This is a genomic window from Kitasatospora sp. NEAU-69, assembly GCF_057158765.1.
The window spans coordinates 17,082-62,073 of the sequence record NZ_JBWXUE010000006.1 but is presented as its reverse complement, the minus strand read 5'-3'; the positions used below and the strand labels follow the sequence as shown (position 1 = coordinate 62,073).

The 44,992-nt window shown below is 73.0% G+C and carries 42 protein-coding genes; 11 read left to right on the top strand and 31 right to left on the bottom strand.

Annotated elements, in window-relative coordinates; all coding sequences use genetic code 11:
• Positions 1–402: 402 nt before the first annotated feature.
• Together AC060L_RS09085 and AC060L_RS09080 are read right to left on the bottom strand one after the other, a co-directional pair.
• Complete coding sequence (locus AC060L_RS09085) at positions 403–1,755, bottom strand: sensor histidine kinase (RefSeq protein WP_483798255.1); 1,353 nt, start codon at positions 1,753–1,755, stop codon at positions 403–405.
• 79 nt (positions 1,756–1,834) lie between these two features.
• Complete coding sequence (locus AC060L_RS09080; RefSeq protein ID WP_483798078.1) at positions 1,835–2,512, bottom strand: response regulator transcription factor; 678 nt, start codon at positions 2,510–2,512, stop codon at positions 1,835–1,837.
• Between the two features lie 691 nt (positions 2,513–3,203).
• On the opposite strand from AC060L_RS09080, the gene AC060L_RS09075 reads away from it, so the two are divergent.
• Entirely contained in the window at positions 3,204–4,322 is a 1,119-nt protein-coding gene (locus tag AC060L_RS09075) for an MGDG synthase family glycosyltransferase (RefSeq protein ID WP_483798077.1), read from the top strand.
• Entirely contained in the window at positions 4,319–5,041 is a 723-nt protein-coding gene (locus tag AC060L_RS09070; RefSeq protein WP_483798076.1) for a polysaccharide deacetylase family protein, read from the top strand. Before AC060L_RS09075 ends, AC060L_RS09070 begins: the two co-directional genes overlap by 4 nt.
• Before the next feature lie 68 nt (positions 5,042–5,109).
• Here AC060L_RS09070 and AC060L_RS09065 read toward each other — a convergent pair whose 3' ends face one another.
• The 6 genes from AC060L_RS09065 to AC060L_RS09040 are packed head-to-tail and all read right to left on the bottom strand — an operon-like array spanning position 5,110 to position 10,781.
• The gene (locus AC060L_RS09065) at positions 5,110–6,354 is read right to left on the bottom strand and encodes a cytochrome P450 family protein (protein ID WP_483798254.1); all 1,245 of its coding nucleotides are present in this window, start codon (positions 6,352–6,354) and stop codon (positions 5,110–5,112) included.
• Complete coding sequence (locus AC060L_RS09060; protein WP_483798075.1) at positions 6,249–7,664, bottom strand: cytochrome P450; 1,416 nt, start codon at positions 7,662–7,664, stop codon at positions 6,249–6,251. The genes AC060L_RS09065 and AC060L_RS09060 overlap by 106 nt, the downstream gene beginning before the upstream one ends.
• Complete coding sequence (locus AC060L_RS09055) at positions 7,664–8,323, bottom strand: GTP-binding protein (protein WP_483798074.1); 660 nt, start codon at positions 8,321–8,323, stop codon at positions 7,664–7,666. The genes AC060L_RS09060 and AC060L_RS09055 overlap by 1 nt, the downstream gene beginning before the upstream one ends.
• Entirely contained in the window at positions 8,301–8,657 is a 357-nt protein-coding gene (locus AC060L_RS09050; RefSeq protein ID WP_483798073.1) for a DUF742 domain-containing protein, read from the bottom strand. The genes AC060L_RS09055 and AC060L_RS09050 overlap by 23 nt, the downstream gene beginning before the upstream one ends.
• A complete protein-coding gene (locus tag AC060L_RS09045) occupies positions 8,654–9,079 on the bottom strand; it encodes a roadblock/LC7 domain-containing protein (RefSeq protein ID WP_483798072.1) in 426 nt (141 codons plus the stop codon). Before AC060L_RS09045 ends, AC060L_RS09050 begins: the two co-directional genes overlap by 4 nt.
• A gap of 58 nt (positions 9,080–9,137) precedes the next feature.
• Entirely contained in the window at positions 9,138–10,781 is a 1,644-nt protein-coding gene (locus AC060L_RS09040) for an ATP-binding protein (RefSeq protein ID WP_483798071.1), read from the bottom strand.
• 212 nt (positions 10,782–10,993) lie between these two features.
• Between AC060L_RS09040 and AC060L_RS09035 the strand changes: the two genes are divergently transcribed.
• Positions 10,994–12,853 (top strand): potassium channel family protein, encoded by a 1,860-nt coding sequence (locus AC060L_RS09035; RefSeq protein WP_483798070.1) that lies wholly within the window; start codon positions 10,994–10,996, stop codon positions 12,851–12,853.
• A gap of 43 nt (positions 12,854–12,896) precedes the next feature.
• On the opposite strand, the gene AC060L_RS09030 is transcribed toward AC060L_RS09035, so the two are convergent.
• The 6 genes from AC060L_RS09030 to egtA form a co-directional block, all read right to left on the bottom strand.
• On the bottom strand, positions 12,897–13,832 hold the full coding sequence (locus AC060L_RS09030; protein ID WP_483798069.1) for an AurF N-oxygenase family protein: 936 nt from the start codon (positions 13,830–13,832) through the stop codon (positions 12,897–12,899).
• A 46-nt stretch (positions 13,833–13,878) separates the two neighbouring features.
• On the bottom strand, positions 13,879–14,484 hold the full coding sequence (locus AC060L_RS09025; protein WP_483798068.1) for a TetR/AcrR family transcriptional regulator: 606 nt from the start codon (positions 14,482–14,484) through the stop codon (positions 13,879–13,881).
• Between the two features lie 120 nt (positions 14,485–14,604).
• On the bottom strand, positions 14,605–15,582 hold the full coding sequence (egtD, locus tag AC060L_RS09020) for an L-histidine N(alpha)-methyltransferase (RefSeq protein ID WP_483798067.1): 978 nt from the start codon (positions 15,580–15,582) through the stop codon (positions 14,605–14,607).
• The gene (gene egtC, locus AC060L_RS09015; protein ID WP_483798066.1) at positions 15,579–16,481 is read right to left on the bottom strand and encodes an ergothioneine biosynthesis protein EgtC; all 903 of its coding nucleotides are present in this window, start codon (positions 16,479–16,481) and stop codon (positions 15,579–15,581) included. Before egtC ends, egtD begins: the two co-directional genes overlap by 4 nt.
• On the bottom strand, positions 16,481–17,791 hold the full coding sequence (gene egtB / locus AC060L_RS09010) for an ergothioneine biosynthesis protein EgtB (protein ID WP_483798253.1): 1,311 nt from the start codon (positions 17,789–17,791) through the stop codon (positions 16,481–16,483). The genes egtC and egtB overlap by 1 nt, the downstream gene beginning before the upstream one ends.
• A gap of 125 nt (positions 17,792–17,916) precedes the next feature.
• Positions 17,917–19,278: an ergothioneine biosynthesis glutamate--cysteine ligase EgtA gene (gene egtA / locus AC060L_RS09005; RefSeq protein WP_483798065.1), complete on the bottom strand. Its 1,362-nt coding sequence runs from the start codon at positions 19,276–19,278 to the stop codon at positions 17,917–17,919.
• 273 nt (positions 19,279–19,551) lie between these two features.
• Between egtA and AC060L_RS09000 the strand changes: the two genes are divergently transcribed.
• From AC060L_RS09000 to AC060L_RS08990, 3 genes are all read left to right on the top strand, one after another.
• Entirely contained in the window at positions 19,552–20,223 is a 672-nt protein-coding gene (locus AC060L_RS09000) for a TetR/AcrR family transcriptional regulator (RefSeq protein WP_483798064.1), read from the top strand.
• Between the two features lie 130 nt (positions 20,224–20,353).
• Positions 20,354–21,862, top strand: a complete 1,509-nt coding sequence (locus AC060L_RS08995) for an MFS transporter (protein ID WP_483798063.1) — start codon at positions 20,354–20,356, stop codon at positions 21,860–21,862.
• 157 nt (positions 21,863–22,019) lie between these two features.
• Entirely contained in the window at positions 22,020–23,090 is a 1,071-nt protein-coding gene (locus AC060L_RS08990) for a S66 family peptidase (RefSeq protein ID WP_483798062.1), read from the top strand.
• Between the two features lie 41 nt (positions 23,091–23,131).
• Here the strand turns inward: AC060L_RS08990 and AC060L_RS08985 are convergent, their stop codons facing one another.
• Together AC060L_RS08985 and AC060L_RS08980 are read right to left on the bottom strand one after the other, a co-directional pair.
• Entirely contained in the window at positions 23,132–23,740 is a 609-nt protein-coding gene (locus AC060L_RS08985) for an O-methyltransferase (RefSeq protein ID WP_483798061.1), read from the bottom strand.
• Positions 23,741–23,767: 27 nt separating this feature from the next.
• Positions 23,768–24,025 (bottom strand): RBBP9/YdeN family alpha/beta hydrolase, encoded by a 258-nt coding sequence (locus tag AC060L_RS08980; RefSeq protein ID WP_483798060.1) that lies wholly within the window; start codon positions 24,023–24,025, stop codon positions 23,768–23,770.
• A 136-nt stretch (positions 24,026–24,161) separates the two neighbouring features.
• Between AC060L_RS08980 and AC060L_RS08975 the strand changes: the two genes are divergently transcribed.
• A complete protein-coding gene (locus AC060L_RS08975) occupies positions 24,162–26,117 on the top strand; it encodes a phosphocholine-specific phospholipase C (protein ID WP_483798059.1) in 1,956 nt (651 codons plus the stop codon).
• A 59-nt stretch (positions 26,118–26,176) separates the two neighbouring features.
• Here the strand turns inward: AC060L_RS08975 and AC060L_RS08970 are convergent, their stop codons facing one another.
• Positions 26,177–26,842 (bottom strand): MSMEG_1061 family FMN-dependent PPOX-type flavoprotein, encoded by a 666-nt coding sequence (locus tag AC060L_RS08970; protein WP_483798058.1) that lies wholly within the window; start codon positions 26,840–26,842, stop codon positions 26,177–26,179.
• Positions 26,843–26,891: 49 nt separating this feature from the next.
• On the opposite strand from AC060L_RS08970, the gene AC060L_RS08965 reads away from it, so the two are divergent.
• Positions 26,892–28,331, top strand: a complete 1,440-nt coding sequence (locus AC060L_RS08965) for an FAD-binding oxidoreductase (RefSeq protein WP_483798057.1) — start codon at positions 26,892–26,894, stop codon at positions 28,329–28,331.
• Positions 28,332–28,492: 161 nt separating this feature from the next.
• Here the strand turns inward: AC060L_RS08965 and AC060L_RS08960 are convergent, their stop codons facing one another.
• The 3 genes from AC060L_RS08960 to AC060L_RS08950 all read right to left on the bottom strand — a co-directional run bounded on the left by AC060L_RS08960 (position 28,493) and on the right by AC060L_RS08950 (position 32,857).
• Positions 28,493–29,470: an NAD-dependent epimerase/dehydratase family protein gene (locus AC060L_RS08960; RefSeq protein ID WP_483798056.1), complete on the bottom strand. Its 978-nt coding sequence runs from the start codon at positions 29,468–29,470 to the stop codon at positions 28,493–28,495.
• A 409-nt stretch (positions 29,471–29,879) separates the two neighbouring features.
• Positions 29,880–31,625 carry a glycosyl hydrolase family 18 protein gene (locus AC060L_RS08955; protein WP_483798055.1) on the bottom strand — a complete coding sequence of 582 codons (1,746 nt, stop codon included), beginning with the start codon at positions 31,623–31,625 and terminating at the stop codon, positions 29,880–29,882.
• 353 nt (positions 31,626–31,978) lie between these two features.
• Positions 31,979–32,857: a class I SAM-dependent methyltransferase gene (locus AC060L_RS08950; protein WP_483798054.1), complete on the bottom strand. Its 879-nt coding sequence runs from the start codon at positions 32,855–32,857 to the stop codon at positions 31,979–31,981.
• Between the two features lie 430 nt (positions 32,858–33,287).
• Between AC060L_RS08950 and AC060L_RS08945 the strand changes: the two genes are divergently transcribed.
• Positions 33,288–34,133 (top strand): aggregation-promoting factor C-terminal-like domain-containing protein, encoded by an 846-nt coding sequence (locus tag AC060L_RS08945; protein ID WP_483798053.1) that lies wholly within the window; start codon positions 33,288–33,290, stop codon positions 34,131–34,133.
• A gap of 143 nt (positions 34,134–34,276) precedes the next feature.
• On the opposite strand, the gene AC060L_RS08940 is transcribed toward AC060L_RS08945, so the two are convergent.
• From AC060L_RS08940 to AC060L_RS08915, 6 genes are all read right to left on the bottom strand, one after another.
• Positions 34,277–35,191: an ABC transporter substrate-binding protein gene (locus AC060L_RS08940; protein WP_483798052.1), complete on the bottom strand. Its 915-nt coding sequence runs from the start codon at positions 35,189–35,191 to the stop codon at positions 34,277–34,279.
• Between the two features lie 51 nt (positions 35,192–35,242).
• Positions 35,243–35,911, bottom strand: a complete 669-nt coding sequence (locus tag AC060L_RS08935; RefSeq protein WP_483798051.1) for an ABC transporter permease — start codon at positions 35,909–35,911, stop codon at positions 35,243–35,245.
• Positions 35,908–36,579, bottom strand: coding sequence for an ABC transporter permease (locus AC060L_RS08930; RefSeq protein WP_483798050.1), 672 nt, complete (start codon positions 36,577–36,579; stop codon positions 35,908–35,910). The genes AC060L_RS08935 and AC060L_RS08930 overlap by 4 nt, the downstream gene beginning before the upstream one ends.
• Positions 36,569–37,717 carry an ABC transporter ATP-binding protein gene (locus tag AC060L_RS08925; protein ID WP_483798049.1) on the bottom strand — a complete coding sequence of 383 codons (1,149 nt, stop codon included), beginning with the start codon at positions 37,715–37,717 and terminating at the stop codon, positions 36,569–36,571. The genes AC060L_RS08930 and AC060L_RS08925 overlap by 11 nt, the downstream gene beginning before the upstream one ends.
• 246 nt (positions 37,718–37,963) lie before the next feature.
• A complete protein-coding gene (locus AC060L_RS08920) occupies positions 37,964–38,386 on the bottom strand; it encodes a rhodanese-like domain-containing protein (protein ID WP_483798048.1) in 423 nt (140 codons plus the stop codon).
• Positions 38,380–38,925: a cysteine dioxygenase gene (locus AC060L_RS08915; protein WP_483798047.1), complete on the bottom strand. Its 546-nt coding sequence runs from the start codon at positions 38,923–38,925 to the stop codon at positions 38,380–38,382. The genes AC060L_RS08920 and AC060L_RS08915 overlap by 7 nt, the downstream gene beginning before the upstream one ends.
• Positions 38,926–39,396: 471 nt before the next feature.
• Between AC060L_RS08915 and AC060L_RS08910 the strand changes: the two genes are divergently transcribed.
• The gene (locus AC060L_RS08910) at positions 39,397–39,804 is read left to right on the top strand and encodes a hypothetical protein (RefSeq protein ID WP_483798046.1); all 408 of its coding nucleotides are present in this window, start codon (positions 39,397–39,399) and stop codon (positions 39,802–39,804) included.
• Positions 39,805–39,868: 64 nt separating this feature from the next.
• On the opposite strand, the gene AC060L_RS08905 is transcribed toward AC060L_RS08910, so the two are convergent.
• The 5 genes from AC060L_RS08905 to AC060L_RS08885 all read right to left on the bottom strand — a co-directional run bounded on the left by AC060L_RS08905 (position 39,869) and on the right by AC060L_RS08885 (position 44,282).
• Positions 39,869–41,062 carry a hypothetical protein gene (locus tag AC060L_RS08905; protein WP_483798045.1) on the bottom strand — a complete coding sequence of 398 codons (1,194 nt, stop codon included), beginning with the start codon at positions 41,060–41,062 and terminating at the stop codon, positions 39,869–39,871.
• Between the two features lie 105 nt (positions 41,063–41,167).
• Positions 41,168–41,440 carry a hypothetical protein gene (locus tag AC060L_RS08900; protein WP_483798044.1) on the bottom strand — a complete coding sequence of 91 codons (273 nt, stop codon included), beginning with the start codon at positions 41,438–41,440 and terminating at the stop codon, positions 41,168–41,170.
• The gene (locus AC060L_RS08895) at positions 41,437–41,874 is read right to left on the bottom strand and encodes a hypothetical protein (RefSeq protein ID WP_483798043.1); all 438 of its coding nucleotides are present in this window, start codon (positions 41,872–41,874) and stop codon (positions 41,437–41,439) included. Before AC060L_RS08895 ends, AC060L_RS08900 begins: the two co-directional genes overlap by 4 nt.
• A gap of 135 nt (positions 41,875–42,009) precedes the next feature.
• Positions 42,010–43,530: a sensor histidine kinase gene (locus AC060L_RS08890; protein WP_483798042.1), complete on the bottom strand. Its 1,521-nt coding sequence runs from the start codon at positions 43,528–43,530 to the stop codon at positions 42,010–42,012.
• Entirely contained in the window at positions 43,527–44,282 is a 756-nt protein-coding gene (locus AC060L_RS08885; RefSeq protein WP_483798041.1) for a response regulator transcription factor, read from the bottom strand. Before AC060L_RS08885 ends, AC060L_RS08890 begins: the two co-directional genes overlap by 4 nt.
• 233 nt (positions 44,283–44,515) lie before the next feature.
• Between AC060L_RS08885 and AC060L_RS08880 the strand changes: the two genes are divergently transcribed.
• Positions 44,516–44,788, top strand: coding sequence for a GlsB/YeaQ/YmgE family stress response membrane protein (locus AC060L_RS08880; RefSeq protein WP_483798040.1), 273 nt, complete (start codon positions 44,516–44,518; stop codon positions 44,786–44,788).
• Positions 44,789–44,992 lie beyond the last annotated feature (204 nt).

Here is a 44,992-nt window from a genome sequence, read left to right as displayed (position 1 = left end):
GGCGCCCTCCTCGCACCCCCCTGCCCCCCTTTGCGTTCCTGTCTGCCCCCGCCGGCCGGCCGCCGCGAGCCGCCCGCCGCGCGGTGCCCGGCGGAGCGCCGGCCGGAGCCGGCGGCCGCCCGCCCGTCGCCGATCCCCGGCTGGATCCGGGTGTCCTCGACACCCGGGTTCAGCTCGTGTCCACCGTGCTTCCTGTCCGCGTCCACCCGTGCCCACTTTCGTCCGTCAGCCGATCCGTCCGACTGGGAGACCGGCCCCGGTCGCTCGGATAACGGAAATCCGGCCGATGACTGAAAACTCTTCCGGAACCTCTCGGACACCCCTTCCGGAACCGCTCGGCTGGAACCCCTCGGGCGGCGGGACATCCGACACCCCCGCCCGACGGCCGAGACTATCCGCTCGTCACACCGCGGTCACCAGCGGAAGACGGGCCACCAGCCGTGCGCCGAGCGCGCTGTCCTCGGCGCTGAGCGTGCCGCCATGGTGGGTGACCAGGTCACGAGCGATCGCCAGGCCCAGGCCGGCGCCGCCGTGGTCGCGGCTGCGCGAGTCGTCGAGACGAGTGAACCGTTCGAATGCCCGTTCGCGGTCCGCGGTCGGGATCCCCGGCCCGTCGTCGGTGACCTCCAGCACCGCCCAGCGCTGCCCCGGCTCGGTCCGCAGCACCACCGAGATCCGCTGCTCGGCGAACCGCTGCGCGTTGTCCAGCAGGTTGGTCACCACCCGGGTCAGCCGCAGGCCGCTGCCGTTGACGGTGATGTCCGGGGCCAGCTCGGTGTGCACCGGCAGCCGGTCGGCGCGCCGCGCGCGGACGGCCTCGCCGACCAGCTCGGTGAGGTCGACCCGGCCCTCCCGGACCGGTTCGGCGGTGTCGAGCCTGGCCAGCAGCAGCAGGTCGCTGGCCAGCTGCTGGAGCCGGTCGGTGTCCTCCAGCGCGCCGCTGATCAGCTCGGGCTGCAGGGACGGGTCGGGGATCGCCAGCGCCACCTCCAGCTGGGTGCGCAGCACGGTGATCGGGCTGCGCAGCTCGTGCGAGGCGTCCGCGATGAACTGGCGCTGGCGCACGCCCGAGGACTCCAGCCGGTCCAGCGTCGCGTTCATCGTGACGGCCAGCCGGGCGACCTCGTCGTGCGTCTGCGGCACCGGGACCCGGCGGTGCAGGTCGCGGTCGGTGATCGCGGCGACCTCGGCCCGGATCGCCTCCACCGGGCGCAGTGCCCGCCCGGTCACCCACCAGGTGACCCAGGCGACCGTGAGCAGCAGCAGCGGCACCCCGACCGCGAGCGCTGCGGAGGTGGTGGAGTCGGCGGCGTCCGCGTCCCGCAGCGAGGTGCCGGCGTACACGGTGACCAGGCCGTTCTCGGTCTCGGTGGTGACCTGGACGACGCGCTGGCGGTGCTCCTCGCCGAGCGGGGCGATGTTCCAGGTGTTGTAGACGGTGCCGGGGGCGGTGGGGCGGTGTGCGGAGATCGGCGGCCGCCCGGTCAGGTTCTGGCTGGAGGTCAGCACCCTGCCCCCGGCGTCCACCACCTGGAGGAAGTCCGCGCCGTGGGTGGGTGGCAGCAGCGAGGCCAGTTGGCCGTCGTCGACCAGCTGGGCGACGGCGGCGGCCTGCTGCTCGGCGTCGCTCTCGGCGTTGTGGAGCAGGTTGGCGTCGAGCAGGCCGAGCAGCGCGAGCGAGGCGACCGCGAGCGCGATCGCCACCACGGCGCTGGCCCCGAGCGTCGCCCGGGCCCGCACCGTCTTCGGCCGCAGCCGGCTCAGCCCCCGGCGGCGCGGCGCCGCGGGCGCGGCCTCGCCGTCCGACCGGGCGTCCGCCGTCCTGCGGTCGGGATCAGCCACCGTCGGCCGCCAGCCGGTAGCCCGCACCGCGCACGGTCTCCAGCGCGGCGCGGCCGAACGGTGCGTCGATCTTGCGCCGCACCGCACTGATGTGGACCTCGACCACGTTCGGGTCGCCCTCGAACGCGGAGTCCCAGATCTGCTCCAGGATCTCCCGCTTCGGCACCACCTCGCCGGCCCGCCGGGCCAGGTACTCCAGCACCGCGAACTCGCGCGCGGTCAGCCGGATCGGGGTGCCGCCCCGGGTGCAGTTGTGCCGGGCCGGGTCGATCAGCAGGTCGCCGAACTCCAGCGTCTGCGGCCGGCGCCGCCCGGTGCGCCGGGCCAGCGCGCGCAGCCGGGCCACCAGCACCACGTAGGAGAACGGCTTGGAGAGGAAGTCGTCGGCGCCGGTGTCCAGCGCCTCGGCCTCGTCGTACTCGCCGTCCTTGGCGGTCAGCATCAGGATCCCGGCCTCGTTGCCGGCCGCGCGCAGCCGGGCGCAGACCCGGTAACCGTTCACCCCGGGCAGCATGATGTCGAGCACGATCACGTCGTAGTCGTGCTCGCCGGCCAGCCAGAGGCCCTGCGGCCCGTCGTGGGCCACGTCCACCGTCATGCCCTCGGCCTGCAGGCCCCGCTGCAGGGCCGCGGCCAGGCGCCGTTCGTCTTCCACCACCAGTACGCGCATGCCGAACAGGATCCCAGGCCGCGCCGGGGGTTTGCTGAAGAGCCCTTCAGTTCTCTTCAGCTCCGCTTCAGGGAGCTCACCCCATGCTGTACCAGCAGTTCGCGCAGTGGGTGTTCCGGGCAGCTGTTGCCCGGCGTGCTCCGGCGGTTCGTCGGACGCTTGTCGTCAGGTCTGATGGTGCGTCAGGTCGGGCCGATCCGGCCGGCCCGTCAGGACCGCCGGGTCAGGTCGGTCCGTCAGGCCAGTTGGCCGGGCCGTCGGCGAGCGGACACCTGGTGTCCGGCCGCCCGCCATGCGGACTCCCGCTCGATGGCCTACGGTCACGTGCCTGACCGGCTGCACGCCGGATCCGGCCACGAAGCCGGGCCGGCTCCGACAGGGATCTCGGAGCCGGCCCGACCGGCTCCCACGGCCCGGTGCGGCTGTGACGGACGTCACCCGGTGTGACGCACGTCGCCGGCCGCGCGCCCGGCGCCGCGGCCCGCCCGCCGGCGGGGTCGAGCGGGCGGCCGGCACGGCTGTCACGGCAGCCATGGTCGTCCTGGCAGCCACGGCCGTCATGGCCGTCATGGCCACCGCGCCCAGCGGTCCGAGCAGTCCCAGCGGTCCCAGCACTACCCGCCCGACGCAGTTCGTCGTGGGCGCCGCGCCGCCGCCGGCGGAGGACCGGGCCCACCGTGGAAGGAGCCTGATGCGGTCGAGAACGCCGCGCCGGATCACCGTCGTCTCCGCGAGCGTGGGGGCCGGTCACGACGGTGCCGCCCGCGAGCTCGTACGCCGCCTGCGGGCCGCCGGGTACGACGCCGAGTGTCACGACTTCCTCGACCTGCTGCCGCGCGGCGTCGGTCGGCTGCTGCGCGGCAGCTACGCGCTGGAGCTCAAGGTCGCGCCGTGGGCCTGGGGCTGGCTGCTCCGTTCGCTGGAGAAGAACGACTTCTCCGCCCGGCTGGTCGGCGGGCTCTGCGCGGTGGCCGGCGCTCGGCGGACCAAGGCGGTGATCGGGCCCGAGGACTGCGCCGTGGTCTCCACCTACCCGCTGGCCAGCCAGGCGCTCGGCCGGCTGCGCAAGCGCGGCGCGCTGGACGTGCCGGTGGCAACCTTCCTGACCGACATGTCGGTGCACCCGCTCTGGGTCGCCGAGGGCGTCGACCTGCACCTCGCGCTGCACCCGGTGGCCGCCAACCAGGCGGTCCGGCACGGCGCTGCGGACGTCGAGATCTGCGGCCCGCTGGTCGGCCCGGCCTGCCGCCCGGTCCGCTCGGCGGACGAGCGGCGCCGCCTGCGGGCCCGGTTCGGCCTGCCGCTGGAGGGGACGATCGCGCTGGTCACGGCCGGTTCCTGGGGTGTCGGCGAGGTCGAGCAGACGCACCGCGAGCTCGCCGAATCGGGCGTCGCGACGCCGGTCACGGTCTGCGGCCACAACGAGCCCCTGCGCGAGCGGCTCGCCGCCTCGGGCGAGGGCGTCGCGCTCGGCTGGGTGGACGACATGCCGGCGCTGCTGCGCGCCTGCGACGTGGTGGTGCAGAACGCCGGCGGGCTCACCTCGCTGGAGGCGATGGCCAGTGGCGTCCCGGTGGTCAGCTACCGCTGCCTGCCCGGCCACGGCGTGACCAACGCGGCCGCGCTGGACGAGGCGGGCCTGGCGCGCTGGATCCGCGACCGCAAGGAGCTGGCCCCGGCGCTCGTCGAGGCGCTCGCCGGTGCGTCGGCGGCCGGCGTGCCGCGCCCGCGCGCTCCGCTCGGTGCCGAGCAGGTGATAGCTACGATGGCGGGCGGCATCCCCGCACCGATCCTGGAGGTGGCCTCGTGAAGACGGGTCGCACCCTCGCGCTGGCCGCCGGCGGCCTCGCCGTCGCGCACAGCCTGCCCGCGCTGACCTCGATCGGCCCGGTCCGCCCGCTGATCGCCCCGAAGCTGAGCGGCCCCGGCGACCCCGGCCACGTCGCGCTGACCTTCGACGACGGCCCGGACCCGGCCTCGACCCCGAAGTTCCTCGACGAGCTGGCGAAGACCGGGACCAAGGCGACGTTCTTCCTGCTCGGCCGGATGCTCGCGCAGGCCCCCTGGCTGGGCCGCGAGCTGGTCGACGCCGGCCACGAGATCGCCGTGCACGGCTGGGCCCACCGCCCGCTGCTGCTCCGCTCGCCGTGGGCCACCCGGACCGACCTGCGCCGGGCGAAGGAGCTGATCGAGGACGTGACGGGCCGGCAGCTGCGCTGGTACCGGCCGCCGTACGGCGTGCTGAGCAGCTCGGCGCTGTACGCGGCGAAGGAGCAGGGTCTGCACCCCGTGCTCTGGACGCACTGGGGCCAGGACTGGACGGCCCGGGCCACCCCCGACTCGGTGCTGCGCACGCTGACCCGGGCGCCGCTGGCCGGTGGCACCGTGCTGCTGCACGACTCGGACTGCACCTCGGCGCCGCTGGCCTGGCGCTCGACGCTCGGCGCGCTGCCGCGGCTGCTGGAGCTCTGCGCGGAGCAGGGCCTGAAGGTCGGCCCGCTCGGCGAGCACGGGCTGCTGCCCGCATAGCCGGTAGCCGGAGCTGGTAGCCGGACGCGGTCCGTCGGCGGGGTTGCCCGCCGACGGACCGCTGCGTATCAGTGTCCGGCGGGCCGCAGGACCACCGGCAGGCTGCGGTGGCCGTTGGAGATGAACGACTCCACCTGGGACAGCTCGCCCTCGGCCAGGGCCAGCTCGGGGAACCGCGCGAAGAGCGCGGGCAGCGCGATCTCCGCCTCCAGCCGGGCCAGCGGTGCGCCGAGGCAGAAGTGCACGCCGTGGCCGAAGGAGACATGGGCCTTGTCGGCCCGGGTCGGGTCGAACTCGTCCGCACTGTCGCCGTGCACCGCCCGGTCGCGGCCTGCGGCGCCGTAACCGGCCAGGATCGCCTCACCCTTGCGGATCAGCACGTCACCGGCCTGGATGTCCTCCACCGCGTAGCGCAGCGGCAGGTTGGCGACGGGGGCCTGCACCCGCAGCGTCTCCTCGACCACGTCGGCCCAGGAGGCCTTGCCGTCGCGGACCAGGGCCAGCTGCTCGGGGTGGCTGAGCAGCAGGTGGATCGCGTTGTCCAGCAGGTTGACGGTGGTCTCGTGGCCGGCGCCCATCATCAGCAGCAGGGTCCCGATCAGCTCCGGCTCGCTGAGCGCGGCGCGCCGGCCGTCCGGTTCTTGGCCGTCCGGCTCCTGGCCGTCCAGCTCCTCGTCGCGGATCTCGATCAGGCTGCTGGTCAGGTCGTCGGCCGGGTCCTTGCGCTTGCGCTCGACCAGCTCGCCCAGGATCCGGAACACCTCCTCGCCGTTGGCCTGCGCGGCCTCGGCGGTGACGGTGGTGTCGAAGATCGTGTCCACACAGGTGCGCAGGCCCGCCCGCAGGTCCTCCGGCACGCCGAACAGGTCGCAGATCACCTGGATCGGGATCGGGTACGCGTAGTTCTCGCGCAGGTCGGCGGTGGCGCCGTCCGGGGTGGCGGCGAGCCGGTCGAGCAGGTCGGTGACGATCCGCTCCACCTGCGGGCGCAGCGCCTCGGTGCGCCGGGCGGTGAACGCGCCGGCGACCAGCCGGCGCAGCCGCCGGTGGTCGGTGCCGTAGGCGGTGAACATGTTGTCCACCGAGACCCAGATGTGCAGCGGCCAGTCGGCGGATATCTCACCGTTGATGTACGCGGTCCAGTGCTGCCGGGCGTTCTTGGAGACCCTGGGGTCGGCGAGCAGCTGCTTGAGCAGCTGCTGACTGCCTACCGACCACGCCTGAACACCGCCAGGAAGCTCGACCAGCGCGATCGGCGCGTCGCGGTAGAGGGTGCGGGCCTCGGCGTAGAGGTCGCTTCCGCTGGGGTCGATCCGGAAAGGGCAGCGGTCGGGTTCCACGGGAGGCCTCCAGAGGTGACGTCGGATACTACGTGCGGTGCTGACACAGTGTCAGGTGCAACCGCCGCCGGAGGGAAGCGCACCGGCAGGCTCGCCAGCGCGCGGTGGAACGGGCCCGGGCGCCAGACGAGTTCGTCCGGCCTGCTGGTCAGGTCGAGATCCGGCAGCCGGTCGAGCAGCCGCTCGACCGCGGCCGTGGCGATCAGCCGGGCCTGGTTCTGCGCCGGGCAGGCGTGCGGCCCCGCGCTCCAGGCCAGGTGCGCCCGGTTGCCGGTGCGGGACTGGCCCTGCAGCGCCGGGTCGGTGTTGGCGGCCGCGAAGCTGACCACCACCGGCTCGCCGGCGGGCAGCAGCACCCCGGCCAACTCGACGTCCCGCACCGGGTAGTGGACCCCGAGGTTGGCCATCGGCGGGTCGTTCCAGAGCACTTCGTCCAGCGCGTCCTCGACCGGCAGGCTGCCGCCCGCGAGGTCACCGGCGAACCGGTCGTCGGAGAGCAGCAGTCGCAGTGTGTTGCTGATCAGGTTGAGCTGCGGTTCGGTGCTCGCGCCGAGCAGCTGCACCATGTTGTGCAGCATCTCCTCGTCGTCGAGCGCGGCCGGGTGGGCCATCAGCCAGCTGGTGACGTCCGCGCCGGGCCGGGACCGCTTCAGCTCGACCAGTGCGGACAGGTTCCCGATCACCTCGCCGATCGACCGCTCGGCGTCCACCCCGTCGAAGACGTTGGACATGCCGGCCGTCAGCTTCTCGCCGACCTCGGCCGGGCAGCCGTACAGCTCGTTGAAGACGAGGAGCGGGAGGACCTTCGCGTAGTCGTTCACCAGGTCGGCCTCGCCGCGCTGCGCGAACGCGTCGATCAGCCGGTCGGCGTGGTACTCGACGTAGCCGCGCAGCGCGTTGGGGTCGACCTGGTCCAGGCTGTCGGTGATCGCGCCGCGCTGGCGGGCGTGCGTCTCGCCCTCGGTGAAGAGGCAGTTGGGGCGGTAGGCCATCATCGGCAGCGCCGGGCTGTCCGCCGGAACCCGCCCCTCGGCCAGGGCTCGCCAGCGGCGCGCGTCCTTGGAGAAGATCTCCGGGCTGCGCAGCACGTCCAGCGCGGTCTGGTAGGAGAGCGCCAGGGTCGCGGTGGTGCCGGGGAAGAGCTCGACCGGCGCGAGCGGGCCGAACTGCCGCAGGTATGCGTAGACCGCGGCCGGGTCCTTCGCGAACTCCTCGCCGTAGAGCGGGAATCGGCTGCCCGACGGCTGGTGTGCCGGGCAACCGGGGGGCGGTGACTGCGCCATTACGAGGACTCCAGGGCGGGGGTGCGGCTGAGCAGGTACTGGACCAGGGCGATCAGGGCCCGGGTGGCCGACTCCGGATCACGGGCGTCGCAGGTCACCAGCGGGGTGCTGGGCAGCAGGTCGAGCGCTTCGCGCAGCTCGGCCTCGTCGAACTCCGGTGCGCCGTCGAAGGTGTTGACGGCCACCGCGTACGGCAGTCCGTGTTCCTCCAGCAGGTCCATCACCGGGAACGAGTGCTCCAGCCGGCGGGTGTCGGCGAGCACCAGCGCACCGAGCGCGCCGAGCGTCATGTCCCGCCAGAGCGGGGTGAAGCGCTGCTGGCCGGGGGCGCCGAACAGGTAGAGCACCAGGCTCTGACTGAGCGTCAGACGGCCGAAGTCCATCGCGACCGTGGTGGTCTGCTTCTCCGGCACACCGGTCAGGTCGTCGACGAGCACGCTCGCCTCGGTCATCGGCTCCTCGGTGCGCAGCGGCTCGATCTCCGAGAGGGTGCCGACGAACGTCGTCTTGCCGACCGCGAAGTGGCCGGTGATCAGCAGCTTGGCGGCCGTTCGCACGCCTTCGCCCAGGTAGCTGACCGAGGCGCCGGGGTCGGCGCCACCGGGGCCGCCGGGGCCGCCGAAACCGGCCGGGGCGTCAGAGCCGGGCGCGAAGACCATCCAGCACCTCCTGGAGCAACTGGGACGCGGGGAGCTGGGCGGCCGGCACGGCGGCCCGGGTGAGCAGGTGTCCGCTGTCGACCAGGTCGCCGAGCAGCACCTTGGTGACGCTGACCGGCAGCCGCAGGTGCGCGGCGACCTCGGCCAGCGAGAGCGCGCCGCGCCGGCAGAGTTCGACCATCCGGCGCCGCTCCGGGCTGAGCCCGCCGAGCGGCCGGTCGGGGGCCGCGCTGACCAGCGTGACCAGGTCGAACGTGTTACGGGTGGGCTCGGATCGGCCGTCCGTCACGACGTACGGCCGGACCAGGCCCTTCTCGCGCCGCGGGCCGGTCAACGCAGCGCTCCGGCGTCCTGGCGGGGCGGTGTGCTCAGCTCCTTGCCGAGCCGGTCCACCAGCTTCTGCATCCGGTAGCTCACGGCCTCCATGTCGACGTTCTCCCCGGCGGAGACCGCCAGGTAGGCGCCGGGGCCGGCCGCGACCAGGAAGACGTAGCCGCCGGCGAACTCGATCAGCGTCTGCCGCCACGGGGTCGTCTCGTGACCGCAGAATCCGGCCGTGCTGCGGCTGATCGACTGGACGCCGGAGAGGGCCGCGGCCTGTCGGTCGGCCTCGTCCCGGCTGATGCCCGCCGAGTGCGCGCGCAGCAGGCCGTCCGCCGACAGCAGGATCGCGTGCCGGGCCTCGGGAACCAGCAGCAGGTCGTCGAGCATCCAGCCGAGGTCGTTGGTCGAGTGGCTGTTCAGCCGGCTGTTCATCGGGGGCTCTCCTAGCAGGGATCTGACAGCGGGTCAGCCGGGCGGCGGCTGACAGTAATCAGTGCGGGGCCTCGGGGCGAGCGGACAGCCCGGGCAGCTCAGGCAGGCTGTCGGGCAGGTCTGGCAGCTCCGGCAGCTCGGGCAGGTCGGGATGACGACCGGCCCGGGTGCCGCGGGCGAAGGCGCCGAGCCGGCGGGCGGTGGACTCGGCGTCCCGGCCCCACTCGTCGGCGGCCTCGGCCACGGCCGGGTCGAGGGCCGGCTCGTGACCGGCCTCGGCGAGCGGCTCGCGGCGCCGGCGCTTCGGCAGGCCACCGGCCGTCCGGGGCCTGCCCATCGGCTCCGCGGGCGGGAACCGGTGCTCCGCCGTGTCGGCGGCCGCCGGGACCGGACTGCTCGGCCGGGCGTGCGCCGGCCTCGGCCGGACGGGCGGCGCGGCGGCCGGAGCCGGCGACGGTGCCGGTGCGGCCGGTGCCATCGCCGCGAGCGCGGTCGAGGGCGGCGCCGGGGGTGCCACGGGGGGAGTCATCGACTGTGGCAGCTGCGACATCTGCGACATCTGCGGCAGCGGGGTCGCCTGGGTCGTCTGGGCCGACTGGGTCGCCGGGTGCGTCATGGGCACCACCGTCTGCTCTGTCGGCCGCGGCGTCCGCTGCGGTGTCACCGGGGCGGCCGGCGCGGGAGCGGCGGCGGGCATCAGGTCCGGGTCGGGCGCGAGCTGGGTCAGCAGTGAGCTCGGCAGGAAGACCACGGCGCGCACCCCGCCGTACGGCGAGCGGGTGTCCACCGAGACGCTGAACCCGTAGCGGGCCGCCAGCACCCCGATCACCGCGAAGCCGAACTGCGGCGGGTCGCCGAGCCGGGTGACGTCCACCGAGCGCTGCCCGGTGAGCAGTTGGCCGGCCCGCTGGACCTCGCGCGGGTCCATGCCGACGCCCGCGTCGTCGATCACGATGCAGGCGCCGTTGTGCGCGGCCTGCAGGTTGACCTCGACCGTGGTGTTGGGCTGCGAGTGCCGGGCCGCGTTGTCCAGCAGCTCGGCCACCGCGAGCACCACCGGCTCCACCGAGCGGCTGACCACGGCGAGTTCGACCTGGGTCCGGACCTGGACCCGGCGGTAGTCGCGGATCCGGGACTTGGAGCCGCGCACCACGTCGCTCAACGAGGACGCGCTGCGCTGGCGGCCGGGCCAGGAGCCGCAGAGCACCGCGATGGCCTGCGCCCGGCGGCCGAACTGCGAGTTGGCGTGGTCGATCTCCAACAGATCGCGCAGCACGCTCGGTTGATCGTGCCGTTCCTGCATCTCCGAGATCGCCACCTGCTGCTCGTTCGCGAGCCCCTGGAGGGCGCGCACCGCGCCCTTCAGCGCGGCCTTCGCGTTCTGGTCGGCGCGGGCCTCGGCCCGCTCGACGGCGGTGCCGAACTGCTCGACCACCGAGCGCAGGTGCTGCGCGTAGCCGGTGCCGGCCAGCAGCGGGTCGCCGGTCTCCGGGTGCCCGACCGTGGAGTGCCCGAGGGCCGGCAACTGGACGGTGGCCAGCCGTTCCGCCTCCGCGTCCCGGGCTCGGACGGCCGCCTGCGCGGCGGCCAGTGCACGGGCCAGCGCCCGGCGCGAACGCCACTGGCTCAGCAGGAGGGCGAGGGCCAACAGCAGTCCGGCACCCAGACACCACACGAGTGTCTGCGGTATATGCGACGTCATCAAGATCCTTGCACGGACGAAGGGTTCGTCGGCCCAGCAGCGGCAGGCCCGGATCATCTAAGCAGATTGACGACGCAATGTCAGAAAGGTGTGTCGGAACGTCACATGACGACCCGTTTTGCGACAGGTCGATGGCCGGAATCGATCGATGGCCATCTTGCGCTTCCGTGCTGCCCGCTCCGTGTCCACCTGCGGCAAGTACCATCCCGACCATGACACAGGCAGCTCGGGGGGTGCCTCCGGTCAGTGCGGCTCCACCTCCGGTCCCGTTCGCGGACCACTACATCGTCTGCGGCACGAACGCACTCGCGCACCGTCTGATCGTGGAACTGATCGAGCACTACGAAGTCCCGGTGGTGGCGATCGTCGCGGGACGCGACCGCGACCACGCGCCGCGGATCGAGCGGATCCCCGGCGTCGCGGCCGTGCTGGAGTACAGCGGGGTGACCGAGGAGGCGCTGTGCGCGGCCGGTGCCCGCGCGGCGCGCGGCATCGCGCTGGTCGACGGCGCCGACCAGGCCAACATCCACGCGGCGCTCACCGCGCAGGGCCTGAACGCGGACATCCGGATCGTGCTGCGGATGTTCAATCAGCGGCTCGGCGAGCAGATCCAGGACCTGCTGAAGAACTGCTCGGCGCTCTCCGGCTCGGCCACCGCCGCGCCCGCCTTCGCGAACGGCGCGCTGGCCCGGCCCAACTCGGTGCAGGTCGGCGACCGCTACCTCTACGTCGCGCACGACGCCGACCTGCGGGCCGGCCACCTGTGCGTGGCGGCCGACCGGATCGACCGGCAGGATCTGACCAGGCTGCGGCTGCTGCCCGACACCGCGCCCGCCGCCAGCGACTTCATCCGGCTGGCCGCCGCGTTCGGCGAGGGCGGCCCGATCGAGGTCGGCGGCCACCCGCAGCAGGCCGAGGCGGCGGCCGCAGCCCCGGACGGCGTGGCGGTGCTCCAGACGCTGCCGACCGAGCCCCGGTTGCGGATCCCGCTGCCGGAGCGGCTGCGCTATCGGCTGCTGGACACGCTGCGCTTCTTCACCGGGGCCCGGATCCGGCTGGTGCTGGCCACGGCCTTCACGGCGATCCTCGGCTCGGCCGCGGTCGTCTGGTACTTCAACCGCAGCTTCGGTTGGACGCTCTACCTGACGCTGCTCGACATGGCCGGCTCGGCGCAGCCCGACCAGATGCACGATCCGACCGGCGGCACCGGGGGGCCGTGGCAGCGGATGGCCCAGGTGGTGGTCACCTTCAGCGGCATCGCGCTGGTGCCGGTGCTCACCGCGGTCATGGTGGACGTGCTCGCCTCCGGGCGGCGCGGCTTGCCGCGCAGCCCGAGCGCGGGCCTGCGCGGCCATGTGATCGTGGTCGGGCTCGGCAACGTCGGCACTCGGGTGGCCACCCTGATCCACGAACTCGGCGTACCGGTGGCCGCTCTGGAGCTCGACCCGACGGCCCGCGGGATCGCGGCGCTGCGCGCGCTCGGGATACCGGTCGTGGTCGGCGACGGCCTGCTGGCCGACCAGTTGCGCACCGCCCGTGCGCAACACGCCCGCGCGGTGGTCGCGGTGACCAACGACGACGCGGTCAACCTGGAGGCGGTGCTCGAAGCGCGGGCACTGCAGGAGGGCCTGCGGGCCGTCGTCCGGCTCTTCGACGACGACTTCGCCCAGCACGTCTACGCGACCTTCGGCAACGTCGCCTCCCGCTCGGTCTCCTACCTCTCCGCGCCGGCCTTCGCGGCCGCGCTGATGGGACGCGAGGTGCTCGGCACGCTCTCGGTCTTTCGGCACGTGCTGCTGATCGCGGAGCTGACCGCCGAGGAGGGCGGCGCGCTGGTCGGGATGAGCCGCAACGAGATCGAGGCGCTCGGCGGCCTGCGGGTGCTGGCGATCCGGCTCGCCCGCTCGCCGGACAGTTACCAGTGGGGGTACGCCGACCGCAGCCGCGGGCTGCGGGTGGGCGACCGGGTGGTGGTCGCCGCGACCCGCGGCGGGCTGGCCCGGCTGAACACCGCAGCGCCGCACCAGCCCGTCGAGCGCGAGTCGGCGCCGGTCCAGTCGGCGGACGCCTGAGCCGTGGGTCAGGATCAGGGGTGGGGGCGGGGCAGGGGCAGGCTCAGGGCAGCAGCGCCGCGCGGCGCCACATCGCCTCGCTGCGCCGGTCGATGATGCCCAGCTCGGTGAAGAACACGACCGCCTTGCGCGCCCAGTCCAGCTTCGCGGTGCGCCAGTGCGCGTTGGCCTCGGCCACCGCGCGGGCCTCGCGGGGGTCGAGGCCGGCCAGTGAGTAGATCCGCGGATTGACGCACTCCAGCACCGCTTCGTACGCCAGCACCCCGATCAGCTGACGGAAGACGGCCCGCCTGGTCGGGCTCATCCTGGCCCAGCGGCGCTCCAGCTCCGGCTTGGCGTAGCCGATGTGGCGGGCCTCCTCGATCACGTGGATCCTCGCCACCGAGCGCGCGAGCGGTTGCAGGCTCTCGTCGCGGATCATCTCGCGCTGCATCGCGTCGGTGAACTCCTCGACGAAGATCGCGCCGGCGAAGGTCAGCGTGGTGTCGTTGACCAGCAGGTGGAACCGGCCGCGCCGTTCGGCCCGCTTGCTGGGCCGGGCGGACGGATAGCCGGTCTTGGCGATGTACTTGGCGAACATCGTGGAGTGCCGGCACTCGTCGGCCACCTCGGTCAGCGCGTACTGGGCGTGCTGGGTGGTCAGGTCGCTGTCGTAGACGTGCCGGACCAGGCCGTTCATCAGGATCAGCTCGAACCAGATGCCCGCCGAGGTGACGCTGGCCAGCTGGTGCACGCTCAGCTGCGCCTGCTGGCGCGGAGTGAGGCGGTCCCACAGCCGGGTGCCGTAGAGCGAGACCCGGTGCGCGGGCAGGGCGAACTGGTCGGGGTCGAGCGGCGCGTCCCAGTCGATCTCGGTCAGCGGGTCGTGGGAGTGCCTGGCGGAGACCTTGAGCAGGCGTTCGGCGGTCTGCTCGCGTTCGGCCCGTATGCGTGCGGCCTGTATGTCTCTGTCCGGTGCGGTGGGGGAGAGGTCTCGCACGGTGCGGCTCCGGTTCGGGCGTGGGCCAACGGTGAGGGTGGGTGCGTCAGGCGGGAGCCCCGCCCAGGGCGCGCAGGGTGAAGGCGATCAGTGCCGGAATCAGGTCGTCGGGGGCCCGGCCGCCGTCGGCGAGCGGGCCGACCAGTGCCTCGCCGACCCCGCCGACCAGCAGCGCGGCGGTCAACTCCGGATCCTGCCGGGGGAGTCGGCCGGCCGCGATGCCCTCGGCGATCCGCGCGGCGATCACGTCGCGGAACGCCCGGCGGAAGACCAGGCGCTCGGCCTCCACCTCCGCGTCCACCGGCTCGGCCATCAGCGCGTACGCCAGTCGCGGCGCGCTGAGCGAGCGGCCGGCGAAGGTGCGGATCACCGAGGCGACCTGGGCGGGCAGGTCGCCGGCGAACTCGGCCGCGTCGCGGACCGCGGCGACCTCGCGCCCGACCACGCTGCGGAACAGCTCGGCGACCAGCTCGGCCTTGCTCGGGAACGAGCGGTAGACGCTGCCGGTCGCGATCCCGGCCCGCTCGGCGACGGCGGCCACCGAGCAGGCGGCGTAGCCGCGTTCGGCGAGCAGCTCGGTCGCGGCGGTCAGCACCGTCTCGCGCTGGGCGTCGAGACGGGCTTGCACGGCGGGGGTCTTCCGGTAGGCCACGGCAAGAAGTGAAGCAATGATTCAGTGCTTCAGCAAGAGCCTGGACGGTAACGGAAACGACGGCAGCGGGGGCCGCGGCCGGATCGGCCGTGACCCCCGCTGCGGGTGGCTGGAGCGGGGCTACGCGACCGGCTCGGCCAGCGAGAGGCCGAACCGCTCCTCCTGGTCGGTCCACCAGTGCCGCAACCGGAACCCGGCCGCCGCCAGTTCGCGCTCGACCGTCTCCCGGCGGAACTTCGCCGAGATCTCGGTCCGCAGCTCCTCGTTCTCGGCGAACCGCACCACCAGGTCGAGCGGCGGGATCTTCACCTGCTGCGACCGGGTGGAGCGCAGCCGCATCTCGATCCACTCCTGGTGCGGGTCCCAGACCGCCACATGCTCGAAGGCCTCCGGGTCGAAGGCGGCCTCCAGTTCGCGGTCCAGCACGTTCAGCAGGTTCTTGTTGAACTCGGCGGTCACCCCGGCCGCGTCGTCGTACGCGGCGACCAGCACGCTCGCGTCCTTGACCAGGTCGGTGCCGAGCAGCAGCGCGTCGCCGGGCGCGAGTTCGGCGCGCAGCGCGGCCAGGAACTGCGCCCGCTCGGCCGGCAGCAGGTTGCCGAGCGTGCCGCCGAGGAACGCCACCAGGCGCGGCCCGTTCACCGCGCGCGGCAGCGCCAGACTCGCCGTGAAGTCGGAGACCACGCCGTGCACGGCGAGCCCCGGGTACTCCTCGACGAGCCGCTCCCCGGCCTCGACCAGCGCGCTCTCGCTGACGTCCACCGGGACGTACGCCTCCAGGGTGCCGAGTGCGCGCAGCCCGTCCAGTAGCAGGCGGGTCTTCTCCGAGGAGCCGGAGCCCAGTTCGACCAGCGTGCGGGCGCCGGTCGCGGCGGCGATCTCCTCGGCCCGCTCGGTCAGGATGGCCCGCTCGGCGCGGGTCGGGTAGTACTCGGGCAGTCTGGTGATCTCCTCGAACAGCTCGCTGCCCCGCGCGTCGTAGAACCACTTGGGCGGCAGCCACTTGGCCGGCGCGGTCAGGCCGCGGCGGACGTCCTCGCGCAGCGCCTGGGCGAAGTGGTCGGCGGGCAGCAGGCGGGTGAGTTCGAAGGCGGTCATCGCGGGCAGTCCTCTCGGCTGGTGGGGTGCGGGGCGGTGGCGTGCGGGGCGGTGGAGTGCGGGGCGGCCGAGTCGAAGAAGGTGGCGGCCGGGCCCGCGGCGGCCAACCGTGCGGCGGCCGGGACGGTGTCGGCCGTCGTGCCGGATCCGTGGGCGATCTGGTCCAGCGGGTGGATGGCCACCGCCTGGGCGGTGGCGAGCAGCACCGAGTGGTCCGGGACCGGGATCCAGCCGGGCCCGTCGTCCCCGGGCTCGGACGCCACCAGCACCGAACGGCCCAGCTCCAGCCGGTAGAAGAGGGTGTCGCCCCAGGTGGTCGCGGCGATCACCCGGCCGTCGGTGATCAGCAGGTTCAGCCGCGCGTCGGTCCGCTCCGCGACCGTGTGCACGGTCTGTGCGAGCGCCTTCTCCGGCTCCTGGCCGGCCCGCAGCCGGTGCCGCAGCAGCGCCCAGACCAGCGCCGAGTCGCAGCGCGCCTCCAGCTCCAACAGGGCCGGGGCGGGGAGCAGTTCGGCCAGCTCCCCGGCCGCCTGCGGCCAGCCGGACAGCGCGCCGTTGTGACTGAACAGCCAGCCCTCACCGGCGTACGGCGCGGCCGCGGTCTCGCTCGCGGTGGTGCCGGCGGTGGCCGAGCGGACGGCGGCCAGCAGCGCCCGGGTGCGGATCACCCGGGCCAGGTCTACCAGGTTCTCGTCCGCCCAGATCGGCACCGCCCGGCGATAGCGGGCGGGTTGGGGGTCGTCGTCGGCGTACCAGCCGATGCCGAAGCCGTCCGCGTTGACCGTCCCGTAGCGCTGCAGCCGGGGCGACCAGGACTGCCGGTAGAGCCCGTACGGTGGCGCCAGCAGCAGCTCGGCCGGGCTGACCGGCTCTCCGAGGTAGGCGAGGTGTCGGCACATCAGCCTGCGCCGCCCTCGATGTCGCGCGCGGTCCGGAACCCGGCGAAGATCTGCCGGCGGATCGGATAGTCCCAGTTCCGGAAGGTGCCCCGGCAGGCCACCGGTGCGACCGCGAAGCTGCCGCCGCGCAGCACCTTGTACTCGGCCGGCTCGCCCGGCTTCGCGAAGAAGACCTCCGAGTACTCCCGGTAGGGCCAGGCCCGGAACCCCGGGTAGGGCGTGAAGTCGCTGGCCGTCCACTCCCAGACGTCACCCATCAACTGCCGCACCCCGTACGGCGATGCGCCGTCGGGGTAGCTGCCGACCGGGGCCGGCTGGAGGTGGCGCTGGCCGAGGTTGGCGTGCCGCGCGGTCGGCGGCTCGTCGCCCCACGGGAACCGGCGGGAGCGGCCGGTCGCCGGATCGTGCCGGGCCGCCTTCTCCCACTCGGCCTCGGTCGGCAGCCGCCGGCCGGCCCAGCGGGCGTACGCGTCCGCCTCGTACCAGGTGACGTGCAGCACCGGCTCGTCGGCCGGGACCGGCTCGGTGTGGCCGAACCGGCGGCGCAGCCACTGGCCGTCCACCCGGCTCCAGAACAGCGGCGCGGTCAGGTCGGCGGCCGAGCGGTGCTCCCAGCCCGCCGGGCTCCACAGCTGCGGCCGCCGGTAGCCGCCGTCCTCGATGAAGCGCTGGTAGTCGGCGTTGCTGACCGGCACGGTGTCGATCGCGAAGGCCGGCAGATCCACCTGGTGGGCCGGCCGCTCGTTGTCCAGTGCCCACGGCTCGGCATCCGTTCCCATGGTGAACGGCCCTGCGGGGATCACGACTTCGGCGGGTAGCGGGCCGGCGGGGGCCGGCGCGGGGGCCGGTGCGCCGAGTACGGCGGCGCCGGTGCGCAGCTGGTGGGTGATCAGCATCGTCTCGTCGTGCTGCTGCTCGTGCTGGGCGATCAGGCCGAACGCGAAGCCGGCCTCCAGCAGCGGTTGGCCTGCGAGTTGGACGCCCGAGAGCAGGTCGAGCACCCGGCCGCGCACCTCGTGCGCGTAGGCGCGGGCCTCGGCGGGCGGCAGCAGCGGCAGCGAGGGCCGGGCGGCGCGCGGGTGCTCGAAGGCGTCGTAGAGCGGGTCGATCTCCGGGTGCATCGGATCGCGGCCGCCGACGTTGCGCAGCAGCCAGAGCTCCTCCTGGTTGCCGATGTGCGCCAGGTCCCAGACCAGTGGGGACATCAACCTGGAGTGCTGCCTGGTCAGTTCGCCGTCGTCCACGCAGTCGGTCAGGCCGCCGGTGCGCTCCCGGGCGGCGATCAGCTCGGCGGCGATGTGCTCGCGCAGCTGCTCGTCGCTGAGCCGGCCGAACGACTCCGACGTGGCAGTCGCGGCGGTGCTTCCGGTGGTGCTCGCGGTGGTGTTCGTCGCGGTGCTCGCGGCGGTGCTCGTGGTGGTGTTCGGTTCGCTGTTCAGCACGGCGCGTCCTCCTGAGACGCTCGGTTGCGGCCCGCGGGCTCCAGCAGGTCGTCGGCCGGACATCGCCCCCTGGCGGTGTACTGGTCGGCGAACTCGGCCATTCGGGAGCGGAGTTGGTGATCGGTTCCGAGGGCGGCGAGTGCGCTGTCGGCGGCCGCGAAGCAGCCCAGGGCGGCCCGCCGCAGCACCGGGTCGTCCACGCCCCGGGTGGCGGCCCTGGTCCAGGCCGCGCCGCGCGGGCCGGGCTCGGCGCCGGCCGTCCCGCCGGCCGGGGTGAGCGGTTCCAGCGCGGCCTCGGCGGCCTCGGCGGCGCGCGGGTCGGCGAAGAGCGCGGCGGTCAGGGTGGCCGGCACCAGCCAGCCGTCGCCCGGCTGCGCGTCGATCATCCGCAACTCCAGGTAGCCGCGCGGGCGGACCGGCGGGAAGAGCGTGGTCATGTGGTAGTCGAGGTCGGCCAGCGTGGGGCGCTCGGCCTCCGGCCGGCGCAGCCAGTCACGGAAGGTCAGCCCGGCCGGCGCGCTCCAGGTGTGCCCGGCCGGCCGGCGTACGCAGAGCACCTCGGCGTCCAGCACGTAGCGGGCCCAGGCCTCGCGTGGGTCCGCGCTCTGCTGCGGGTCGCCCGGTGCGAGCGTGCGGCTCGGGTCCATCCGCGACCAGACGGCCTGCCGGGTGGACCGGTAGCCGGTCGGGCGGCCGTCCAGCAGCGGGGAGTTGGCGAACGCGGCGACCAGCACCGGCCCGAGCCGGTGGGCCAGGCGCCAGCGCTCGCGGAAGCCCAGCGCGCCGCGGTCGGCGGTGCCGGCGTCCAGGCAGACCTGGGTGGAGGCGGTGGCACACATCATGATCTTGCCCCACGGGCCGGTGCGGCCGAAGAACTCCTCCATCGCCAGGTACCGTGGCTGGCGCAGGATGACCCGGCGCTCGCGTTGGTGGGGTTCGGTGCCGTGGCCGGCGAGGGTGAGGCCCCGCTCGGCGAAGGCGCTGCGCAGCGCGTGCAGATCGCGCCGGGTGGTCTCGACGCATCCGTCGAGGTCGTCCGCGGCCGGGGAGCTGAGCTCGACCTGGCCGCCTGGTTCCCTGGTGAGCCGGGAGCCGTGCGGGAGGAGTGGATCCTCCGGGTGCAGCCGCAGTCCGTCGAGGGCGGCGGCCACGCGTTCGGGCGCGGGCGGGGTGTCCGGGCTGGCACTGTCGTGGACGAGCCACTCCAGTTCCACCCCGACCCGCCCGGGAGGTCCGATCTTGAAGCAGGTGCTGGCCACGTACGTCTCGGCGGACGACTGGGTCAGCGGGGTCACCGTGGGAGGTGCCTGGGGTTCGGTGTCGAGCGGGGAGCCCGACGGCCGTGCGAGGTTCACCTGGTCCTCCTGAGGGTGGGTTGTCAGTGCGCCGTGTTTGAGTGATCGAGGGCAACCCGGTCTTCTTGCCCAGTCTGCGACGGCCCACACGGCGGCGCCCGGTACCCGGCCGTAACAGGGGGATTCCCGCTGGTCAGGTCGGGCAACCGGGTGAGGTGAGCCGACTCACACCTGACGAAGGAGGGGGCTGGGCGGAAATATCCGGGGGATCTTTCCCCGTTTGCCGTAGAGTCGATGCAAGTGGGGACGCAGTCCCCGGAAAGGAGCGCCGTGATGGGTATCGCGATGGACACCCTGCCGACCGAGTCGGTCACCCGCAGTGCGGCGCCCCGGCTCCGGGCGGACGCCACCCGGAACCGTGAGCGGATCATCTTCGCCGCCCGCGAGCTCTTCTCCGAGCAGGGCGCCGACGTCCCGCTGGACGACATCGCCAAGCGCGCCGGGGTCGGCAACGCGACGCTGTACCGGAACTTCCCGGACCGTGCCACGCTGATCCGGCAGGTCGCGCTCTCGGTGATGGAGCGGATCCTGGTCCACAACCGGCTGCTGCTGGCCGAGGCCGTGGACCCGTTCGAGGCGCTGTGCAGCTTCGTCCACACGGCGGCGGACGAGCGGATCGGCGCGCTCTGCTCGGTGCTCTCCCAGCACGACGAGCTCAAGCAGGACGAGGAGCTGTTCGAGTCCCGCGTCACGCTGGAGCGGACCATCAACGAGCTGATGCTGCGGGCCCGGGAGGCGGGCCTGCTGCGTGCGGACGTGGCGCCCGGTGACCTGTTCGTCGCGCTCGCCCAGCTCACCCGCCCGCTGCCGGGCACCGACTGCGTGGACCTCGACATGTTCGTCCACCGCCATCTGACCCTCTTCCTGGACGGCCTGCGTGCACCGGCGCACTCGGCGCTGCCGGGACGAGCCCTGACCCTGGACGACCTGCGGAACTCCCCGTGAGTTCCACCGTGACCTTCGCCCCACCGATCCGTTGAGCTCCAGCGATCCACCGAGCTCCACCCGAGACTTCTGCACGATCCCTGCCCCATCCGTTCGCGATGGCGCATCCTGCCGTTAGGTGAGTACACCCATGTCTGAATCCGTCCCACAGCTTGACCCGAGGCGATGGAAGGCCCTGGCCTTCATCGCCCTCGCCCAGCTGATGGTGGTACTGGACGCCACCATCGTGAACATCGCACTGCCGTCCGCGCAGCGGACCCTCGGCTTCTCCGACGCCAACCGCCAGTGGGTGATCACCGCCTACGCCCTGGCCTTCGGTGGCCTGCTGCTCTTCGGCGGCCGGATCGCCGACCTCTGGGGCCGTCGCCGGACATTCATGACCGGCCTGATCGGCTTCGCGCTCGCCTCCGCACTCGGTGGCGCCGCGCAGAGCACCGGCATGCTGATCGGCGCCCGCGCGCTCCAGGGCCTGTTCGGCGCGCTGCTCGCGCCGGCCGCGCTCTCGCTGCTCACCGTGATGTTCACCGAGGCGAACGAGCGGGCCAAGGCCTTCGGCATCTACGGCGCGGTCGCCGGCGGTGGCGGCGCGATAGGCCTGATCCTCGGTGGTGTGCTGACCCAGTACCTGAACTGGCGCTGGACCTTCTTCATCAACGTCCCGTTCGCGATCATCGCGGTGACCGGCGCGATCATGGTGATCCGTGAGCCCGAGGGTTCGCGCAACCGCAACAAGCTGGACATCCCCGGCGTGCTGCTGGTCTCCAGCGGCCTGGTCTCGCTGGTCTACGGCTTCACCGAGGCGTCCCAGAAGGGCTGGACCTCCGGTATCACCCTCGGCCTGTTCGCGGCCGCGGTCGTGCTGCTGGCCTCGTTCGTCGCGGTGGAGAGCCGGGTCAAGGCCCCGCTGCTGCCGCTGCGGGTCATCCTGGACCGCAACCGCGGTGGCGCCTACCTCTCGCTCGGTCTCGCCATCATCGGGATGTTCGGGCTCTTCCTGTTCCTCACGTACTACATGCAGAACGTGCTCGGCTACTCGCCGGTCATGACCGGTGTGGCGTTCCTGCCGATGGTCGCGGGCATGATCACCGGCTCCACCCAGATCGGCGCCCGCCTGATGAACCGGGTCCAGGCCCGTTTCCTGATGGGCCCCGGCTTCCTGGTCGCCTCGCTGGGCATGCTGATCCTCACCCAGATCAAGATCGACTCCTCGTACTGGCTGATCCTGCCGGGCCTGGTGCTGATGGGTCTGGGCATGGGTACCGCGTTCATGCCGGCGATGAGCCTGGCGACCTTCCGGGTCCGCCCGCAGGACGCCGGTGTCGCCTCCGCGATGGTCAACACCTCGCAGCAGGTCGGCGGCGCGATCGGTGTCGCACTGCTGAGCACGGTGGCGACCAGCGCCAGCAACGCTTACGCGAAGTCGCACCAGCTCAGCCACGAGGCGCCGAAGCAGCTGCAGATGCTGGTGGGCGCGCAGGGCGCGGTGCACGGCTTCGCCACCGCGATCACGTGGTCCTTCGGGATCCTGCTGATCGCGGCCGCGATCGCCTCCCTGATGCTGAACGGGGGCGGCAAGGCCAACCACGTCGCTGCCGGCAGCGACGGTGAGATCGTCGATGTGCCGGTGATGGCGCACTGACGGATCCGTCCGCAGCACCCGCGGCGCGTCCCTCCTCGCGAGGGGCGCGCCGCGCTGCGTTGTGGGCCGGGGTGGGTCTGCGCGGGGCTGCGTGGGTCTGCGCGGGCCTGCCGAAAAATGCTGGTCGGGCCGTCGATCGGCCGTCTACGATCGGCCCATGACGGCACCCGTGACTCCCGCCCCGCCCGTGTACGCCACGTACCCCGCCAAGCCGCGCCCGGGTGACCGGGTCGCGATCCTGTCGCCCTCCTTCGCCGGCCCGGCGGTCTTCCCGCTGCCGTTCGAGCTGGGCCTGCGGCGGCTGCGCGAGGAGTTCGGCCTGATACCGGTGGAGTACCCGACCACCCGCAAGCTCGGCGCCACCCCGCAGGAGCGCGCGGCCGACATCAACGCGGCCTTCGCCGACCCGGCGATCAAGGCGGTGATCACGAGCCTCGGCGGCGAGGACCAGATCACCGTGCTGACGCACCTGGACCGCGAGCTGATCAGGGCCAACCCGAAGCCGTTCTTCGGTTACAGCGACAACACGAACCTGCTGCTCTTCCTGCGCAACCTCGGCATCGTCAGCTACCACGGCGGCTCGATGATGGTGCAGTTCGGCCGCGGCGGTGCGATGCACCCGGCCACCGCCGACTCGCTGCGCGCGGCGCTGCTCGGCTCCGGCGAGTACGAGCTGCGCCCGGCCGCCGCGGTGGGCGAGGTCGAGCAGGACTGGAACGCCGAGGGGAGCCTGGCCCAGGAGCCGCAGCTGGACCCGTCCGAGGGCTGGAGCTGGCACAACGCCGACCGGGTGGTCGAGGGCCCGGGCTGGGGCGGCTGCGTGGAGATCCTGGCCTGGCTGCTGATGGCCGACCGGGAGATCCGGCCGGTCGAGGAGTACGCCGGCCAGGTGCTCTACCTGGAGACCTCCGAGGAGATGCCGAGCGCCGACACCGTCTACCGGATCCTGCGGAACATGGGCGAGCGCGGCCTGCTGCGGCAGTTCCCGGCGCTGCTGATGGCCCGGGCGAAGAGCTGGAGCTTCGAGCAGCGGCTGGAGCCGGCGCAGCGGGTCGAGTACCGCAAGGCGCAGCGCGAGGCGGTGCTGCGGGCGCTGGCCGAGTACGCGCCGCAGACGATGGCCGTCTTCGACGTCGACTTCGGCCACACCGACCCGCAGCAGGTGCTGCCCTGCGGCGGCCGGATCCGGGTGGACGGTCCGGCTCGCCGCATCACCGTGCAGTACTGAGTCATGGTGCAGTACTGAGCCACGCTTGGTGAGGGGCCGCCTCAGAAGCGCCGCACGCCCACCACCGAGGCGAGGTCCGGCGCGAGGCGGATCTCGGTGGCGCGCAGCGCCGGGTGCTCCAGCCAGTGGATCCGGGGGGTGTCCGGCTGCCCGCCGAAGACCGGCGGCCAGCCGGTGGCGGGCGTGAAGTCGTCCACCACCAGGCTGCCGCCGGGCACCAGCAGCCGGACCGGGTCGGCGACCGCTCCGTCGCCCTTGCCCTGGCCGCCGCCGTCCAGCACCAGCAGGTCGAACGGCCCGTGCTGGTGGATCTCGGTCCAGTCGCCGGTGATCACCTCGACCTGCGGCTGGTCGGCGAAGACCTCGGCTGCGACCGCCGCCCGGGCCAGGTCGCGCTCGACGCTGATCAGCCGGACCCCGGGCGCCGCGCCGCTGGCCAGCCAGGCCAGGCCGACTCCGCAGCCGGTCCCGGTCTCGCCGATCAGCCGGCTCGCGCCCTGCGCCATGGTCTGCAGCAGCAGGCCCTGTTCGAGCCGGCAGGAGTGGCCGAACCCCTCGGCGTACGAGGCGGCCAGGGCGCGGCGAACCAGTGGTGGCAGGTCGGTGCCGGTGCGGTAGCCGCGATAGGAGTCGGTGCCGTGCATGGACAAGGTGCTGTTCCCCCTTGGGAGTCCCGGTCAGTGACGCCCCGTGAGCTCGCCGAGCAGCGCCCGGCCGACGGGCCAGTCACCCAGTCCGGACGCGGAGTTGATGTGTCCGAGGGCACCGAGCTCAACCAGGTGTGAGCCCCAGCCGGCTGCGAAGGCCCGAGCGCGCTCGACTGTGCAGTAGTGGTCGTCGGAGCTGGCCACCACGGTAGTGGGGAAGGGCAGCCGACGCAGCGGAATCGGGCTGAACGAGCTCAGCACGTCAAGTCCCGCGGCCGGTTTTGTCATGGCCCGGGGTGCAGAGCCTTGTCCCGGGGTCTTCCGCCGTTCACCGGGCACTGGAATCATCCCTACCCGCAGGTAACCCGACTGTCGGGTCATCAGCTTGCACGCGACCCCTCATCAGCTGCCCCCAGGAGGACACGTGTCCCCGCTCTCCCGCCGCACGCTGCTCGGCTCGGCCGCCGCATCCGGCGCCGCGCTCGGCCTCGGCGTGCTGCCCGGCTCGCTGCAACAGGCGCTCGCGGCCCCGGCCGTGCCCGGCACCCTGGACGACGTCGAGCACGTCGTGGTGCTCATGCAGGAGAACCGTTCCTTCGACCACTACTTCGGCACCCTGAACGGCGTGCGCGGCTACGGCGACACCTCGCGGGTGCGGCTGCCCGGCGGTTCGGACGTGCGGTACCAGAAGATGTTCGGCAGCTGGGGCACCACGCTCCAGCCCTGGCACCTGGACACCTCCACCAGCGACGCGCAGCGGATCTTCGACCTGGACCACTCCTGGGGCGGCACGCACAGCGCCTGGGCGAACGGCCAGTGGAACAACTGGATCCCGGCCAAGACCTGGTACACCATGGGCTACTACACCCGCCAGGACATCCCGTTCCAGTACGCGCTGGCGGACAACTTCACCGTCTGCGACCAGTACTTCTGCTCCGCCATGACGTCCACCGACCCGAACCGGCTCTACCTCTGGTCGGGCATGATCGACCCGAACGGCACCGGCGGCGGCCCGGCCACCGACAACAGCAGGACCGGCTTCACCTGGACCACCTACCCCGAGCGCCTGCAGGCCGCCGGCATCTCCTGGAAGGTCTACCAGCAGCAGGACAACTTCGACGACAATGCTCTGGCCTGGTTCAAGTCCTTCCAGACCGCCCCGCAGGACTCGCCGCTGTTCGTCAACGGCATGGCCCGCCGCGGCGCCGACGACTTCGCCAACGACGTGGCCAACGGCACCCTCCCGGCCGTCAGTTGGGTGGTCGCCCCGACCGCGCAGTCGGAGCACCCGAACTACCCGCCGGCCCAGGGCGCGGACTTCACGTCCACCGTGGTGCTCCAGGCGCTGGCCGCCAACCCGGAGGTCTGGGCGAAGACCGTCGTCTTCCTCAACTACGACGAGAACGACGGCTTCTTCGACCACGTGGTGCCGCCGGTGGCGCCGGACGGCACGCCGGACGAGTTCATCGGCGGCGTGCCGATCGGCCTGGGCCCGCGGGTGCCGATGATCGTGATCTCGCCGTGGAGCCGCGGCGGCCGGGTCAACTCCGAGGTCTTCGACCACACGTCGGTGCTGCGCTTCCTGGAGAACTGGACCGGTGTGCGCGAGCCGAACATCTCGGCCTGGCGCCGCACGGTCTGCGGCGACCTGATGTCGGCCTTCGACTTCACCAGCAGCGACCGCAGCTTCCCGGCCCTGCCGGACACCAAGCAGCTGCTCGCCGACCTGGCCGCGCAGGACAAGCTGCTGCTGCCGCCGGTCTTCCCGCCGCTGGTCCAGCACGACCCGCAGGTCGAGCCGGGCGACCGTCCGGCGCTGCCGACCGGCTACCGGTTCGGCTCCTCCTCGCGCACCGACACCGCGCAGGGCCTGCTCTGGATCAGCCTCGACAACCTGGGCACGCTGGGCGCCGGCATCTCGATGTACACGGTGAACTTCCGCCAGTTCGGCGCCTGGCGCTACACGCTGCCGGCCGGCGGCAACGTGACCGACTACTTCAGTGCGCTCGGCGTCAGCGGCGGCCCGTACGACATCGACGCGCACGGCCCCGACGGGTTCCTGCGCGGCTACAAGGGCGACGTGCGGACCTGGTCGAACCCGGCCAAGGGCCACCCGGAGGTCTCCTCGGTGGAGTCACCGGACGGCGTGCGGATCACCCTGAGCAACCAGGGCGGCGCGCCGGTGGTCTTCACCATCGGCGCCGACGCCGCCTTCGGCGCGAGCGGTTCGACCGCCCGGACGGTCACCGTGGCCCCGGGAGCCAGCGCGGACGACGTGCTCGCCCCGACCCCGGCCGGCCGCTACGACTACACGGTCACCGCCGACACCGGCGACGGCTTCGAACGCCGCTTCGCCGGCCGGCTCCAGCCGGAGGCGTGAGCCGAGGTGAGCAACTGCCCGGTGGTCCGGCCGGCCGGACCACCGGGCAGCAGCCCGTCTCACTCGTAGCGGTGCAGCAGTGCCTCCCGCTCGTCCTGCTGCACCTGCTCCAGCGTCAGGCCGTCCAGTGAGCCGGAGAGGTGCGACAGCGTCACCTCGGCCGAGCTCGGCGCGGCGTCCTTCGGCAGCCACTGGTCGGGGCGCCAGACCGAGCCGCGCAGCAGCGACTTGGGGCAGTGCCCGTAGACCTCGGTCACCCGGACCACGATCGCGCTGCGCGGCGGCTTGCCGACGGCGGTGAGCTGGTCGAGCAGCTCCGGGTCGGTCGAGACGCAGGCCCGGCCGTTCACCCGCAGCGTGTCGTTGCGCCCCGGGATCAGGAAGATCAGGCCGGCCTGACCGGTGGCGACGATGTTGTGCAGCGTGTCGAGCCGCTTGTTGCCGGTCGCGTCCGGTATCGCGAGCGTGTGCTCGTCCAGCACCGAGACGAACCCGGCCGGGCCGCCGCGCGGCGTGACGTCGCAGCGGCCGGTCTCGTCCGCACTGGCGACCAGCACGAACGAGGAGCAGCCGATCAGCCGGCGCGCGGCCTCGTGCAGGTGGTCCACCTGCTTGTGCGCGACCGCGATGCTGGACGGCCCGTAGAGCTCGCGCAGTGCGGCGGGGTCGCGGATGGCATCGACGCTCAGCATGTCGAACAGGCTGGCGGCCGGCGTGATCGTCATACCGCGCAATCTAGCGGATCGTTGCGCGGCGGGGGATACGGTTGATCGCGTGGAGAACATCACAGCGGCCCTGGCCGCAGCCCTGTCCGAGCTGCGTGCCGCACTCGGTCCGGGCGGGGTGCTCGACCCCGCCGATCCGGCCGCCGGCTTCGTCCGTGACGAGCGCGGCCTGTTCCCCGCCCACCCCGCCGCGGTGCTGCGCCCGCGGACCACCGAGCAGGTCGCCGCGGCGGTCGCGGTCTGCGCCCGGCACCGGGTCCCGGTGGTGCCGTTCGCCGGTGGCACCGGCCTGGTCGGCGGCGCGATCCCGCTGGGCAGTGGCAGCCAGCTGGTGCTCAGCGTGCGCGGCCTGGACCGGATCCGCAGCGTCGATGTCGCCGACTTCTCGCTCACGGCGGAGGCCGGCTGCGTGCTCGCCGACGTGCAGCAGGCGGCCGAACGGGCCGGACTGCACTTTCCGCTGCGGCTCGCCTCCGAGGGCAGCGCCCGGATCGGCGGCGCGGTCGCGACCAACGCGGGCGGCAGCAACGTGCTCCGCTACGGGATGACCCGTGACCTGGTGCTGGGCCTGGAGGCGGTGCTGCCGGACGGCCGGATCTGGCACGGCCTCGGCTCGCTGCGCAAGGACAACACCGGCTACGACCTCAAGCAGCTGCTGATCGGCTCCGAGGGCACCCTGGGCGTGGTCACTGCGGCGACCGTCCGCCTGGTGCCCAGGCCCCGACACCACGCGGTCGCGCTGCTCGCGCTGGCCGGACCCGAGCCGCTGGGCGGGCTGCTCGCCCTGGCCCGCGAGCTGCTGGAGGACCGGCTGACCGCACTGGAGCTCTTCAGCCGCACCGGACTTGACCTGCTGCTTGCCCAAGTTCCCGGCAGCAAGGACCCGTTCGGCCGCCCGCACGCGCAGTACCTGCTCGTCGAGGCGACCAGCACCCGGGACGGCCCGGGACTGGCCCGGCAGTTGGAGGACTTCCTCACCGCGGCCACCGAACGCGGCCTGGCCCAGGACGCGGTGCCCGCGCTGGACCGCCCGCAGGCGCAGGCGCTCTGGGCACTGCGCGAGAACCTGCCCGAGGCCGAGAAGCGCGCGGCCCGCGAGCGCGGCGCGGCGGCGGTCAAGCACGACGTCAGCGTCCCGCTCGGGGCGGTCGCCCGCTTCGTCGGCACGGCGGAACGGCGGCTCGCGCAGGAGTTCCCGGGCGCGCTGCTGAACGCCTTCGGCCACGTCGGGGACGGCAACATCCACCTCAACCTGCTGGTCCCGCCCGGCACCGACCGGGCCGCGCTCTCCGACCGGGTCTACGCGCTGGTCGGCGAGTTCGACGGCAGCATCAGCGCCGAGCACGGCATCGGCATGCTCAAGCGCGACGCGATGGCCCGGCTGCGCCCGCCGCTCGAACTCGCCTTGCTGCGCACGGTGAAGGAGGCACTCGACCCGCTCGGCATCATGAACCCGGGCAAGCTGCTGACTGACCGACGCCAGGACTAGGCCCTCTCTTTCGGATCTTGCCGGGCGCGCGACGCCGGGCATCCCGCCTGGCCGCACCGGCGAATCATCCAAGTACGACCCAGTACGAGGATGATCCGCCGGCACGCCCAGCCGGGCGCCCAACGCCGCACGCTGATCCGACAAGATCCGAAAGAGAGGGCCTAGCCCTTCAGCACACTGAAGTGACGCAGCGTCAGTTCGGTGGCACGCACCAGGTCGCCGGTCTGCCAGCCCAGCTCCAGCTTGGCCCTGCGGGCGTCCGGGGTGACCTCCGAGGTGAGGAAGTGCAGCTCGCCGAAGGAGAGTTGGGGCGCGCTGCGGGTCAGCTTGGCGGTCAGCTCGCCGATCGCGGCGTAGGCCCAGGCGCCGGGGGTCGGCAGGGTCGGCGGGATCCGCGCGGCGGGCACCAGCTGCTTCACCAGCGCGGCGATCTCGGTCAGTTCGAGGTAGCGGTCGGCGAACAGGTAGCGCGAGCCGACCGGGGCATCGGCGGCCAGCAGGTGGCCGCGGGCCAGGTCCTCGTTGCCGACCAGGCTCATCCCGCCCGGCGGCAGCAGCGGCACCCGCCGCCCGGCCAGCTCGACCAGCAGCCGGTTGAGCGCGGTCGGCACGGTCGGGGTCGCGCCGAAGGCCGAGGCCGGGTGGGTGATCCGGGCCGGCAGCCCGCGCTCGGCCGCCGCGGTGGTCACCAGCCGGTCGGCCAGCTGCTTGGACCGCTCGTACGGGGTGCCCAGCGGACGCCGGGCCAGCACGGACTCGTCGAACGGGGTGGCCCGGTTCCGCTCGAAGACGTCCATCGTGCTGGTGTGCACGAAGCAGCCGACGCCCTCGGCCAGCGCCGCCTCGACCAGGTGCGCGGTGCCGTCCACGTTCACCCGGTGGAACGCCGACGGGTCGCGCAGCCACTGCTCGGGCATGCCCGCGGTGTGGAAGACGGTGTCACAGCCGGCGATCGCGGCCCGCACCGAGCCGGCGTCGGTGACGTCCCCGCGGATCGGCTTCACTCCCTGGGGCAGCACCCGCGCCGCCCGTCCGGTATCGCGTACCAGCGCCCGCACCCGGTCACCGCGCTCCACCAACTGCCGCGCGAGCGGATAGCCGACGGTCCCGGTGGCACCGGTGATCAGGACCTGACGCACGGACATTCTCCTTGGCAACTGGGAAATTTCCCGGATCATCCCATCCTCTGGACACCCTGCCGCCCACCCGCGCCCGTCCCGCGCCTGCCCCGGACGGCCCGCAGCGGCCGCCCCGGCCCGTACCCCAGGCGCTCAGCGCGCCCGCGCCCCGCCCGACCGGGCCACCGCGCCCTGCCACAGATCACCCGCGCGGGTCATCCCCACCTGCTCGCTCACCACCCGCGCGAGTCATCCCCACCTGCTCGCTCACCACTCGCGCGGGTCAGCTCTGCCTGCTCGCTCACCACTGCCACGGGTTGCTGCAGCGATCCCCGCCACCCCCACCCGGCAGCCCGCGCCGCCACGCGACGGCGCCCCCGGCCGGCCGCGGAGCGGCAGGCCAGGGGCACCGTTTGCGTAGCGCCGGCTACTAGCTGATCGCGAAGTCGTCGCCGTAGACGTTCCCCTGCGAGTACCAGCCGTGCAGGTACACCGTCACCTTGCCGGTCGAGTCGGTGGTGAACGGCACGCTCAGCTTCGTCCAGCCGCTGCCCGAGGCCCAGGTGGAGCCCGTCGCGCCCCCGCTGACGCCGAGGTACGCGTAGTTGCCCTGGACCCAGCCGCTCAGCGTGTAGGCGTGGTTGGGCAGCAGCGTGACGGCCTGGTCGCACTCGCCGGTCTGGCCGCTGGTCGGCGTGACCTGGAGCGCGTAGCTGCCCGAGTGCACCGGCGTGGAGACCACGGCGCCGCCGGGCTGGCAGGTCCAGGGGCTCAGGCTGCCGCTCTCGAAGCCGCCGTTCGCCAGCCCGGTGCTCCCGGAGCCGGTCACCGTGAGGGTGTAGCCGGCGGTGTGGCTGCCGGTGCCGGCGGTGCCGGTGACGGTGAGCGGGTAGCTGCCGGGTGCGACGGCGGCCGTGGTGCTGATGTTCAGCGTGGAGCCTGCGCCGGAGTTGACGCTGCTGGGGCTGAGGGTCGCGGTGACGCCGGCCGGTGCGCCGCTGACGGTGAGGTTGACGTTCTCGGCGCTGCCGGAGGTGACGGCGGTGCTGACGGCGGCGCTGGTGCTCCCGCCGGGGGCGACCGCACCACTGGCCGGCGTGACGCCGACCGAGAAGTCGTTGGTCGTGGTGCCGCCACCGGAGGTGAACGGTTCCATCGCGTGGCTGAAGTCCCAGGTGTTCTGCGCGATGCCGGAGCAGGTGTCGGAGCCCGCGGTACCCACCGCGCAGCTCGCGTTGTCGCGCTCCAGCGCCCAGAAGGCGAGCGTGCTGACGCCCTTGGCGGTGGCCCAGGTGGCCACGTTCTGGGCGTCCGCCACGGTCGTGGTCTCGGCCGTGCCGTAGTCGTCGACGCCCGGCATCAGCGTGATGCCGATCTGCGCCCAGCGCTGCGCGGCGCTCTCGCTCGGGTAGAGCTGGCCGAGCTGGCCGAACAGGCCGGTCGCGGCGCTCTCGGCGTCGTTGCCCATCTCGTGGCTCGCGCCGTCGTAGTAGTCGAAGGTCATGATGTTGACGACGTCGACCCGGGTGCCGTTGCTGACCGCGTTCTTCAGCACGTTCAGGCCGGTGTCGGCCAGGCCGCTCGTGGTGGTCGGCAGCGTGTAGGAGAACTGCACGTTGCGCCCGTTGGCCGCCGCCCACTGCTCGACCAGCTTGACCGCCTTGTTGCGGCGGTCGATGCCGGCGGTGTTGGTCAGCGAGTTGTCCTCGGTGTCCAGGTCGATCCGGTTGACGTCGTACGTCGTGATCACGTTCTCGTACTGCGCCGCGATCTGGTTGACGTCCGTGCAGCTGTCGGCTATCTCGGTGCCGCCGTTGTCGGCCGCGTAGCCGCCGAAGGAGGGGATCACGTCCCCGCCCGCCGCCTGGATGCTCTTGATCTGGCTGCCGTAGGTCGAGGCGGCGATCGGCGTGCTCGTGGCGCCGTTCCAGTAGGCCGTGCACGAGCCCTTGGTGGCGGCCTGGAGGAAGGCCATCGACAGGTACTTGTTGCCCGACTGGCTTGCCAGCGTGGCCGGGTTGTCGCTGCTGTACGCCTCGAAGTACGGGGCGAAGACATGGGCCGGCAGCCGGGTGGCGGCGTGGGCGGCGGCGCTCGCGCCGACCAGCAGGCCGGCCGAGGCGGCCAGCGTGGCGCCGGCGGTCAGTACGGCCTGGACGGATCTGTGAAGTCGCATCAATGCTCCAGCAGACGGACGTGACGGGCATGGACAGGTGCAGGGGAGAGCTGCGGACTTGCGCATGACAACGACCGGCGCGAGGCACCGAAGCACCGAGCTGCGATGGTGCGGCGGTGCGGTGGTGTGCTTGTGCGGCGGTCGGAGAAGCGGGGGCGGTAGGTGGATCCGGGCAGGGCAGGTCCCCGCCGGCCGGTGGTCACACCCCCACAGTGCATCCCGGTCGGATGGACGACGGAGTCCATGTTTGGACTAGACCAGTTATCTGTCAAGAGTCCTAACAGTCACTCGGCCCGCTTCCGCCGCCCGTCCGCGCCTCGTCCGTAATCCGGCTGATGCCACGTCAGATGCCGTCAGTGGCGGCGGCCCGCCGTCAGCAGGTGCCCGCTGATCCCGAGCAGCGAGGGCTCCGACTCGGTGCGGCGCAGTGCGTCGAGCACCACGGCGCGCTGCGCCGGGTCGTCCAGCCGCTCATCGACGCCCAGCAGCCAGGCGGCGCCCTCCAGGCCGTACTGGCCGGTCACGGAGAGACCCGCCTCGGCGAACTCCACCGGGACGTCGGCGGGCTGGTGGAAGTAGGCGGTGGTGAACATGTTGGCCGTGCTGCCCGGGCGCAGTTCGCCGGTGGTCGTGGCCGCATCGGTGACGGCCCGGTTGGCGGCCTCGAAGTAGCCGCCACTGCGCATCGTGTCGTGCAGGCCGGCGAACCGGTTGATGGTCGCGGCGACCACCAGGCCGCCGGGCCGCACCACCCGGCGGGCCTGGGCGAGGGCGCGCAGCCGGTCCGTGCGCTCGGTCAGGTGGTAGAGCGGGCCGAGCAGCAGGACGACGTCCATCGAGCCGTCCTCGGCGTCCGGCTCCCGGGCGTCGCCGACCCGGGCCGTCACGCCGGGCAGCTTCGCCGCCTGCTCGACGTGCAGCGGCACCGGGTCGATCAGCTCGACCTGGTGCCCGTCGGCGGCCAGCCACTGCGCGTGGATGCCGGCGCCGCCGCCGACGTCCAGGATCCGCAGCGGCTCCGGTTCGCCGGTCGCGCCGGTCGCGCCTGTTGTGACGGTGGCGAGCAGCCGGCGCAGCACGTCCTGGGTGCGCCAGAGCTCCAGCCGGTTGTGGCCGTGCAGCAGGCGGCCCGCCTCCTGGCCCCGGTTGTAGTAGGCGAGGACCTCGGGGGCGATGTCCGGCGTGCCGGGTGTCGCTGTACCGGCTGTCGGTGTCTTGGGTGTCGCTGTCATGGGCGGAAGCCTCGCGGCTGTCGACGATCATCGGCAACCGATTTCACCGGGTGCGGCGGTGACTGCGCTGCGTGACGAAGTTCGTGACACCTGCCACAGGCTCCGGGAGCCTACGGCCGTGGGTCGTGGTCACGGGCCCGGGTGCGGGGCGGCCGGGCGGGGATGATCGGGGCCCGCTACTACCGCAGGTCGTAGCGGCGAGGTTTGCTGCCCTGTGTCGTACCGGGTTAAACCTGGACGAGTCGCCAAGCGCGCCGCCTGCACCGGGCCTCCTGTTCCGGTGCCGGTTCCCCCGGCGGGGCGCTTCCGTACGGCACCGACCGATATCGGGGTGCCCACGGCCACCGACGCGCCATCGCCAGCCTGCGGCCACTGCCGCGGTGCTGCCGTGCGTCCGGAGGCCGGCAACACCTTGTGAGGTAAACGCAGTATGCGCAGCACCCTGATGACCACCGTGCGTCGACGCTCGTCCGTGATCGCGGCTTCGGCCGGCCTGGCCACCGTCTGTGTGGCTTCCGCCGTCGCCCTGGCGATCCCGGCCGACAGCGCCGTCGCCGACGCGCCGGCCAAGGGGTCGGTCGCCACGGTGGAGCACCAGGGCAGTGCCGGGCTGAAGCTGACCCCGCACGGCGAGGTCCAGACCGTCGCCCTGGTCGCCGCGGGCGGCGACGCCGGGCAGCTGACCAACGCCTCGTACCTGAAGCCGGTCACCGTGGACGACGGCCACAGCCTGAAGGTCGCGCCGTACGGTGCTCCCGAGGCCCCGGCTCCGGCCGCGCAGGCCGCCGAGCAGGCCCCGGCACCGCAGCCCGAGCCCGCTCCGGCCGAGCAGCCGGCCCCGGCGCCGGCCCCCGCCGAGCAGCCCGCCCCGGCCCCGGCTCCCGCCCCGGCCCCGGCCCCGGCTCCCGCCCCGGCCCCGGCCCCGGCGCCCGCTCCCGCCCCGGCTCCGGCCCCGAAGCCGGCCACCCCGGTGGTCACCGACACCAGCCCGAGCGGCATCCGCGCGCTGGCGCAGAGCATGGTGCCGGCCGACCAGTTCGCCTCGTTCGCGAACATCGTCAGCCACGAGAGCAGCTGGAACCCGACCGCGGTCAACCCGTCCTCCGGCTCCTACGGCCTCGGCCAGGCGCTCCCGGCGGGCAAGATGGCCTCGGCCGGCTCGGACTGGCGCACCAACCCGGTGACCCAGATCAAGTGGACGCTGAACTACATGAACGAGCGCTACGGCAGCCCGAACCAGGCGTGGGTCTTCTGGCAGAACCACCACTGGTACTGATCGGCGCCCACCCGCGCCACGGCAGCCGGAAGCCGAAACCGAAGCGGCCCCGCAGCACCACCTCGTCCGAGGAGTGCCGCGGGGCCGCTTCGCGCTGTCCGGTGCCGTCCGGTGCTGTCCGCCGGGTGGAGCCGGTGGCCGGCTCAGCCCAGCCCGTTCGCCTTCACCCAGTCCTTCGCCACTGCCGACGGGTCGTCCTTGTCCACCGAGACGCGCTTCATCAGCGCGACCAGCCCCGCGGTGTCCAGCTTCGCCGAGACCGCGTTCAGCGCGGCGGTCGCGGTGTCGCTCACACCCGCCTTGTTGACCAGCGGCGTCACGTTCTGCACCCCGAACACGTTCTTCGGGTCGTCCAGCGCGACCAGGCCGAGCTGCACGAGCCGGGGGTCCGTGGTGAAGACGTCACCGACCTGGAGCGTGCCGTCCTTGATCGCGTTCGCGGTGGTGTCGGCGGTCGGCTTCCACTCCTTGAAGGACAGCCCGTAGGTGTCCTTGAACTGCTGCTCGCGGCGCGACTGGAACTCCGGCTGACCGCCGATGGTGAACTGCGAGGCCTGCGCGGCGAGATCGCCGATGGTCTTCAGGTTGTACTTGGCAGCCGTGGCCTGGCTGACCGTCAGCGAGTCCTTGTCCTGCGCTGCCGACGGGTTGAGGATCTCCAGGCTGCTCGGCAGCTCCTTGGTCAGCGCCGCGTCCACGTCGTCCGTGGTGGTCGCGGTGGAGTTCTTGTCCACGTACGCCAGCAGCGCGCCGTTGTACTCCGGCAGCACGGTCAGGCTGCCGCTCTGCACCTGGCCGTAGAGCACCTCGCGGCTGCCGATGTTGAACTTCTCCTGAACCTTGACGCCCTTGGCCTGCAGCGCCTGCGAGTAGATCGAGGCGAGCAGCACGTTCTCCGGGTAGTTCGCCGAGCCGACCACCACGGTGGAGCCGCCGGCCTTGGCGCTCCCGCCCAGCGGGTCGCCCTTCGACGAGCTGCACGCGGTGGCGGCCAGCGCGATCGCGGCGGTCAGGACCAGGGTGGTGGTGGCGCGTCTGTGCAGGGACGTAAGAGACATGGCGATTCCTCTCGGGTTTCAAACAAGAAAAAGTTGACGGGCGTGCGGCGCTCAGCGCCGCGAGCGCACCCCAGCCGGCAGGGCGAAGCGGTTCAGCAGTGCGAAGAGCAGCTGAACGGCCACCGCGAGCAGCACCACCAGCAGCGCGCCGCCGATGGTCTGCGGGAAGTCCTTGGTGGCCAGCCCGTCCACCACGTACCGGCCCAGGCCGCCGAGGCCGACGTAGGCGGCGACCGTCGCGGTCGCGATCACCTGGACGGCGGCGGTCCGCAGGCCGGCCAGCAGCGCCGGCAGCGCGGACGGGACGCAGACCTGCCAGAGCACCTGAGGGTGCGTCAGGCCGATCCCGCGCGCGGCGTCCCGCAGGTCCGGGTCGGTGCCGCGGACGCCCTCGCAGGCGGCCACCAGCAGCACCGGTGCGGCGAGCGCGACCAACGGCATCAGCACGGCCGTGTCGCCCACCCCGGCGACCAGCACCGTGAGCGTGACCAGGCCGAGCGTCGGCACCGCCCGCGCCGCGCCGGTCAGCGCGGTGACCAGGCCGGCGCCGCGGCCGGTGTAGCCGATCAGCAGGCCGAGCGGGATCGCCAGCAGTGCCGCGAAGAGCAGCGCCTCGCCGGAGAGCGTCAGGTGCTCGGTGATCCGGTGCAGGATCGAGTCCGGCCCGCTGCGCCGGTCCGGCGCGGAGAAGAAGTCGGAGATCCAGGAGAGCCAGTTCATCGGGCGGCTCCCGAGGTCTCCCGGACCGCCCACGGTGCGAGCAGTCGGCGGGCCAGCAGCAGGGCGGCGTCGGTGACCAGCGCGAGCAGCGCGATCAGCACGATCCCGGCCACGATCGGCGTCGGGAAGGTGCGCTGGAAACCGTCGATGAAGAGGTAGCCGAGCCCGCCGCGCCCGACCAGCGCACCGACGCTCGCCAGCGAGATGCTGGAGACCGCCGCCACCCGCAGGCCGGCCACCAGGTACGGCACGGCGGCGGGCAGCTCGACGGCGGCGAGCCGGCGCCACGGGCCGTAGCCCATCGCGGTCGCGGCCTGCCGGACCGGCTCGGGCACCGCGCGCAGCCCGTCCACCGTGGTCGGCAGCAGCACGGCGATCGCGTAGCAGGTCAGCGGGATCATCACGGTGGCCTGGGTGGCCAGCCCGGTGTACGGGATCAGCACGATGAAGACGGCCAGCGAGGGCAGCGCGTAGACCACGTTGAAGACCGCGGCCAGCGGCTGGTACAGGCGGGGGAAGCGGGTGCAGAGCAGACCGAGCGGCACCGCCAGCAGCAGGGCGACCAGCACCGGGACGAGCGAGATCACCGCGTGGTCGAGCAGCAGGTGCCAGAGGTAGTCGGTGTGCTGGCCGAGCCAGCGCCAGCGGACCAGGGGCTCACCGTCCATGGCCGGCTCCGCTCGCCGTGCCGGCGGAGTCGGGTATGACCGGGGTGCCCTCGCCGGCCTGCGCCGGTGCCGCGTCCGCCACGGCGTCCGGTACGGCGTCCGTGACGCCGTTCAGTGCCGTCGCCGCGTCGAGCGCTTCGAGCACCGCGGCGCGTGGCGCGAGGCCGAGAGCCCGGCCCTCGGCGTCCACCGCGACCGCCGCGCGGGCGGGGGAGAGCACGGCGGCGTCCAGCACCGTGCGCAGCGTGTCGCTCTCCGGCCGGTAGACGCCGACCTGACGGATCGTTTCCCCCGGGCCGGTCCACCCGGTCGGCCGTCCTTGGCCGTCCACGGTGAGGGTCCAGCCGTGTTGCGGCTCGGTGTGCGGGAGCAGCGCGATGCCGGTCGCGGTGCGCAGGCCGAGCCCGCGCAGCCCGCGGTCGCGGCCGAGGAACGCCGCGACCTGCTCGTCGGCGGGCGCGGCCAGCAGCGTGGCCGGGTCGGCGATCTGGCCGATCCGGCCGTGCTCGCGCAGCACCACGATCTGGTCGCCGAGCCGCACCGCCTCCTCGATGTCGTGGGTGACGAAGAGCACCGTCTTGTTGAGCTCGGCCTGGAGCCGCAGCAGCTCCTCCTGGAGCCCGGCACGCACCACCGGGTCGACCGCGCTGAACGGCTCGTCCATCAGCAGCACCGGCGGGTCGGCGGCCAGCGCCCGGGCCACGCCGACCCGCTGCTGCTGGCCGCCGGAGAGCTGGAACGGGTACCGCTTGGCGGTCTCCGGCGCCAGCCCGACCAGTTCGAGCAGCTCCGCCGCCCGGGTCCGGGCCCGCTTGCGGTCCCAGCCGAGCAGGTACGGCACGGTGGCGATGTTGTCCAGCACCTTGCGGTGCGGGAAGAGCCCGGCCTGCTGGATCACGTAGCCGATGCCCCGGCGCAGCTTGGCGGCCTCCAACTGGGCGACGTCGGTGCCGTCCAGCAGCACCCGGCCCGCGGTGGGTTCGACCATCCGGTTGACCATGCGCAGGATGGTGGTCTTGCCGCAGCCGGACGGGCCCACCAGGACGGTGGTCCGCCCGGCCGGGACGGTGAGGTCGAGACCCTCGACGGCGATCGTGCCGTCGGGGTGGCGCTTGCCGGCGCCGTCGAATCTGATCACGGAGAATTCCTAGCTGTGGTGCCTGGGACACCGGTCGGTGCGTGTCATCGTGCGGGTCGAGCGGTGGAACGTCGGAGCTGCTGCGCTGTGCTGTGCCGAGCATTGCAGGGGGGTCGGACACCCGAGGCTGCTTGCCCCCGTCAGGACCAAGGGAAACCCTGAACGGGTATCGGTGACCGATCCGACACGCCGTGCGGACCTGGTGCGATGTCAGAACCGTTGGCGGCTGCCGGGCCCGTCGGGCCGTCAGCCGGGGTGCTCGTGACTGGTGGGCGTTCCCGGCCCTGGCCCCGGCTCGGTGGGCAGCCCGGCCGCCGCCCAGGCGACGAAGCCACCGGCCAGGTCGGTCGCCCGGTGCAGCCCCAGCTCCCGCAGCGAGGCGGCGGCCAGGCTGGACGCGTACCCCTCCGAGCAGACCACCACGACCGGTACGTCGTACCCGGTGGCCTCCGCGATCCGGTGGCTGCCGGTCGGATCGAGCCGCCACTCCAGCACGTTGCGCTCGATCACCAGCGCGCCGGGGATCTGCCCCTCCCGCCCGCGTTGCGCGGCTGGACGGATGTCCACCAGCAGCGCCTGTCCGGCCAGCCGGTCCCGGTGCGCCTCCTGCGGCCCCGGCCGGTGCACGCCCGCCCGGGCCCGGGCGACCAGCTCGTCGATCGTCACCACTGCTCCGCCACCTCCACCGCGGTGCGCCGCAGGCCGCTGGCGCGCAACTCGTACCGGGACATCTCGCTGAGCGGCGGCGAGTACGCGTGGATCGTGACGGCCGGTCCGCCCGCGGTGTTGCGCACGTCGTGCAGGAACTCGGGCCCGAACGCGCGCACCGTCCCCGCGACCAGCCGCCGGGTGTGCAGCTCGCCGTCGGAGCCGCCGAGCGACAGCTCCTCCAACTCGCCGAGCGCCACGGTGAACGCGCCGCGCGAGCCGCCGTGGTCGTGGAAGCCGGTGGACTGGCCGGGCAGCCAGCTGATCAGCCAGACCTCGTACTCCTCGGTCAGCCGCAGCCGTTCGTACCAGCGCTCGTCCACCGAGAGCCGGACCTTCCCGATCCACTCGGCCGGCCGCTCGGCCAGCTCGGCGACCACGCCGCGCAGCTCGGCCGGACTCAGCGCAGGGGGTGCACCCGGATCAATGCCAATACTCGTATCAATGCCTTTACCAGTGTTGGTGCCAGTGCCCGTGTCAGTGCTCGTATCAGTGCTCATGGCGAGTCCTCGGGAAGCCCGGGGCCGTGCGCGTTCCGCCGCCGGCGGCGCGGCGGACGGCACGGGGCCAGGGGATGAGATCAGCGGGAAGATCGGAAGATCAGAGGATCACGAAGACCACGGAGATCGAGGGTCAACGCGAAGGCGATGAAGGCCGCGCTCCCCGGCAGAAGGTCACAGGGGCGGGCAGACGGACCCGAAAGGGCGTCAGTCGGTCAGCAGGCACACATGTCGCTCGCCTGGCGTCGCAGATCGACGTGCAGGCGGCAGACGAGAACGGTGCCGTGGTCCATGCCGAGATAGTCGTTGATCGGCTGGCGGCACGTCAAGCTCGTCCCAAGGCGTGGCGCGGTCCCGCCCGTACTGTCCACGGTCCGTGCACGCTCGGCCCCACCGCTCCCCGGGCCCGGAAAGCTATCGTTGAACCGCGCCGCACCCGCGCCGCCACGCCCTCGGGGAAGGGAACCGTCCGTGGACATCGAAGCCGCCGGTGCCATCACCGCCGCCGTCAGCGCAGCCGCGACCGCGGTCGGCACCAGCATCGGCGACCGCGCCTGGAGCGGCCTGCTGACCCTCGCCCGCCACATCGGCCACCGGGACCCGAACACGACGGCAGAGCTCACCACCCTGCCCGACCCGGACCGGATCGACCGCACCGACGAACAGCAGGTCCGCGACCTCACCGAACTCCTGCTCACCCACAGCAGTACGGACGCCCACCTCGCCACCGACCTCACCACCTGGCTCACCACCCATGCTGCGGCCCTCGGCGTTCAGCTGGACCACAGCACGGTGAGCAACGAGGTCGGCGGCAACGCCCAGGCCAGGAACGTGATCCAGGGCCGGGACTTCAGCGGGACGATCAACATGGGCATGTGACACCGGAGGATGCCGTTCGGGCTGGTGCGGCCGCAGCCGGGGCGCTGTCACCGGGCCTGACGGTTCAGGAACGTCGATCCCGGGTCAGGTACCAGGTGCCCGCCACCACGGTCAGCGCGAACAGCAGCAGTCCGCCGCCCATCGCCGCCAGCAGCCAGACCCGGCCCGCAAGCCCGAGCGAGCCGCTGAGCGAGACCTGGAGCGACCCGATCGCGAACGCGATCGCCGCCGTGAAGACGGCGACCAGTTCCACCGCCCGCACGGTGGCGCTCTGCAGGGTGTGCCGGACCTCCTGGTTCGAGGCCTCCTGCTGGTCCCACAGATGCTGCTGGCGCGCCGTCCAGTTGGCCCGGTTCCAGGCGTCGAGGATCGCTTCCCGTTCGCGCCGGTACTGCTCCTGGAGCAGGGCGTGGCTGTTCCGGTTGCCCTGTGCCGGGAGCAGGCGCAGCGCGTCGTCGATGCTGGACAGGGCTCCGTCGTGCCGGTCGGTGAGCCGGCGGCCGACCGCCAGCCGGAAATGGAAGACGTGGTCCGTCGGGAACTCCCGGACTGCCTGCTCGGCCCGCTCGCGGAGCAACTCGCCCTGCCCATCGAAGGGTCGGGCGGCAACCAGCGCGTTCAGGCAGATGTCCACCACCTCGCGGGTTCGCTCCGGAGAGGCCCAGGCCGCGTCCAGGAGTTCGACGGCGTAGACGGCTGTGGTCGCCCGGCTGCCGAGCGCTGCGAACGCCAGCAGCGCATTGAAGAGCGGTTCGCCGTCCAGGGGTTGTCGGCTGAGCGGGGCGGCCTCCAGGAACCTGCGCAGCTCGTCGAAGTTGTAGTTGGCCCGCAACTTGCCCGCGTGGTACCAGGTGGCGAATGCTGCGGCCGGGCCGCGGTCCGGGTCCGCGCGCAACCGGTCGGCTGCAGCTGAGAGTTCTGTGACCGACTCGACGCTGTCCCGGGTGATGAAGCCGTAGCCGAGAGCCCAGCGCCCACTGACCGCCTGCCGGTGCTCGGCGGCCACGTGCTCGGTCAGCCACTGCCCGCACGCTGCCGCCGTCAGCACGGTCGGCCGGGCCAGCAGGCGCAGTCGCCAGTAGCGGTCGGCGCAGATCAGGAAGGGGTCGCCGACGAAGTCGGCGCTGTTGACCGAGAAGGTGGGCAACTCGCCGTCCCGCACCAGCTCCTCGGCCACCGACTCGCAGGTGCGGTCGAGTTCTCGGGAGTCTCCGCCGGTCAGTCGGGTCAGTTGTTCCCGTACCAGGGTGTGATCCATCGGTCCCCCTCCGCCGCCTGTCCGCTGCTGACCAGTTGTGCTTATCACGGCGGATCGCGGCGGCGGAGGAAGATCGGGTGAATCGGGTCGGTGGTGCGGGGTGGGTCAGTTGTTCTGTGCGGCGTCGGAGTCGGCCGCTGCGGCGGCGCTGTCCGCGGCGTCGACCTTCTGCTGCATCTCGCCGAGCTGCTTGGCCGCGCCGCCTGCGCTGTCGGTGGTGGCCGGGGTGGTGGTGGCGGCGGGGGTGCTGCCGGAGCCCGTACCGGTGCCCGTGCTGCCGCCGGCGGTGGACCCGCCGCCGCAGGCCGTCAGGCTGAGCGAGGCGATCACGGCGGCGGTGGCGAGCCCGGCGGCTCGGCGGATCGAGCGAGCGGTCACTGTGCGGTGCCGGTGCCGGTGCCGGTGCTCAGGCCCTGGGAGCCGCACCAGGTGGAGACCGCGTTGAGGTCGCTCTGGCGCTGGGTGAGCGTCGGAACCAGGCTCTTGCGGTAGGTGAGCCGGTCGTTGAGGTAGGTGTAGACGGCGGTGTGGCCGGCGGTCTTCGCGTCGTCCACGCGCTGCTGGAGCCGGGCGATCGAGCCGGCCTCGGTGACCGGGCCGTTGAGGCGGTTCAGGGCGTTCTGGATCCGGGTCTCGGTCTTCGGCAGCCGCTTGCAGATGGCCTTCGCGCCGTCGCTCTGCGGGGCGGGCAGCGTCTTGACGGTCGGCGTCGCCGCGGGGGAGGCGGCCTGCGCCGGGCCGGCGAACGCGAACAGGGTGCCGCCGAGGGCGAGTGCGCCGACCGTGGCGGCGGCCTTGCGGTAGGTGTGCATGGTCGTGTCCTTCAGTTGCCGGGATGGGCAGATCCGGCCGGGCCTGTGCGGTCCGGCTGAACAGGACGGTAGGGCGCCTCCTTGTGGTTTCTTTGTGAGTCGGTGTGAGTCGGTGCGCGATCTGGTTCGCCGGCCTCAGGAGCCCGCGAAGCCGATCCAGTCCCGCCGGGCCGGCAGTGGCAGGGTCGGCGCGTCGCCGCTGATCAGCGGCAGCCTGACCTCGATCCGGCAGCCGTGGCCGTCGGGTGGCGCGGTGACGTTCACCGTGCCCCGGTGCAGCGCGACCTGCTGGGCGACCAGGGTCAGCCCGAGGCCCGAGCCGGGGCTGTCCCGCCGCCGGTGGAACCGGTCGAAGACGGCGGCGCGCTCCGCGACCGGGATGCCCGGGCCGTCGTCGTCCACGGTCAGCACGGCCTGTTGGCCGTCCTGGTGCAGGCCGAGCGTGATCCTGGGCGGCCGGTCGGGCCGTCGGCCGTGCACGGCGGCGTTCAGCAGCAGGTTGTCGCAGACGATCCGCAGGCCGGCCTCCCAGCCGTGCACCCGCAGCCCGGCCGGCCCGGGGCCGGTCATCGAGATCGCGAGGTCCGGCCGGCGGCGGCGCAGCTCGGCCACGGCCGCCGCGGCCGGCTCGGCCAGGTCGAGCGGCCCGAACGCCTCCTCCTCGACCAGGTCGCCGCGGGCCAGCGTGCGCAGCGCGGTGAGCAGGTCGAGCAGGCGGCGGTGGTCGTCGCGCAGGTCGGCCAGGATCTCGTCGCGCTCGGCGGGCGGCAGCTCGGGGTGCGCGCTGAGCACGTCGAGGTTGGTCTGCAGGCCCATCAGCGGGGTGCGCAGCTCGTGCGAGGCGGCGGCCGAGAACGAGCGGGCGGTCTCCAGCGCCTGCCTGGTCCGGTCCGCCTGCTCGTCGTAGCGGGCCAGCGCGGTCTCCAGGGCGAGGGCGAGTTCGTCCACCTCGCGGACCCCGCTGGGCTGGTAGCCGAAGTCGGCCGCGCCGGCCTTCGGGTCGAGCGCGGCCGCCCGCCGGCCGAGCCGGCTGAGCGGGGCGGTGGCGCGGCGGGCCAGCCCGTAGCCGAGCAGTCCGGAGACCGGCGCGGCCAGCAGGGCGGCCAGCAGGATCCGCCCGCGCACCGCGGCGACCTGCGGATTCGTCGCGGAGCTCGGGGCCGCGACCCAGAGCGTGCCGGGGTTCGCGCCGCTCACCTGGCGGGCCAGCACCTGCCAGCTGCGGCCGTCGGAGTCCACCGTGACCGGGCCGGTCACGCCGGACGGGCCGGGCGCGGGCAGCGCCGCCGGACCGGGCAGTGGGCCGCCCTGGGTGACCACGGCGCCGTTGGCGTCCACCACCCGGACGCCGACGTCCAGCGCGTCGTTGAGCACGCTGCGGCGCTGGTTCTGCTCGATCCTGGTCCGGCCCTGCTGGTCGGCGGTCAGCAGCGTGCGGGCGGCCGGCAGCACCGCGGCCGCGCGATCGCGCAGCCTGGCGTCCTGCTGGGCGCGCAGGTCGTGGCTGACCAGGCCGAGCAGCAGCGCGCCCGCGCCGAGCACGAGCAGCGGCACGATGAGCGCGGCGCCGATCGCGATCCGGGTGGCCAGGCTCATCGAACCGGGCTTGATCCGGCGTCCGTTCGTCCGGTGGCCGCTCGTCCGGCGTCCGCTCATCTCTTCACCGGGCCCTCTCGCCGCTGCGGCTCGGGTGACCGCTGAGGCTCGGGCAGGCGCAGCACGAAACCCACCCCGCGCACGGTGTGGATCAGCCGGGAGCGGCCGCCCTCCTCCAGCTTGCGCCGCAGGTAGCTGACGAAGGTGTCCACCGCGTCGGTGCGCACCTCGAAGTCGTAGCCCCAGACCCGCTCCAGCAACTGGTCACGGGTCAGCACCAGGCCGGCGTTGCGGGCCAGGTACTCCAGCAGCTCGAACTCGCGCCGGGTCAGTCGCACCGGCATGCCGTCCCGGCGCACCTCGCGGGTGGCCGGCTCGATCTCCAGCGGTCCGACCCGCAGCACGTCCGTCCCCGCGCCCGGGCCGGACGGCGGACGGCGGCGCAGCAGCGCGTGCAGCCGCAGCACCAGCTCCTCCAGTGCGAACGGCTTGACCAGGTAGTCGTCCGCCCCGGCCTGGAGCCCGGCCACCCGGTCGGCCAGCTCGTCCAGCGCAGAGAGCATCAGCACGGGCACGTCGCTGCCCTGCTCGCGCAGCCGACGGCAGACCTCGGTGCCGGACAGGTCGGGCATCGAGACGTCGAGCACGACGACGTCCGGCGGTTCGGTGGCGAGCTCCTCCAGCGCGGCGACGCCGCCGTCGGCGGTGCGCACGGCGAAGCCGCTGAGCCGCAGGCCGCGCCCCAGTGAGCGGCGGATCGTGTCGTCGTCGTCCACTACCAGCACCGTCCCGGTGCTGTCACCGCCGGCCATCGGCTCTCTCCTCGCGCTCCTCGCGCTTCTCGCTGACTCCCGGCCACTCGCCGGGGTGCCCACGGTGGCACGGGCTGATGAGAGTTTTCTCATCGAACTCCGGGGCAGCAGAGGAAGGGGGCCTGTCGGCCCGGAACCGGGCGCCGAGCCGTCGGCGTCCCTGTCAGCAGATCACCGTGCACCACGGGTCGTGGCCGTCACGACCGACATGATCGGAGAGCAAGGACTGCATCATGGGCATCGTCAGCTGGATCATTCTCGGCCTGCTCGCCGGGGGCATCGCCAAGCTGCTGCTGCCCGGGCGTGACCCGGGGGGCATCTTCGTCACCACGCTGATCGGCATCGCGGGGTCGTTCGTCGGAGGCTGGCTCTCCACGCGCTTCCTGCACCGGCCGGTCGCCACGCACTTCTTCGACCTGGCGACCTGGGGCTCGGCCATCGCCGGGTCGCTGGTGCTGCTGATCATCTACCGGATCTTCTTCGGCAACTCCCGCGACCGGCGCTGACTCCGGCACCGCGCTCAGCCTCGGCCGGACTGCCTTGGCCTGACTGCCTCGGCCGGACTGCCTGGCCCGGACCGCCTCGCCCGGACCGCTCCGCGCAGCTGCCTTGTGCCGTCGACAGCACAAGGCAGCTGCGCACCGCCGCTAACAGGCGTCCCAGTCCAACTCGCCGACCCAACGCGGGAACTCCTCCCAGGGCGTCAATCA

Excerpts from the sequence above, each read along its gene's own strand:
- AC060L_RS08990 (WP_483798062.1), top strand. The coding sequence starts at position 22,020 with ATGACGGCACCCGTGACTCCCGCCCCGCCCGTGTACGCCACGTACCCC.
- AC060L_RS09045 (WP_483798072.1), bottom strand. The coding sequence starts at position 9,079 with ATGAACAGCCGGCTGAACAGCCACTCGACCAACGACCTCGGCTGGATG.
- AC060L_RS09080 (WP_483798078.1), bottom strand. The coding sequence starts at position 2,512 with ATGCGCGTACTGGTGGTGGAAGACGAACGGCGCCTGGCCGCGGCCCTG.
- AC060L_RS08980 (WP_483798060.1), bottom strand. The coding sequence starts at position 24,025 with ATGACAAAACCGGCCGCGGGACTTGACGTGCTGAGCTCGTTCAGCCCG.
- AC060L_RS08935 (WP_483798051.1), bottom strand. The coding sequence starts at position 35,911 with ATGAACTGGCTCTCCTGGATCTCCGACTTCTTCTCCGCGCCGGACCGG.
- AC060L_RS08915 (WP_483798047.1), bottom strand. The coding sequence starts at position 38,925 with ATGAGCACTGATACGAGCACTGACACGGGCACTGGCACCAACACTGGT.
- AC060L_RS08890 (WP_483798042.1), bottom strand. The coding sequence starts at position 43,530 with ATGAGCGGACGCCGGACGAGCGGCCACCGGACGAACGGACGCCGGATC.
- AC060L_RS08945 (WP_483798053.1), top strand. The coding sequence starts at position 33,288 with ATGCGCAGCACCCTGATGACCACCGTGCGTCGACGCTCGTCCGTGATC.
- AC060L_RS08950 (WP_483798054.1), bottom strand. The coding sequence starts at position 32,857 with ATGACAGCGACACCCAAGACACCGACAGCCGGTACAGCGACACCCGGC.
- AC060L_RS09035 (WP_483798070.1), top strand. The coding sequence starts at position 10,994 with ATGACACAGGCAGCTCGGGGGGTGCCTCCGGTCAGTGCGGCTCCACCT.
- AC060L_RS08995 (WP_483798063.1), top strand. The coding sequence starts at position 20,354 with ATGTCTGAATCCGTCCCACAGCTTGACCCGAGGCGATGGAAGGCCCTG.
- AC060L_RS08895 (WP_483798043.1), bottom strand. The coding sequence starts at position 41,874 with ATGCACACCTACCGCAAGGCCGCCGCCACGGTCGGCGCACTCGCCCTC.
- AC060L_RS09040 (WP_483798071.1), bottom strand. The coding sequence starts at position 10,781 with ATGACGTCGCATATACCGCAGACACTCGTGTGGTGTCTGGGTGCCGGA.
- AC060L_RS08970 (WP_483798058.1), bottom strand. The coding sequence starts at position 26,842 with ATGACGATCACGCCGGCCGCCAGCCTGTTCGACATGCTGAGCGTCGAT.
- AC060L_RS08955 (WP_483798055.1), bottom strand. The coding sequence starts at position 31,625 with ATGCGACTTCACAGATCCGTCCAGGCCGTACTGACCGCCGGCGCCACG.
- AC060L_RS09075 (WP_483798077.1), top strand. The coding sequence starts at position 3,204 with ATGCGGTCGAGAACGCCGCGCCGGATCACCGTCGTCTCCGCGAGCGTG.
- AC060L_RS08930 (WP_483798050.1), bottom strand. The coding sequence starts at position 36,579 with ATGGACGGTGAGCCCCTGGTCCGCTGGCGCTGGCTCGGCCAGCACACC.
- AC060L_RS08880 (WP_483798040.1), top strand. The coding sequence starts at position 44,516 with ATGGGCATCGTCAGCTGGATCATTCTCGGCCTGCTCGCCGGGGGCATC.
- AC060L_RS08905 (WP_483798045.1), bottom strand. The coding sequence starts at position 41,062 with ATGGATCACACCCTGGTACGGGAACAACTGACCCGACTGACCGGCGGA.
- AC060L_RS09060 (WP_483798075.1), bottom strand. The coding sequence starts at position 7,664 with ATGGCGCAGTCACCGCCCCCCGGTTGCCCGGCACACCAGCCGTCGGGC.
- AC060L_RS08940 (WP_483798052.1), bottom strand. The coding sequence starts at position 35,191 with ATGTCTCTTACGTCCCTGCACAGACGCGCCACCACCACCCTGGTCCTG.
- egtC (WP_483798066.1), bottom strand. The coding sequence starts at position 16,481 with ATGTGCCGACACCTCGCCTACCTCGGAGAGCCGGTCAGCCCGGCCGAG.
- AC060L_RS09055 (WP_483798074.1), bottom strand. The coding sequence starts at position 8,323 with ATGGTCTTCGCGCCCGGCTCTGACGCCCCGGCCGGTTTCGGCGGCCCC.
- AC060L_RS09000 (WP_483798064.1), top strand. The coding sequence starts at position 19,552 with ATGGGTATCGCGATGGACACCCTGCCGACCGAGTCGGTCACCCGCAGT.
- egtD (WP_483798067.1), bottom strand. The coding sequence starts at position 15,582 with ATGACCGCCTTCGAACTCACCCGCCTGCTGCCCGCCGACCACTTCGCC.
- AC060L_RS08885 (WP_483798041.1), bottom strand. The coding sequence starts at position 44,282 with ATGGCCGGCGGTGACAGCACCGGGACGGTGCTGGTAGTGGACGACGAC.